A 57671-nucleotide genomic window follows, 5' to 3' on the forward strand; every position below is an offset into this window, starting at 1 on the left:
AGTTCCACCGGCACCAAACTCGCGACAGCCACCTTCACCAACACCACGGCAAGCGGCTGGCAGACGGTCAACTTTACAACACCCGTCACCATCACCGCCAATACCACCTATGTCGCCTCCTATCACACAACAGGCGCTTACGTCGCGACCAACAATTTCTACACAACGGCCGTCACCAGCGGCCCGCTGACGGCGACAGCCAGCGGCAATGGCGTCTACCGCTATGGCGGATCGGCCACGACAGGTATTTTCCCGAACGCCACCTACAGTGCCGCCAATTACTATGCCGATGTGGTCTTCCGCCCCTCGACCGCGAACAACACGACGCCAACGGCGGTTGCCGATGCTGGCGACGCGACCGAGAAGGGTGGGGTTGCCAATGGTTCGGGCGGTGTGGTTGCGAGCGGCAACGTGCTGACCAACGACACCGATCCGGATGCCGGCGACACCAAGACGGTCACGGCCGTGGTCTTCGGTTCGACATCGGGCACGCTCGGCACGGCGCTGAACGGCACCTATGGCAGCCTCGTGCTCAATGCATCGGGTGCCTACAGCTACGCCGTCAACGAGACCAATGCCGCCGTTCAGGGGCTGCGCCAGTCGACCAATACGCTGAGCGATGTCTTCAGCTACACGATGCGYGACACGGCCGGGGCCACCGCCACGGCCAGCCTGACCATCACCATCCATGGCGCCAATGACGCACCGGTGCTCGCCGTTCAGACGGCGACCCAGAACGCCACCGTCGGCTCTGCCTTCTCCTTCGCGGTGCCGACCACGACCTTCACCGATGTCGACAGCGGCGAGACGCTGACTTACTCGGCAACGGCTGCTGATGGCACGGCGCTTCCCGCCTGGCTGAGCTTCAATGCCACGACCCGGACGTTCAGTGGTAATCCGACGACATCGGGCACCTATGGTGTCAAGGTAACGGCGACTGATCTCGGCGGTCTTTCGGCCAACGAGACCTTCAGTGTCGCAGTGTCGGCAGCACCAACGACCTACAGCCTGTTCTCCGCCTCCAGCACGCCGACCCAGACGAACCTCAACGATGGCCAGCAGCTTGAGTTGGGCGTCAAGTTCCAGTCGAATGTTGGCGGCGACATTACCGGCATCAAGTTCTATCGCAGCGCCAACGACAACGGACAGAACGTCGTCGACCTGTGGAGTTCCACCGGCACCAAACTCGCGACAGCCACCTTCACCAACACCACGGCAAGCGGCTGGCAGACGGTCAACTTTACAACACCCGTCACCATCACCGCCAATACCACCTATGTCGCCTCCTATCACACAACAGGCGCTTACGTCGCGACTTCCCGAGCAATACCTATGATTCAGCCAATTACTACGCCGATGTGATCTTCCGCCCGCAGCTTGCCGCATGACCTATCACAAGGAGATTACGAAGGATTCGAATGAGGCTTATACGACGCAAACGCCAATCGCTCCGGGCGGCCATATCCAGGGCATGACGATGAACGGGATCGAGCGGCTGCCGGTGACCGTGCTTGCTGGCTTTCTGGGTGCTGGCAAGACGACACTTCTCAGTCACGTCCTGAACAACCGGGAGGGTTTGCGGGTTGCCGTCATCGTCAACGACATGAGTGAAGTGAACATAGACGCAAGCCTCATTCGAGACGGCGGCTGCAACCTTTCGCATACGACGGAGGCATTGGTCGAGCTCAGTAACGGCTGCATATGCTGCACCCTGCGCAACGACCTGCTGACGGAAGTGCGGCGACTGGCCGAAGCGGGGCGGTACGATTATCTGTTGATCGAGGGTACCGGCATCGCCGAGCCACGCCCAATTGCAGCAACATTTTCCTTCCGCGATGAAAACGGTGTTTCGCTTTCCGATTTTGCGAGGCTCGACACGATGGTCACTGTGGTCGACGCCGCGAACCTGTTAGTCGACTACGGTACTGCCGATCTGCTTGCCGACCGCGGCTTGCAACGCGACGGCGAGGACCGCCGCACCCTCATCGATCTGCTGGTCGACCAGATCGAGTTTGCCGATATCGTGGTGATCAACAAGATCTCGGACGCGACTGAAGAGGCCCGCGCGGAGGTCCGCAAGATCGTTGCGTCCCTCAACCCCGATGCACGCCAGGTGGAGACTGATCTCGGCAAGGTCTCCCTGGCAACAGTTCTCAATACCGGCCTCTTCGACGAAGAAAAAGCTGCTGCGCATCCCTTGTGGCACAAGGAATTGTACAGCCCGGGCGAACATGTTCCCGAGACGGAGGAATACGGGGTATCGAGCTTTGTCTACCGCACGAGGCGTCCCTTCGACCCCAAGCGGTTTCGCGCATTTCTGGACGAGCCCTGGCCGGGAGTGCTGCGCGCCAAGGGCCATTTCTGGCTTGCCACACGTCCGCGCCACGTAGGCCTGATGTCGGCCGCCGGGGTTCAGCGGCGCTGCGAACCCATGGGTCTCTGGTGGGCGGCCGTTCCGCGACAGGATTGGCCGAACCATCAACAGTTTCAACAACACCTGCAGAGCCGATGGGACAGCGCCTGGGGCGACCGCCGGCAGGAGCTGGTATTCATCGGCGTTGGCATGGACGAGACAGGCGTGCGGACCGCACTGGACGATTGCCTCGCGAGCGCCGACCCGCGCGACTGGGCGGCCCTCGAAGATCCGTTCCCGGCCTGGTAGGCGAAGCTCTCAGTTGTCGAGATAGCGTTCGGTCAAGCGCGCCCACATCGCGGCGCCCGCCGTCAGGGATTTGTCGGCAAAGTCGTATTTGGCGCTATGCAGGATCGCGGATTCCACACCATTGCCGAGCCGCAGGAAGCTGCCGGGTTTGTGCTCGAGGAAATGCGAGAAGTCCTCACTGCCGGGGATGAGGTTGCAGAGGGCTACCTTGTCGGCACCGACCAGCTCTTCTGCAACCTTACGGGCGAATTCGGTTTCCGTCTCCGAATTGACGACCACGGGGTGTCCGCGCGTGTATTCGATTTCCGCGGTTGCGCCGTAACCGTCTGCAATCGTCTCAGTGAGCCTGCGGATCCTGGCCTCCAAGGTGTCGCGCACCTTCGGATCGAAGGAGCGGATGCTGAGCAGCAGTTTTGCACTTTCTGGGATGACGTTTGCGGCTTCGCCGGCGTGGATTGCACCGACCGTGACGACGGCGGTCTGTGTCGGATCGATGCTCCGGGAGACGACCGATTGCAGGCTGACGACGAGGTTGCAGGCAACGACCACCGGATCGACGGTCAGATGCGGCCGCGAGGCGTGGCCGCCCTTGCCCCTGATGACGATCTCGGCGCTGTCGGCAGCGGCCATCAGCGGGCCCGATCGCATCAGCCAGGTGCCCTCGGGTGCGCCCGGATGATTGTGCAGACCGAAAATGACGTCGAAGGGGAAGCGTTCGAACAGCCCGTCGGCGATCATGGCGGGTGCGCCACTCAATGCGCCTGCCTCTTCAGCGGGCTGGAAAATCAGATTGACGGTGCCGTTGAAGCGGCGCGTGCGCGCCAGATATTCGGCTGCACCGAGAAGGATCGTCGTGTGGCCGTCATGCCCACAGGCATGCATCTTGCCGGCAACCGTGCTGGCATAGGGGCGACCGGTCTCCTCTGTGATCGGCAGGGCGTCCATGTCGGCGCGGATGGCGATGCTCTTCTTTCCGGCTCCGACCGTCATGCGCGCAACCACGCCATGGCCCCCGACATTGCGGGTCACTTCATAGCCCCAGGATTCGAGCTTTTCAGCAACGAAACGGGCTGTTTCGGTTTCCTCGAAGGAGAGCTCGGGGTGGGCGTGGAGATGCCGGCGGATGGCCGTCAGCTCCGCTTCCATAGGTTCGAAATCGGAGAGGCGGGCAAAATCATTGTCGAGGGACATGGCAATTCCAGTTTGATGGGCGCGGTATCGCCGGCCGGCTCACGCTAAAGCCAGCCCGCAGGGCAAGAGCATGGGAGCCGCCGCGCTAGATGAAGCGCGACAGGAAGCTTCTGGTACGGGGGTGCTGCGGGTTGCCGATCACGTCTTCCGGCTTGCCCTGTTCCACGACCTTGCCGCCATCCATGAAGACGACGCGGTCGGCCGCTTCCCGCGCAAAACCGATCTCATGGGTGACGACGATCATCGTCAGACCCTGATTTGCCAGATCCCGCATGGTAGCGAGAACCTCGCCGACCAGCTCGGGGTCAAGTGCCGAGGTCGGCTCGTCGAAGAGCATCAGCTTCGGCTTGATGGCCAGCGCTCGGGCAATCGCCACGCGCTGCTGCTGGCCGCCGGAAAGCTGACGCGGATAGCTGTCGGCCTTGGCCGAAAGCCCGACCCGTTCGAGCAGTCTGAGGGCATTTTCGGTTGCGACCTTTCGGCTTTCGCCATGTATGCCGACCGGTGCCTCGATGATGTTCTGCAGCGCCGTCATATGCGGGTAGAGATTGAACTGCTGGAACACCATGCCGATCTTGCGCCGCTGCAGAGCGATCGCATGGTTCGACAGCTGCAGCAGCCGGTCCTTATGCAGGCGGTAGCCGATCTGCTCGCCGTCCACCTCGATCGAACCCTGATTGATGGATTCGAGGTGGTTGATACAGCGCAGGAACGTCGACTTGCCGGAGCCGGAGGGTCCAAGGACGACGACGACCTCGCCGGGCGCAACGTCGAGATCGATGCCCTTCAGCACTTCCAGATCTGCGAAGGACTTGTGGACATTGCGTGCCTTGACGAGAGGCTCGATCGTGGAGATCTCGTTCATGCGCCTGCCTCCGTTGCCTGTGCCATGATGGCAGATTCCTTTACAGGCTTGGCAGCACCCGTGCGGCGATCGCCGCGGCTGTAATAGCGCTCGATATAGGCCTGACCGACATTGAGGACCGACGTGATGAGCAGGTACCAGAGGACGGCGACCAGCAGCATCGGCACGATCTCGAAGGTGCGGTTGTAGATCGACTGCACCGAATAGAGGAGATCGGCCATGGCGATGACGCTGACGAGGGAGGTGGCCTTGATCATGCTGATCAGCTGGTTGCCGGTCGGCGGAACGATCGAGCGCATGGCTTGTGGGATGATGATGCGGCGAAGCGCGCGGATGCGCGTCATGCCGAAGGCTTCCGCCGTCTCGAACTGACCCTTGTCCACCGAAAGCAGGCCACCGCGGATGATTTCCGCCATATAAGCGGACTCGTTAAGGGCGAGTCCCGCGATCGCGGCCGTCATCGGGCTGATCACCGAATTCGTATCCCAGCTCATGAAAGTCGGGCCGAAGGGGATGCCGATCGACAGCGTCGGAAAGAGCGTCGAAAGATTGTACCAGAAGATCAGCTGCACCAGGAGCGGTGTTCCGCGAAAGAACCAGATGAACAGAGAGGCGAGGGTGCTTGCGAGGTGATCCCTGGACATTCTCGCGACGGCCAGCACGAGGCCGAGAGCGATGCCGATGATCATCGCAACAACCGTCAGGCCAAGGGAGACGTAAAGGCCGCTGATGACGGTCGGGTCGAAGAAATAGTGTGCGACGACCGGCCAGCCGAAATTCTCGTTGTGCGCGACCGACCAGGCGCAGTAGGCGGCGATCGCAAGCGTGATGGCCCAGGCCGCAACGCGGCCTTTGGGGAAAGGCTTGTGGGCATGGGCCACGTCCCGGCTTCTCGCATCGCCAGGGGGCGATGCGAGTGTTTGCGTTTGTGTGCTCATTTCGGAAGCGTCCCACCGAGGTTGATGCCGGGCTCCTTGATCATGTTGTTCTCAAGGCCCCACTTCTTCATGATCGCGGCATAGGTGCCGTTGTCCATCAGCACCTTGACGGCATCGCGCAGGACCGGGCCGAGGGGCGAGCCCTTCGCGACAACCGCGCCCTGGTAGAGGTTCTCGAAGCCGTTCTTCTGTCCGACACCTGTCAGTTCCAGCTGGCCGTTGGCCTGGGACACGAAATAGGTGAGCGGTGCCTGAGAGGAGAAGAAGGCATCCGACCGCTTGGAGCGGACGGCCAGGATCGAGCTCGGCTGGTCGGTGAAGGACTGCACTTCAATCGCGCCCTTGCCATCGGTCTTGCACTTTTCAGCCTGCACCTGGATGACCTTTTCGGCCGAGCCGCCGGCCATGACGGCAATGCGGTTGCCGCAGGCGGTATCGAGGGAGCTGATACCCTTCGGATTGCCCTTCTGCACCGAGAAGACCACGAATTCCTGCACCCAGTCGACGAAGTCGTTAGACTCTTCGCGGCTCTTGAAGTCGCCGACGGGACCGAAGGCAAACTGGTAACGGCCAGAATTCACACCGGCGAGCAGCGCCGGCAGGCCGCCGACGGTCTCATGCTCGATCTTGACCCCGAGAACCTGGCCGAGCGCATCGGTGAGATCGGCGCTTGCGCCGGTCATCTCGGTGCCCGTGACGATTTCATAGGGAGGAAACGAGCCATTGTTGACGGAGATCATCTTGCCGGACGTGCGGATCGCTTCGGGCAACTGCGCATGGAGCGCATCGTTAACCGAAAGCTTGGGCGGGGCCGCGTCTTCAGCGAAGGCCGTTCCCGAGATCATCACCGCGCTCGTCAGAGCAAGGCATGCAATTTTCTTGATCGACATTGTTCATTCCCCTGTTTGGTTCGAATTATGCGTTTCGTCTTGCGTTCAACCGATGCGGCTACCGTCCACATCGAAGGAGAAGAGATCCTCCGGCGTCATCAGCTGCGGCAGGATGCCCTGGACGTGAAGCTCGTTGGCGAAATCGGCGATCATCTTGCGGTTGACCGCAAAGCCGCTGGCTTCCCAGCCGGCCGGAAGCTCGGCCGCAGACTTCAAAAGCTCGTCCATCATGAAGGGCGAGGTGTCTGCGTATTTGCGGCGTTTGCTCAGCCACATCCGCTGCGATTCATCGATCAGCTTGCTGAGTTCTTCGATCACCCACGGGTTCTGCGCGACGATGCCCGCTTTGATGCCGATCAGATGCATGCCTGGAACATAGCCCACATCAGCGAAATATCGACGTTCGGCACTTCTGAAATCGGAAACGACTTGCCGGAACGGCGATCCGCCGCCGAAGTAGCCGTCAGGCATGAAAGGCGTGAAGATCGCGTCAAGGAAGCCTTCCTCGAGCAGGTCGACCATGGGACGCTCACCGGGAGCCGCTTCGATGCGGCCGGGCCGGCCGAACCCGTCGAGGCGATCGACCACCGGATGCGCTTGCGTCAGGCGGCCCGCATACCACATGGCATCATCGACGCCGACACCCTCGCGGCGCAGCGCCGCCCTGGTCCATGTGTTTCCGGAGTCGCGCCATCCGGTGACGCCGATGCGCTTTCCGGCCAGTTCACCAAGTTCGGTGACGGGGCCGTCCTTGCGGGTGATGATGCAGCGGTGACGGAAGCCGCGCATGATGAAGTTCGGAATGCCGACGACGCTCCCGTCGCCATCGATGCGCAGCTGCGTATAGCGGCTGAAGGACATCTCCGCGACATCGTAGTCGTCGCTCTTGCCGAGATGCGAGAGCAATGTGCCGACGCGTTCGACCTTGATATCAAGCTTGGGAGAGGAGACATCGCCGAGAACCAGGGGCGTCATGTAGTCCCAGTCACGCAGGGCAAGTCGCAGGCTAAGAGGCATTGGCATTCACTCGCAAAGACCTTGTTTTCGAGATAATTAAATGTTCAAATTTGTCTGATCAAATGTTATTACGTTATTGAACATTAAAAGTGGTGATTAAATGAGCGATGTTGTCGATGCGGCGTGGTTTGCCCAAAAATTGACCGATCGGACAATTCGAGGAATTGCGATTGAAACCAGTGCCTTGATCCGGGCCGGGGCGCTTCCCGTCGGGACGAAGCTGCCGCCGATCCGCGATCTCGCCTTTGCGCTCGGAATCAGTCCGGCAACGATCTCAGAGGCCTGGAGCGAGCTGAGACGTCAGAAAATCATTAGCGGCAGGGGACGGAACGGCACCTGGGTGAGCGGCGACCGTTTCGTGGCAAAGCCAGAACGGCTCGGCAGTTCCGGCCGTTATGGAGCCGACGTGCTCGACCTGACATCGGCGGTACCGGATGTCCGGCTTTTGCCGCAGCTTACGCAAGCCATGGCCTACGGAGCGTCGGCGGAAAATCTCAACAGCTATGAGCGGAGCCGTATCCTTCCGGAACTCGAAGAGATTGTGCGAAAGACCTGGCCATACGAACCGGAGGCATTTCTGGCGACGAACGGGGGCTATAACGCAGTGTACACGCTCATCCAGGCGCTCGTCATGCCCGGTGCTTCCGTTGCGATCGAAGATCCGACCGCCATGCGGCTTCTTGATATTCTGGAGGATCGGGGCGTGCGGATCCTTCCGGTCCAGTGCGATAGGGAGGGGCCGCAGCCTGCATCTCTCGAAGCCGCGATGAAGCTGCGGCCCGTCGCCTTCATCTTTCAGCCGCGGCTTCACTCAGTGACCGGTCAGAACGTTAGCAGCGAGCGATTGCAAAGGCTTGGAGACATTCTCGACGGCACCGACACGTTGATCGTCGAGGATGACGGTGTCGCCGACATTTCCACGGCTCCGCGTCATTCACTCGGCGGCCGGTTTGCCGACCGGACAATTCATATTCTCTCTTATTCAAAGACGCATGGTCCGGATCTGAGGCTTGCCGTGCTCTCAAGCTCGCGGGCGATCGTCGAACAGATACAGTCCTACCGCAGCTTCAGCGCTGGCTGGACAAGCCGTATTCTTCAGGCGGCCACGGCTTGGCTTCTGAGGGATCCTCTGACGGAAGCCTCGTTGCAGCGCTCTCGTGACATTTATTTCCGGCGTCGGGCCGATCTGGTCGATGCCCTGGGCGAGCGTGGGATCGAGGCGCAGCATGGCAGCGGATTATGCGCCTGGGTGCCAGTCTCATCTGAACCCTTCGCGATGGTCACGCTGGCGGCGCGGGGTATCGCGGTTCATCCCGGTGCGAAATTCTCCATCCTTCCAAGCGCACATCTTCGCGTGGCAACGGCCATCCTATCGGATCGGGTAGATGCCGTGGCCGACTCGATCGCCCTCGCCGCCAGTCCGGCCTAGTCTTCGGCGTCCTGTGGCTTTCCTACAGTCACTGGCGCATCAGCGGCAGGGCCAATCAGTGCAGCTCGATATTCATGTCCGAAAGCAGAGGCTCCAGACCGGGAAGATCCGCATCGGTTGCCCTGCGCAGCTCGCGCGTGACCGCCGTCAATGCCGCGTCGAGAGATTGAGCGCTCGGTTCGATCTTCAAATCTTCAGCGACCGCTTTTGCATAGGTGATCATCCGAGCCAAAGCCATCAGCTCGTCAAGATTATCCATGGCTGCCGCCGATTCGTACAGGCGCTTTCCCGACCCTATGACCGACATATCGATTCTCCAGATTGCACAGACGACAATAAGGACAGTTCGGTACTAAAGTGTGTGAAAAACGCGTGAAACACTTTATAGGTGTAATGGCGCTCGAGCCTTTAAGCGGGTCAGTTGTTCTGACCAAAGCGTGGTTCTTCTGAATTCCCAGTCGCGATTTGTCGACACGCGCTGATCATCCCGGTCGCGAACAGCTTCGAGAAGAGCGAGGGCGTCGATCCGTTTCTGGTCGATCGCGTGCATCCTCAGCATGTCGAGCCAATACTGTTTTCGCGATGCCGGTATTGCCGCACATGCGCGAACGATGAGAGCCCAGGTTCTCTTTTTGAAGAAGAGGTTTAGAGCTGCCTGTTCGAGAGCCAGGCGAAAGGCCTTATCGAAGAGCCGCAGCCTTTCCATCTCGTCCAAAGTGCTTCTCACATTGACCATCGGCACGGTCAGCGCTCTGCTGCCCAATTCTATCGGCTCGCGTAGAAGCGCGACATCGGCATCATCGACGACGGCTCCGCTGACATAGTCGTTGTAAATCCGGCCAATGCCGATCATTCCAAACGCCCGGCATTCGGCTGCGCGCAGCGCCCCCATGCTGGCGGCGCCGAGGACCGTGACATTAAGGGAAAGGGCGAAGAGAATTTCCTTATGCCAAACCGGGGCGGTATTCTCAAAGCCGCCGTCTACCAAGCCAATGATGTTGGCGCCATCTTCCACCGCCCTTAGCACATCTCCCTGCACAGCCGGCGGGCGGAGAGCGATATCCGTGGCGGCGTGCTTGGCCGCGTCAGGCAGGCTCGGGCCAATGAAGACGACTTTCACGCGCGCATAGCCCTTGCAAGGGCCCGCTGGCCGAAACGATGAAGCCTGTCGCCTGCCGGGTTTTCAAGATCGGGTATGAATATCTTCACCACCGAAAATGGAAGGTTTGCTGGCGTCAGGGGGAGTGCGATTACCGAGCCGATCCCGCCGGCGCGAAGTCTCTCCAGCAATTCCTGCAACAGATCCGATATGGTCCCGGCTGGTCTTGCGATGGCGGCCGCGGAGACCGAGGCGGGGACGGCAAGAAAGGCACTGCGGGTCCGTATCGGAAGCGGTGTCGTGAACAGTTCGGGCCAGACATCGTCGCGGGCGCCGCTGATATAGGTCAGTCTCGACTGAAGGGCTTCCGTTACAGCGCGGATTGCCGCTCGCACGCCCCAGGGATGAGCGCCGCTTCCGCCTGTAACCTCGACGAACCGAAGCGGTATTTTGCCGTTGATTGTTGATGGAGCGACGAGCGCGGTAAAGCAGGGGATACCAATATCGCTCGTGATATCGAAGAGTTTCAAGATGAGCCCCGCGGCCTCGATCCTGTCGATCAGGTCTGAGAGCGCGGCATCGGCAAAACTTCTCGGATCGACGCAGGATGCGTCGCGCTGGTGATCGCTGACGATCTGCCACAGGACGTGGGCATCGCGCTCGATGCGCTCCAGGATGCCGTGAAACATTGCCTCTTCAAGTGTATTGCCCGAGGCAAGCCCGTCCGACGACATCCAGAAACGGTTCGGTCGCGTCCGATCGAGGAGGGCGGCATCCTGTGGAACATGGATCGGTCGATCGTGAAGCAATTCGGTTGCCAGGCTCCAGGTCAGCACCTCGTCTTCGCCCACGGTCTGCTCTCCGCTTGCGATCAGGCAATCGAGCGGTTCGGCGCAATCGCCTCGGCGTCGCAGGTCACGCGCCGATGAAACCGTAGTGGTGGTGATTGGCTCACCTGCCACAGCGCGCTCCAAGGCTTCCATCGCCGCCGAGACCTTGGCGTCGATATCCTCAAGTCCTTTGCCTTGAGCGATGACAATGGAGCGGGAGTTTGGCGTATAGGCGCACCAGACCGGAAGACCGACACAATCAAGATCGGTCTGTCGTGACAGGCGCGTGATGCCCATCGCCTCCAAATAGGGCGCGACGCGGGACAACGTGTCCCGCGGCGCAATCGTTCGATCGGAATAAAGGTCGGATTGACCGGTCAGCGTCGCGCGCCTTAGCCGTCCACGTGGCCGGAGAAGACCGTATCAGCCGAGGAGACGGCAATTGCGAAATCGACATTCTTGATGAATACGCCGCCGGCATCGCGCTGCTTGACGGCTGCCGCCAGATCACCGCTGGCAGGCACCTGCACCGGTGTTACGGTGCCCGCGGCGATATCCACGAGCCAGAGTCCCTTTTCGCCTGTTACGCCCAATACAACAACTTTTGCCATAGTATTTCTCCCTTAGGTTTTTGAAAATCCGGCCTTGAAAAGACCGTCCCGGTAAAGCTCTTTTTGCCACCGCTCCTTGAAAGGCACCAAGGCGAGCCATTTCTCGACCTCGAAAGCGGGATTGAGGAGCTCGGCGCGTTGCCGATAAAACTGCGCCCGTTTTCGATCGCCGATCATCGCGCAGCTGGCCGCCGCAATGCGATAGGCTGGTGCCTTGTCCTTCATCCGATCGACAAAGCCGAGCGCGTCTTCGTAGCGTTCAAGGAAGTAGCTCGCCCCGGCCGCGCACCAGAGGTAGGCGTCGGGTGCGATCGGATTGAGCGAGATGGCTTTCTTGATTTTCTCCAGCGCATCTTGCGGCCGCGATGCATGGACCAACGTGTCCGCATGGCTATAGATCACATCGGCATAATGCGGGCTGAGGCTTTCGGCGAGGTCAAGTGCTGCAACGCTGTCATCGACCGCTCCCCGGTAGAGCTTCGCAACACCCAGTTCCCGATGCCCGGCTGCCGATTCCAGATCCCTCTCTATCGCACGAAGCGCCTGATCTTCCGCAAGCTGCAGCAGGGCGGGATCGCCTTGCGCAGTCACCAGCCACTCGCTGGTGAATGTCCGCGCCAGGCCTGTGAAAGCAGGGGCATAGTCTGGCGAAAAATGCAGTGCGCGCTTGAAGGATTTCCGGGCACGGCGGATGTCCGGCAGGCTGAGCTTGGTGAGCAGGCCTGCGCCAACGAGATAGGAATGATAGGCCTGCGGATCAGCCTCATTACGAAGGCGAATGCTTTCATTTCGTTTCAATTGTCCGGAGACGGCGTCGGCAAGTCTCTGGGCAATCGAGCGCCTCTGCGCCGGCAGCGTTTCTACCGCCATGTCAAATCGTGCCGCCCACAAAATCTCGTCGGTTGGAAAATAGATAAGTTGCGCATACAGGCCCTCTCCGGAAAGCCGCGTATCCAGGAGGTAGGAAATCGAGTGCCGCTGAACGATCGTGGCCTTGTCGGAGTCGCGACGAATCTGCTCGGCCGTATGGGGTGCGACGACGGATATGTTGCGCAGGGCGCAGAGCTCGATCGTGACATCCTCGATGAGGGCGTCAGCAATTGACGCCTCCCGCGACAGCGCCGTTGCACCCGGAGGCAGCAGCACAAGCCGCGGTGTTGATGCTGCGGTTATGATTTGCGGAATTCCGGCGTCTTGTTGCTCGGCGATGCGGCTGCTTGCCATTGCCACGGCGCGCGCCGCCTGTGGCCGGTATTGCGAATGATCGTCCGCCGTACCGCGAAGGACCGAGCGGATCTGCTCGTCACCGGGAAAGGCTTCAAGAAGCTGAAGTCCCGAGCGGCGCAGAAGGCGACGTTCCTCGTCATCGCGGATATGATCCGCGGCCTTGACGAAGATATCCCGCAGGGTGAGCAGATGGAGCTGCCGTTCGCGCTCGATCCACCCATCGATTGCTCTGGTTGACGCGTTCAGACCGGGAATGAAGCCACGTTGCACGAGATCGCTGACGGCCGCCAATTGCGCAACCGGCTGTTCTTCCTGGCGCAATATGTCGAGATCAACCGATAGGACATTCTTGTTCAGGGTGACGAAAGGCGGCCCGAAATTCAGGATCTGTTCGTCGGATGTCGTCGTATCGCGAATGCGCGATATCAGCTTCCGCAAATTGAGATCTGCAAGATGATCTCCCGTCTCGTTCCACAAGAACCGCGCAAGCTCTTGTCGGCTGCGCTGCTGGTCCGGTGAGCAATGCAGATAGGCAAGCATCACCAGGGCTTTGACCGGATAGCGGATCGGCGCGCCCAAGCTGTCCGTCAGTCGCAACTCGCCAAAGGTCTGGAGGTGAACCACAAGAGCCCTCAGGCGCCGGTTTCGGGATGGATGATGTCGTCACTGTCAGGCTGTGTGCTCCTGGCCAGGCTCTTGGCAAGGGCAACGAGCTTCTGCCGGATAGCCGGGCTCTCTATCGCCATGAAGGCTCGGTTGAGGGCTTGGGCATCCTTCGACGTCAAGAACGCATTCAGATCATCCTTGCCGTTGCTGACAAGGTTATAGGTGGTCGGCTCGGTGTCATTTTCGAAGAAGAATTGAACGGGTACGCCCAATGTCTCGGCGATCGTTTGCAATCGGCTCGCGCCAATGCGGTTTATGCCTTTTTCGTATTTCTGGATCTGCTGGAAGGTAACGCCGATTCGCTCCGCAAGCCCGACCTGCGACAGCCTGAGCAACTTGCGGCGTGCCCGCACCCTGCTGCCGACATAGGTATCGATCGATGTGGGCGACTTGGCCTTCATGGCTGGAACCTCCGGTCAATGGCGATCATTGCGAGGTTTGCGCCAAAATGCAACCGAAAGTAATATAATAATTTCTGTGATCGAGGCTGCAGCACCAGTAACGTTTTGTTGAAAATAGCCTTTTTTGTCGGAATCATTCGGTTGAACAATGTCTGACCTGAGCCAGGACAGTAAAAATAGTGGCTGCGAACTGTAAATCCGGGAAAAGCTTCCCTTGTCCGCTTTCGCGTGAAATAGGGCAGGGTGCTTTCCTCGCAGGATAAGGCGTGGAAAAAAGATTCCTGAAGTTCGTTTGCGAGAAGGGTTGCACGAGCAGCTCCGACGATCGGTCCAAGGTCGTGCAGCCGAACCGACTGGATGAAGTCGGGCATAACAAGGATTGCTCAATGCGCGCCGCGATGGCGCCATTTCGCCAGTATAAAGGCCTGATGTGTCGCCATCCACAAGAGCGTGGACCTCCTTCTTCGTGATCGTCAATTTTGGCTGAGGCAGATTGATCAGAGTCCTTGCCGGATCTGGGTGGGGCACTGTAGGGAAGGTCCTCCACGGAGAACGTTATGGGCAGGACCATCAAACGAGACGCAGATCTACTCATCACCGACGAGAAAGAGCCGGTGAAACACAGGCTGYGCGAGCGAGGTGCTGCCGAACGGCCGGTGGAGCTCGAGAATTTCCTGAACCTGCTGGCCCGCGCGATGCTGCATCCTTCGGCCTCGACGATGGCGAGTTTTGTCGCGGGAAAAGTCTTTCAAAAGCTGGAACGCACGGGAACGCTACGCGACAAGCGGCCCCCCGATACGGGAATCCCTTCAGGCCTCGAGGCGGCTCTTCAAAATGCAATCGCTGCTCGAGACATCTACGCCGAAGTGGCGCAAAGTGTTTGGCGTCTTGCGGAATCGCTCGTTTGGATCAGAGGCAGAAGCGGACCATTTGCCAGCCTGAATTTTGAAAGAGCCCATGCGCATAGCGTGATTGTTGGCCCGGGAGGCCTGGAAGACCGGGCGGATATCCGGGTCGGCCTGACCTACATGGAACCCTATAGCCGTTTTCCGGATCACGTGCAGCGGTTTTCAAGGGCCTTCCTGCCGCTTTCTCCCTGCGAGCTTTCGATCGCCGGGGAGAGCTGGTTTTCGACCGGAATAGGCGGCGTCTTTGCCGCTGAAGCGGGCCAGGCATTTGCCATGCGCTGCACCACCACCCCGCTTCTGGCGGTCTGGTGTCACGTTGAAGAGATCGGAAGGTGAATGGCAAATTTGCCGAGCTGGTCGTGAGGGGTGTTTCTCTGTTGCTGCAGCGCTCCAGATATTAGAAAGGCGCAAACACGTTGTTGATGCCGGAAAGCCGCTAATTGAGGGAGACGTTCCATGACTGCACCGCATCCTCCAAGAACCCATATCGGCAATCATCCTCTGCATCCGGAAACCCAGATGCTCAACTATGGCTATGATCCGGAACTCTCCGAAGGTGCGGTCAAGCCGCCCGTCTTCCTGACGTCCACCTTCGTTTTCAACTCCGCCGAAGACGGTCGCGATTTCTTCGACTATGTCTCCGGCCGGAAAGAGCCGCCGGAAGGCAAGGGTGCAGGTCTCGTCTATTCGCGCTTCAATCATCCCAACAGCGAGATCGTGGAAGATCGTCTGGCGGTCTACGAGCGAGCCGAGAGCGGCGCGGTGTTTTCATCGGGAATGTCGGCCATCGCGACGGTACTGCTCGCCTTCGTTCGTCCGGGAGATGCGATCCTCCACTCGCAACCGCTTTATGGCGGGACGGAAACATTGCTTGCGAAGACCTTCCTCAATCTTGGCGTTGCCGCCGTCGGCTTTGCAGATGGCGTCAGCGAGGCCTCGGTAAAGGCTGCGGCCGAGCAGGCAATGGCCAAGGGCCGTGTTTCGATTATCCTCATCGAGACGCCGGCAAACCCGACCAATAGTCTTGTCGACGTCGCGATGATCCGACGGGTTGCAGATGTGATTGGTCAGAAGCAGGGCCATATACCTATCGTCGCCTGCGATAACACGCTGCTCGGCCCGGTCTTCCAGCGCCCGATAGAGCATGGCGCAGACATTTCCCTCTATTCCCTGACCAAATATGTCGGCGGCCATTCGGACCTGATCGCCGGAGCAGCACTTGGCAGCCGGGCGTTGATCAAGCAAGTGAAGGCGCTTCGCGGTGCCATCGGCACGCAGCTCGATCCGCATTCATGCTGGATGCTCGGACGCTCGCTCGAAACGCTGCAGATCCGCATGGAGCGGGCCGACAGCAATGCGAAGGCAGTGGCGGATTTCCTGAGGCAGCACCCCAAGGTCGAGACGATCCATTACTTGCCTTACAGCGATCCCGGCTCTGCTGTCGGCAGGACATTCGCTGCCCAGTGCAGCGGCGCCGGTTCGACATTCTCATTCGATATCCAGGGCGGCCAGCCGGCCTCGTTCCGGTTTCTCAACGCGTTGAAGATCTTCAAGCTTGCCGTCAGCCTCGGCGGAACGGAATCCCTGGCCTCGCATCCGGCAACCATGACCCATTCTGGCGTACCGGCCGAGGTACGCCAGCGCATTGGTGTTCTCGATGCAACGATCAGACTGTCGATCGGCATCGAACATCCGGATGATCTTATCGCCGATCTCACCCTGGCACTCGACGCAACGTAGGTCGCAACCTTCAGCGTCGCTGCCAACAGCGCACCGGATGACGCTGGGAAATGCGCGCGTAGCCATTGCCGTTGGAGCGCGGCGCGCCATCTGATTGCTCCTGGCAACAGCTTGACGGGAGGGTCAGATGGCATCGAATGAGGATCGTATCAGACAGCGCGCCTACGAAATCTGGGAACGGGAAGGTCGGCCACACGGCGAAGATCTGAAGCATTGGCTCCGGGCGTTTCAGGAAATCGCGGCGAGCGGCGAGTCTAACCGTCAGCCCGCCAAGAAGTCTCGCCCAAAAAAGGCCACCACTGCTGGCACTCCTGCGAAGCCGAAAAGCACAGCGAAGGCTAAAAGCGTTGGGAAGACCAAGAGCGATGCCCAGAGTGTTTCTACGACACCTCCGCCGGCGAAGCCCGCCAGAGCTTCCGGGGGCGTCACCAAGCACTGAGGCAATCTGGCCGATATCGCGCGCCGACCTTTAGCTCGTGTCCTGTGCTGTCTTCTTGTGTCCGATAGGTCGTGCCTGTCGGATACGACGAACCCAGGTCTCGAAATGCGGCTGCGCGGCCAGAAACGTCGGCGAGTTCTCGACAACTGTACCCATCCTTCGAGCCCCGGCTGGATGATATCCGTCACCGATCTCGGTCGGCCAAGCGACAGCCTTTGGACGGGACTGTAAGGGCGGCACATGGCGGCCACGGCGAGAAAGCAGAATTCGCCTTGGGCAGGAGTTCCCATCTTGCAACATTGACATAGTACCTACTAGAAGGTAGGCGTTGATGTGGTTCTGAATGCATCATCTTAACGCTGGAGACTCATATTTGAAACTACCGACTAGTAGGTATTTAGTGTCGGTATCACACGGCTTCCAACTGACCCAAACAACCGAGATCGATTATGACGACAAGTTCTCTCACGGGCCTCGGCACTTCCATGCCGGGCAACACGACCACCGCGCAGCAGAAGGCGATGGTGAATTATGACGACTTCCTGCAGCTCCTCATCGCGCAGTTGAAGAACCAAGATCCGACCGACCCCGTGGATGCCAGTGAACAACTGGCCCAGCTCGCCAGCTTCTCGCAGGTCGAACAGACGATCCAGACGAATCAGAAGCTGGATGCCCTGCTGGCAGGTTCCAGCCTCGCTCAGGCCGAAGGCTATATCGGCAAATATATCGAGAGCGCGGATGGCACGGTCAAAGGTACGATTGCTTCCGTCAAGATCTATAGCGACGGAATCATAGCCACAACGACGGAGGGCGGGAAGATTCTTATCCAGCCTGGCGTCAGCCTCTCGCAACCGGACGGTGGCAACGCAGCGAACGAAGGACCCTGACCTTCACCGAGGCACTTTTGCGCCGCGGAAAGATCTTTCGGGCAAAGATCTTCGGCGAGTGCGACACATCTGCGAAACCAATCGTTGATCGGCTGTCTCCGTCAAAGACCCGCAGTGCCCTTCCCATCTGACGCGCTCCAGCGCAGCCAGGGTTACGGGAGTTCACCGGGTCAGCCGCGCTTGCTTCCATGATCGATGTGGCCACAGCAGGCATCCTGCCGCCGGGAAGAAAATATGACCATTGAGATTCTTTTACCGCTGTTTCTATTCGTTTTTGCGGCGACCATCACACCCGGCCCCAACAACATTATGGTCATGACATCAGGGGCAAATTTTGGACTTAAACGCTCGCTGCCGCATCTCCTCGGAATTTCGGGAGGAGTTTCGGGAATAGTCCTCGTGATGGGCCTGGGTCTTATAACGCTTCTGGACGCCGCTCCGTTTCTGGTTGGATTATTTGAAATCGCGTCAGTCCTCTATCTTCTGTGGCTTGCATACAGGATCGCAACTGCGCAGGCGGCGAGAAACAGCGCCGCGGGGGCAAGGCCCCTATCGTTTGTCGGTGCCGCGGCCTTTCAGGTGATCAATCCCAAGGTCTGGGCAACCGGGGTGTCGGCGATAACCCTGTTTGATCCGGATCGTTCGATCGGTGCGGCAATGATAATTGCTGCTGCCTACGGAGTCATCGGTCTCCTATCCAACGTGATCTGGGCCTGGACCGGCACAGTTCTCAGGGGATGGTTGTCGATCGGGCGCAGGTTGAGGTTCTTCAACGTTACGGCTTCTGGCCTGCTCGTTGCGTCCCTCTACCCCGCCGTTCATCATGTTCGGGATATTTTCCAAAATTAAAAGAGGAAGCGGGGTTGATTATCTACCTACTAGAAGGTAGAAATTATCTATGAGCAATCTTTCGACTACCTATGACGAAATCCTGGACAGTGCAGAAAAGCTGATCGTATCGGGCGGCTATAACGGGTTCAGTTATGCCGACATCGCTGCCGTTGTCGGAATCCGCAAAGCCAGCATCCATCATCATTTTCCAAGCAAGGTCGATCTGGTGCGCACGCTTGTCGCCCGCTATCGCGCAAGGGGCGAGACTGGTTTGGCCGAGGTTGAACGCAGGTTCAGCGATCCGCTCGAGTTGCTGAAGACCTATGCCGGTTTTTGGGCGCAATGTATCGAGGATGCGAGCCGTCCATTTTGTGTCTGCGCGCTTCTTGCAAGCGAGCTGCCCGCCCTTCCTTTGGAGGTGGCGATCGAAGTGCGGGCCTATTTTCAGCATCTCTCCGGATGGCTGACATCGGTCATCGAGCGCGGTGACCAGCAAGGATCCCTGGTAATCTCGTGCCCGGCCCGCATAGAGGCGGAGGCTTTCATGGCCACTGTCCATGGCGCAATGCTATCGGCACGAGCCTATGGGACGCCCGCTGTCTTTGAACTCATTCTCGAGCCTAGTCTTCAACGGCTGCGGCCGCGATGATCTCATTCCTGTCGGCGGGGCGGTGCGTCGACGGAAATATCTGGCAAAATAGCGCCGTCGAAACTACCAACTAGTAGGTAAGGAACCTCACATGTTGCGCAGACTTCTTCCAGTCATCATGGTCGCCGGCTTGGCCGGCATTCCGGCAACCCTTGTTTCGCCAGCCTCTGTCCAAGCCGAAGAGAAAAAGGCCGAACTCCACATCCGAGGCAGTGTCGTCGACTTCGCAGGTTCTAACTTGAAAGTGAAGACGCGCGAGGGAGAAACCGTCGATGTCGCTCTCGCGGACGGCTGGCAGGTTGCCAGCGTCGCCAACGCAAAGGTCAGCGACATCCAGCCCGGAGACTACGTAGGCATCGCCTCCCTGCCGAAGGATCAGGGTGGAGATGGCGCTCTCGAAGTTCTGATCTTTCCGCCCGCGCTCAAGGGAGCCGGCGAAGGAAGCTTTGGCTGGGATCTCAAACCCAACAGCAGCATGACCAATGCCACGGTCGCCGATGCGGTCAAGGATGTCGACGGACGGACCGTTACCGTGTCCTACCACGGCAAGGAAAAGAAGATTTCCATTCCGGACGGCACTCCGGTGGTGACGATCGCCCCTGCAACCAAGGACGACCTGGTTGCAGGGGCGGTGGTCTTCATATCGGCCGAGAAGGCTTCGAGCGGCACAGTCGCGCATCGCGTTATCGTCGGCAAGAATGGCGTGGTGCCTCCCATGTGAGCCACGTCGCCGCCGGTCGGCTTCCGCCCCCATTGGCCGACCGGCGGCATCCAGCATTGCAATACACCCAACAAATCAACCCGACCGGAAGGCCGCATCCGTGAGCGACAGTCCCGACAACGACAATATGCGATATCCCCGGATCCTGATGATCCATCGTCATTCCCTGGTCACGCGGCTGACGCATTGGCTGAACGTCATCTGCCTGAGTGTCCTGCTCTTAAGCGGATTGCAGATTTTCAACGCTCATCCCGAACTTTACTGGGGGCACTATGGGGCAGACGGGGATCCAGCTGTCCTGACGATCGGCTCGAGCGGACAGGGCGACGATATCAGTGGTTTCGTCCGGATCGCCGGCGTCGAGGTGCCGACATCAGGTGTTCTGGGCGTCTCGACCTTCGAGGGGAAACCGACGCCGCGGGCATTTCCGACCTGGGCAACGATCCCGTCCTTTCAGGATCTCGCAACCGGCCGCCGCTGGCACTTCTTCTTCGCCTGGGTGTTTCTCGCCAACGGCATTTGCTACGTTGGCTTCGGCATCCTGAGCGGCCATTTTCGGCGTGACCTCGCACCGRCGCGCAGGGATCTTTCCCCGCGTCATCTGTGGCGCGAAATCCTCGACCACGCACGTCTGCGCTTCCCGCGAGGGGAAGAAGCGAAGCGCTACAATGCGCTCCAAAAGCTCACTTACCTTGCGGTGATCGTCATTCTGCTGCCGACGATGTTGCTGACCGGCCTGACAATGTCTCCCGGCTTTGATGCGATCGTGCCTGCCCTGGTGGATATTTTCGGCGGGCGCCAGTCGGCGCGCACAATCCACTTCGTGACCGCAACGCTTCTCGTCCTCTTCGTGCTCGTCCATGTGACGATGGTCGTGCTGTCGGGAACCTGGAACAACATGCGCTCGATGATCACGGGTCGCTATGCCATCAGAGAAAAAGGTCCACATTCATGACGCGTCCCTTCCTGACCCGCAGGCGCTTTCTCATCGGCAGCACGCTCGGCGCCTCTGCACTCACGCTCTCAGGCTGCGACATACTGGAACAGAACGCGGGTGTGGCCAGCGTTATCCGCTCGGCCGAAAATCTGACGATGAAGGCGCAAAGGCTGCTGCAGGGACGCGATGCTCTCGCCCGCGAATTTGCCGAGACGGATATTTCTCCCTCTTTCCGCGTGAACGGCACGAGCGCGCCTGACAGCGAGGACTATGCCGAACTCGTCGAAGGCAAATTCGCAAACTGGCGATTGAAGATCGACGGTCTCGTCGATCGGCCCCAGGAACTCTCCCTCATTGACCTCAAGAGGCTTCCGGCTCGCACCCAGATCACCCGCCATGACTGCGTCGAGGGGTGGAGCGCAATCGGGAAATGGACGGGAGTTCCGCTTGGGGCCGTCCTGAGCTCGGCAGGACTGAAGCCGAACGCTCGATTTGCGGTCTTTCACTGTGCCGACGAGCTGGAGAAGACACTTGATGGAAGTGGCCGCTACTATGAGAGCATTGACCTCATCGACGCGTTCCATCCGCAGACCATCCTAGCCTATCAGATGAACGGGAAGGATCTGTCTGTCGGTCATGGCGCGCCGCTCCGGCTGCGGGTCGAACGGCAACTCGGCTACAAACAGGCCAAATACATCATGCGCATCGAGATCGTCGACAGCTTTGCCGGCCTGTGGGGCGGCAATGGCGGCTTCTGGGAAGACCGAGGCTACGCGTGGTACGCAGGGATCTGAGCGATCCCGTGCCCTCTTGCGATAATCGTCTTGTATTGAAGTCATCAGGAAAGGCAGTTCGGGATCTCTGCCCTTGGCTGCTCAAAGCCAGTTGATCCGTTTTAGGACCATCAGCGTTGCAACGGACGTGACCGCAACAAAGCCAACGATGATGATGAAGGCCCAGGTATCGTTGACGCCAGGGATACCGCCAACATTCATGCCGAAAAGACCGGCGACCACGCTCGGCGGTAGCAGCAGGGCGGCGAGCGCGGCGAGGCGATTGGAATTGCGGGCAATCCTTTCGCTGATGACCGTGGACAGGTCGTCATGAAGAATGCCGGTACGGTCACGGATGGCGTCGAGATATTCGATGAAGCGCATCAGCTTGTCGATGACCTCGCGGAAACGCAACTTGTCGCGCTCCTTCAGCCACGGTGCGTCGTCATGCTCGATGCGGTTCAGGGCGTCGCGCTGAGGGGCGAGATAGCGCCGAAGCTGCACGGACCGGCGGCGAAGCTGCTTCAGCCGCTCGCGGACTTCGCTGGCTTCGCCGTGAAAGATCAATTCATCCAGCTCGTCGACCTCTTCGTCCATCGTGTCGAGCACCGGTTCGAGGTCGCGAACCAGCTTTTCGCTGACAAGAGCGAGCAGTTCCCCCGTCTGTTTCGGGCCCTTGCCCTTGTCGAGCGCAAGGCGGATATCGCGCAAGGCGGTGATATAGTGGCCGCTGTCGCGCAGGGTCACCAGCCGGCGCTGATCGGCCCATACGTGAAGGGGAACGAGATCGATTTCCGCCGACCTGACCTCCGCCTCTTCCGGCGGAGCGGCACAGACGCCGCGAAGAATGATCAGCAGCCCGTCATCGATGGCTTCGACGCGCGGCCGCGTTTCCTCTTCCAGCAAGGCGTCGGCGACGAGCGGGTCGAAACCGCCTCTGCTCGTCACCCATTCGGCAGCGGCTGGATGATCGCGTTCGAAATGCAGCCAGATGACGCCGTCATCCGGCGTCCATCGGCGCACTGCTTCCATGTCGAGGGTGCGACAGCCGCCATTGCCGTCAAGAAGCACGGCGAAACGCAAACCCGGCTCGACGCCGTAACTTGCGATGCTCACCACCTGCTCGCCCATGAATAACCTCCAGCAGCCAAAGCCCACCTCCCGTAAGCACAGATCAACAGCTTAGCGAGTCGCTGTCAGGCGGCAAGATGGTCTGTGCCCGGAGAACAAGGCTGCAGGCATTCGTCTGAACTTGAGGTGCTAGATCGAATTCCATAAATCCTGGTCGCGCCGGCGATTTTGTCGCGGGATACATTCTGTCTTCAATTGATCGCCTACCGGCCGCGGCCGATGCTCGCATACATGCCGGTCGTGCGAAACTCCGTCGGCGTGATGCCGTAAACGCGCCGGAAGACCTTGGCGAAGTAATTGGCGTCTTCGAAGCCGCACATGATCGAGACTTCCTTGACCGGCAGGAAATCCGCCTTGGTCAACAATTTTGCGGCGCGTTGCAGGCGCTGCTGCAGGACATATTCGGCGGGCGGCACGCCTTCGCTTTCGGCGAAGCTGCGAGAAAAGTGGGCGCGGCTCAAGCCGACGATCGCCGCAAGCTCGCTGACCGGAAGCGGTTTTTCCAGATTGGCGTTGATATGGTCGGTCACCGCCTGCATGGCGCGTTGTTCGGCCATCGAGGCGGAGGCGCCGAAGATGTCATCATAGAGCGCCATGGCGGCTTCATAGGCGACCGCCGAGGCCGAGCCCGGTGTGTTTGCGCCTTTGACGAGCCGCAGGCTGCAGTCCGCCAGATGATCGATGGTCGATTGCTGCAGCTTGAAGACCGGCCCGGCGAGTGCCAGCACCATCTTGTGGATGCGCAGCGTTTCTTCACCGTTCATCGAGATCCAGAAATATTCCCAGCGGTCGCCCTTTTCCAGCCAGTAGCGGTGATTGTGCGGCACGAGCACCATCATCGTGTCGCCGCTCTGGAGCTTGTAATTGCGATTCTGGTAGCGCAGGCGGCCGGTGCCGCTGATCGTATGCTGCAGCACCGTGAAGGGTGTCAGGCCGCGCTTCCTGCCGTCCCAATCATAGGTCTCGTTTTCACGCACCTCGTAACCGGCGCTTGTGGGCATGGCATGCAAACGCTGGCGTCCGCGCGGCAGCGAAACGGTTCTCATCGACTGGCCGTTGGCGATCAAATCATGCAGCACAAAATTACCCTCGAAAGCATAATCCTTCTCTGGCCGCTCCTGCGAATATGCGCATAATCCCCTCTCACAAGAGGAAGAGATCGCGGTCGAAAGAACGGCCGGGAGGAATACAGGCGCTATTTACCGGTATTTTCAGACGATGTGCGAAAGCATGCCGCCTGATCCTCCTTTGCCGTCTTTTTACCTAGCATTTGATCGGATCGAGGTGAAGGATATGAGTTTCAAAATCGCTATTATCGGGGCAGGCAGTGTCGGTTTCACCAAGAAGCTGTTCACGGACATTCTCTGCGTGCCGGAATTCAAGGACATCGAATTCGCGCTGACCGACCTCAGCGAGCATAACCTCCAGATGATCAAGGCGATCCTCGACAAGATCGTCGAGTCGAACAAGCTGCCGACGAAGGTGACGGCCACGACAGATCGCCGCAAGGCGTTGGAAGGCGCGCGTTATGTCATCAGCTGCGTGCGCGTCGGCGGGCTGGAAGCCTATGCCGACGACATCAGAATTCCGCTGAAATACGGTATCGACCAGTGTGTTGGCGATACGATCTGCGCCGGCGGCATTCTCTATGGCCAGCGCAATATTCCCGTCATCCTCGATTTCTGCAAGGATATCCGCGAGGTCGCAGCACCGGGCGCGAAGTTCCTGAACTATGCCAATCCGATGGCGATGAACACCTGGGCGGCCATTGAATATGGCAAGGTCGATACGGTCGGCCTCTGCCACGGTGTCCAACATGGCGCCGAACAGATTGCCGAAGTGCTGGGCGCCAAGTCGCAGAGCGAGCTTGACTACATCTGCTCCGGCATCAATCACCAGACCTGGTTCGTCGATCTGCGTCTCAACGGCCGCAAGATCGGCAAGGATGAGCTGGTCGCCGCTTTCGAGGCGCACCCTGTCTATTCGCAGCAGGAGAAGCTGCGTATCGACGTCTTGAAGCGCTTCGGCGTCTATTCGACGGAAAGCAACGGTCATCTCTCCGAATACCTGCCCTGGTATCGCAAGCGGCCGGACGAAATCACCCGCTGGATCGATATGTCGGACTGGATCCATGGCGAGACCGGCGGCTATCTGCGTCACTCGACCGAGACCCGCAACTGGTTCGAGACGGAATTCCCGCAATTCCTCGCTTCGGCCGAAAAGCCGATCGATCCGGCCAAGCGCTCCAACGAACATGCAAGCCATATTCTCGAAGCGCTGGAAACCGGTCGTGTCTATCGCGGTCACTTCAACGTCAAGAACACCGGTGTCATCACCAACCTGCCATCCGACGCGATCATCGAGTCGCCCGGCTTCGTCGATCGCTTCGGCATCAACATGGTCTCCGGTATCACCATTCCAGAAGCCTGCGCGGCGACCTGCATCTCGTCGATCAATGTCCAGCGCATGTCGGTGCATGCGGCGGTTACAGGCGATATCGATCTCCTAAAGCTCGCCGTACTGCACGATCCGCTGGTTGGCGCCGTCTCCACCCCGGAAGAGGTCTGGCAGATGGTCGATGAAATGGTGGTCGCCCAGGCGCGCTGGCTGCCGCAATATGCTGATGCCGTTCCGGCTGCCAAGGAGCGGCTGGCAAATTCCAAGGTGAAGACGAGGGAGTGGGAAGGCGCTGCGCGCCGCCATGTCCGCTCCATCGAGGAACTTCGCGTTGAAAAGGCCGCGCTGAAGCAAGCCGTTTAAGTCAGGTGAGGGAGGCTGCGGCGGTTCTTCGGGAGGAAGGCCGTCGCGCTGGAGCTTCCTTCATTACCGTTTGAGGAGAAGCGGAGACGCGTACAAGCGCTCCGGAACAAGAGGGAGAGACGATGACGAATTTCCGTAAGATCGGCATCCTGGCAGGACTGGCGCTCAGCGTTTCAGTCGCGGCCCTGAATGCCTATGCGTCCGAGCCTACAGTGCCGCCAGCCCCGCCGGCTTTCCCGGCGGAAGGCAAGATCAAATATGTGTCCCGCGACTCCATCCTGGAGTTCAAGGCGCTGCCCGAATATCATGAGCCGGACTGGGTAACGAAGAATTTCGTCGACACCGGCAAGCTGCCGGCGGTCAAGGATCGCCTGCCCAAGGAACCGATGGTCTTCAAGACCGAGAACATGCCTGACGGTCCCGGCGTCTATGGCGACGTGATGCGCCATGTCATCGGCGGCCGGCCGGAAGGCTGGAACTACGGTGCCGGTCAAACGCAGGGCTGGGGTGGCATCGATATCGGCCTCTCCGAATGCCTGACACGCACAGCACCGCTCTTCCAGGTGGAAGCCAAGGATACCGAGCCGTTGCCGAACCTCGCCAAGGGCTGGGAGTGGTCGCAGGATGGTCACAAGCTGACCATGCACCTGATCGAAGGCGCCAAGTGGTCCGACGGCGCGCCCTTCAACGCCGATGACCTCATGTTCTATTGGGAAGACGAAGTCATCGACCCGAACGTTTCGCCGCTCGGCGGCGGTGCATCGCCGGAGGCCTTCGGTGAGGGAACGACGCTCACGAAGATCGACGACTACACAGTCGAATGGACCTTCAAGGAAGCCTTCCCGAAGCAGTACCTCTATACGATGGCCTACCCCAACTTCTGCCCGGGTCCGTCGCATATTCTCAAACTCCAGCACCCGAAATATTCGAAGAACACTTACGACCAGTTCAAGAACGCCTTCCCGCCGGAATTCATGAACATGCCGGTCATGGGCGCCTGGGTGCCGGTCGAGTATCGGCCTGACGATATCATCGTCATGCGCCGCAATCCCTATTACTGGAAGGTCGACGAGAAGGGCAATCAGCTGCCCTATCTCAACGAGCTGCACTACAAGCTCTCGACCTGGGCCGACCGTGACGTGCAGGCTGTAGCCGGTTCTGCCGACTTCTCGAACCTCGAGCAGCCGGAAAACTTCGTTGCCTCGCTGAAGCGTGCCGCCGAAAAGACCGCTCCGGCGCGTCTCGCCTTTGGTCCGCGCCTCATCGGCTATAACCTGCGGATGAACCTGTCGGGCAATGGCTGGGGTGATCCCGACGCCCGCAGTCAGGCGATCCGCGAACTCGACCGCAACGAGGACTTCCGCAAGGCTATAACCATGGCGGTCGACCGCAAGGCAATCGGCGACTCCCTCGTCAAGGGACCGTTCACGGCGATTTATGCAGGGGGCCTTTCCTCCGGCACGAGCTTCTATGATCGCAACTCGACCGTCTACTATCCCTTCGATCTGAAGGGTGCGAAGGCACTGCTCGCCAAGGTCGGCCTGAAGGATACCGACGGCGATGGCTTCGTGAACTTCCCGGCCGGAACAGCTGACGGCAAGAACGTCGAGATCGTGCTTCTCGTCAACAACGACTACACCACCGACAAGAGCCTTGCCGAAGGTGTCGTCGGCCAGATGGAAAAGCTCGGCATCAAGATCATCATCAATGCTCTTGATGGCCCCAAGCGGGACAATGCGCACTATGCCGGCCAGTTCGACTGGCTGATCCAGCGCAACACAACCGAGCTCGCCTCCGTGGTGCAGAACACCGAACAGCTTGCCGCTGTCGGCCCACGTACCAGCTGGCATCACCGCGCCGGCAAGGATAATCAGCTCGACCTCCTGCCTTACGAAAAGGAGCTTGCAGACATCGTCAACAAGTTCCGCACGAGCCAGGACAATGACGAGCGCGTGGCCCTCATGAAGCAGTACCAGAAGACGGCAACCGAACACGTCGATACCGTCGGCCTGACCGAATATCCGGGCGCGCTGATCATCAACAAGCGTTTCTCGAATATTCCCGAGGGCACGCCGATCATGATGTTCAACTGGGCCGAGGACTCCGTCATCCGCGAGCGTGTGTGGGTGGCCGCCGACAAGCAGGGCAAGTACGAACTCTTCCCTCAACAGCTTCCCGGTAAGCCCGGGGACAAGGGTCCGATAAACTAAGAGCTCCCTCCCGAATGACAAGAGCTTCCGGTCGCGAGTGCTGCGCGCGGCCGGTCAGAATCAACAAGCCGGCCGCGCTGAGACGAGCGACTGGCGGCAAGGAGAAGCGAACCGTCCGATGTTACGATTCCTGCTCATGCGCATCGCCTCGGCGATCCCCGTCCTCTTCATCCTGAGCGTGGTGACCTTCGCGATTATCCAGGCGCCCCCCGGAGATTATGCCGATTACATCCGTTCGCAGTTGATCAATCAGGGCGGCGCTTCCTTCGCGCAAGCCGATGCCCAGGCTCAGGCCTATCGTGTCGAACATGGCCTCGATCAGCCGCTGGTCGTCCAGTACGTCAACTGGATCACGGGAATCGTGACCAGAGGCGATTTCGGCTACAGCATGTTCTACAACAAGCCGGTTGCCGACGTTGTCGGCGAGCGCCTGCCGCGCACGCTGGCCCTGGCGCTGGTCTGCCACATTTTCGCGTCGATCCTCGGCATCACTTTCGGCATCTGGGCGGCGACCCGCCAATATAGCTGGATCGACAGCCTGCTCTCCGGCATCTCTTTCCTCGGCATGACGGTGCCGCGCTTTCTGATGGCGCTGATCATCGTCTACCTGCTCGTCTTCCAGTTCAATGTGACGGAAATCGGCAGCTTCTTCTCACCGCAATATGGAGGAGCGCCGTGGTCCTGGGCGAAATTCATGGATCTCGTAAGCCACGTCTGGCCGGTCGTCGCGATCGCCACCTTCGGCGGGCTCGCCTACAACATGCGCGTCATGCGCGGCAATCTGCTCGATACGCTGAACGCCCAATATGTCGAGACCGCGCGTGCCAAGGGGCTTTCGGGCGGCGCGGTCGTCATGCGCCACGCCGTTCCAAACGCGCTCCATCCGCTCGTCATGTATCAGGGTGTCGTGCTTCCCTACATGCTGACCGGCGAGATCGAGACCGCGATCATCTTCGCTCTGCCAACCGTCGGTCCGGCAATCGTCGGCTCCATGGCGATCGGTGACGTCTATGTCACCGCGACTTTCATGCTGGTGCTGTCGGCGACGCTGATCGTCGGCAACATCATCGCCGACATGCTGCTTGCCATGCTCGATCCGCGGGTCCGTCAATATGGAGGAGCCTGATATGTTTGCCTTCGACTCTTCCACACCGCCGCCGCCACACGAGGAAACGGTCAAGAATACCAGCCATGGCAATGAGAGCTACATGGCTCTGGTCTGGCGCCGGCTGCGGCGCTCCTGGACCGGCATGATCGGCCTCATCCTCGTCGGGCTCCTGATCATCATGGCGATCTTTGCCGATTTCTTCGCGCCGATGGATCCGAAGGCGACCGATGTCGGCTTTGCGCCGCCGCAACTCATCAGCATCCACGACAAGGAGGGCAGTCTCGTCTGGCCGCGCGTCTATGCGCTTGCGGATTCCGAAGAGCTCGATCCGGTCACTTTCCAGCCGGTCGTCGGCCTGGATTATGACAATCCGCGTCTGCTCGGCTTCTTCGTGAAGGGTGCTGACTATAATCTACTCGGTCTCATCCCGGCCAATCGCCATTTCTTTGGCACGGTCGATGGCGAGCCCGTGCATTTCCTCGGTACCGACAAGTTCGGCCGAGACGTGCTGTCGCGCGCCATTATCGGCTCACGCATCTCGCTGATGATCGCGCTGACGGTGGTCTTCATCGTGACGGTCGTCGGCACCACTGTCGGGATGGTGTCAGGCTACTATGGCGGTGCCTTCGATGTCTGGGTGCAGCGCTTCGTCGAGCTGGTGCTCGCCTTCCCGCAGCTGCCGCTTTATCTGGCGCTGACATCGCTGATCCCGATCACAGCGCCGACCAACATCTTCCTCGCCTTCGTGATCTTCGTCATGTCGGCGCTTGGCTGGGCGCAGATGTCGCGCGAGGTGCGCGGCAAGACTCTGGCCCTGGCGCGTATCGAATATGTGCGGGCAGCAATGGCCGTTGGTGCCACCGACCGGCGCATCATCTTCCAGCATATCTTCCCGAATGTGATGAGCCACGTGATCGTCGCCGTCACCATCCACATTCCGAGCGTCGTGCTGCTCGAATCCTTCCTCGGCTTCCTCGGCTTTGCCGTGAAGCCGCCGCTGATCTCCTGGGGGCTAATGCTGCAGGATACCGCGAATTATTCCGTCATCGGAACCTATCCCTGGATTCTCTCGCCCGTCGCCTTCGTGCTGGTCACCGTCTTCGCCTTCAATGCTTTGGGCGACGGTCTGCGCGATGCGGTCGATCCCTATTGAGGTGATGAAGATGGCTCTTGCTCTTGTCAGTTCCTTTGCCCCGCCCGTCCGTCACGATCACGACGGCCGCAAGGAAAGCCCTATTATCGATGCGCGCAATATCGGCGTGAATTTCAAGGTCGAGCATGGCACCGTCGAAGCCGTGAAGGATATTTCCTTCCAGCTCTATCGCGGCGAAACGATCGCCATCGTCGGTGAATCCGGCTCCGGCAAATCGGTAACGGCACGCACCGTCATGGGGCTTCTTTCCAAGCGCGCGGTGATCTCGCCGCGATCGAGCGTCGAATATGACGGCAACAATATCCTGAAATTCTCCGAGAAGGCCCGCCGCAGGCTGCGCGGCGACCGCATCTCGATGATCTTCCAGGAGCCGATGAGTTCCCTGAATCCGATCTACACGATCGGTAGCCAGATAGTCGAAGCGATCCGCGTTCACCGCAAGATGAGCCGCAAGCAGGCCAATGCCAAAGCGCTTGAGCTTTTGAAGCAGGTACAGATCCCCGATCCAGAGGCGCGCCTGCTGCAATATCCGCACCAGCTTTCGGGCGGCCAGCGCCAGCGCGTGATGATTGCGATGGCGCTTGCCAATGATCCCGATGTCCTGATTGCCGACGAGCCGACGACGGCACTCGACGTGACCGTCCAGGCGCAGATCCTGAACCTCATTCGTAACCTGCAGACGGAGTTGCGGATGGCGGTGATCCTGATCACCCATGACCTGACCGTCGTGCGCAAGTTCTCCGACTATGTCTATGTGATGCAGCATGGCGAAATGCGTGAGCACAATGTCACCGAGCAGCTCTTCGCCAATCCGCAGCATCCTTATACCAAGCATCTTCTGGGATCCGAGCCGCGCGGGCAGGCCAACCCGTTGCCGGAGGGATCGGACATCATTCTCGACGCCCGTGGCGTGCGCGTCTCCTTCATGCTGCGCCATGGCGGCTTCTTCAGGCCGGAACTGCGCGAACTGGTCGCCGTCGACAGTCTCGATCTGACGCTGCGGCGTCACGAGACGCTGGGCCTTGTCGGTGAATCCGGCTCGGGCAAAACCACCTTCGGCCAGGCTATTCTCAGGCTCAACGACACCGATAATGGCGAGATCTATTTCGACCGGCAGCCGATCCACGGCAAGTCACGGGCGGAAATGCGCCCCTTGCGTTCACGCATGCAGATCGTCTTCCAGGATCCGTTCTCCTCGCTCAATCCGCGCATGACGATCGGCCAGATCATCGAGGAAGGGCTTGTCGTCAACAAGCTTGGTGCCACCAAGAGTGAGCGGCTGGATCGCGTACGCGAAGCGCTGACTGCCGCCGGCATGCCGGGCAATATCCTGTCGCGCTTCCCGCATGAATTTTCAGGTGGCCAGCGCCAGCGCATCGCCATTGCGCGGGCGATCGCACTGGAGCCGGAATTCATCCTGCTCGACGAGCCGACCTCGGCGCTCGATCTGTCCGTCCAGGCGCAGATCATCGAACTCCTGCGCAAGCTGCAGGATGAGCGAGGCCTGAGCTACCTGTTCATTTCGCATGACCTGAAGGTCGTGCGCGCCCTCTGCCACCGTGTCATCGTCATGCAGCACGGCAAGATCATGGAAGAGGGACCCGTCAACGAAGTCCTTTCCAATCCCAAGACACCCTACACCGAACGGCTCGTCAAAGCCGCTTTCGAGGTAGCGTAATTTCAGAATGCCGGAGGTTTATATGGCAAATCCCAGAATAACGTTCATCGGAGCTGGCTCCACCGTTTTCATGAAGAATATCGTCGGCGATATCCTGCAGCGTCCGGCGCTGTCAGGCGCCACGATCGCACTCATGGATATCAATCCGCAGCGACTGGAAGAAAGCGCCATCGTCGTCAACAAGCTGATTTCGACGCTTGGCGTGAAGGCAAAGGCGGAAACCTATTCCGATCAGCGCAAGGCGCTCTCGGGCGCCGATTTCGTCGTCGTCGCCTTCCAGATCGGCGGCTACGAACCCTGTACGGTGACTGACTTCGAAGTGCCGAAGAAATACGGCCTGCGTCAGACGATTGCCGATACGCTCGGCGTCGGCGGCATCATGCGCGGTCTTCGAACCGTGCCGCATCTCTGGAAGATCTGCGAGGACATCCGCGCTGTCTGCCCCAACGCCATCATGCTGCAATATGTAAACCCGATGGCGATCAACACCTGGGCGATTTCCGAAAAATATCCCGATATCAAGCAGGTCGGCCTCTGCCATTCCGTGCAGGGCACGGCGATGGAGCTCGCCCATGACCTCGACATTCCCTATGACGAGATCCGCTACCGCTCGGCCGGCATCAACCACATGGCCTTCTACCTGAAGTTCGAGCATCGCCAGCCTGATGGTTCCTACAGGAACCTCTATCCGGATCTGGTTCGCGCCTATCGCGAAGGCCGCGCGCCGAAGCCCGGCTGGAACCCGCGCTGCCCCAACAAGGTGCGCTACGAGATGCTGACGCGGCTCGGCTATTTCGTCACCGAAAGCTCGGAGCATTTTGCCGAATACACGCCTTACTTCATCAAGGAAGGCCGTGAGGATCTGATCGAGAAATTCGGCATTCCGCTCGACGAATATCCGAAGCGCTGCATCGAGCAGATCGCCCGCTGGAAGGGGCAGGCGGAAGCCTATCGTTCGGCCGACAAGATCGAGGTAAAGGAATCGAAGGAATATGCTTCCTCGATCATCAATTCGGTCTGGACGGGTGAGCCCTCTGTTATCTACGGCAATGTGCGCAACAATGGCTGCATCACGTCGCTGCCGTCCAATTGCGCGGCCGAAGTGCCCTGCCTGGTCGATGCCTCCGGGATCCAGCCGACCTTTATCGGCGACCTGCCGCCGCAGCTGACGGCGCTGATCCGCACCAATATCAATGTCCAGGAACTGACGGTCCAGGCGCTGATGACGGAAAATCCGGAGCATATCTATCATGCCGCGATGATGGACCCGCATACGGCCGCCGAACTTGATCTCGACCAGATCTGGTCGCTGGTGGACGAGCTGCTTGCCGCTCATGGCGACTGGCTGCCCGAATGGGCGCGACCGAACAAGGTCCGCGCGGCCTGAGAGGCCGTAAGGCAATCGGCGCCGGTTTAAAGTCGGCGCCGATCACACCAATCGGTTAGGACAGCCTGCCTTCGTCGTCGATCAAGGTCAGGCGGCAAGGAGCTTTATCGCTCCATTGCCACAGCACGAGATTGAGGTCGTCTGCTCTCGCCGCCGGCGCAAAGCTTCTGACCAGAAGCCCATGATAGCCGTTGGACAGGAGTTCGCGCGCAAGCATTTGCGTCCTTGCTTCGCCCTTGGCCTTCATCTCGTCGCGCCAGCTTGCTGTGGCGAGCGCTGCAGCATCGATACCGAGCTCTTGAAGGGCGGTCGCGTCCCTCGTGTCGAAGATCCGTTCGATATCGGCCTCGTAGGAGACGAGTGTCGTCGGCTGCAGGCTGCCGACCTGATTGGCCTCACGCAGTGCCGTCAGCACAGAGAGCGAGGTATAAATCGCTGGCGTTCCCTTGGGGTTGAAGCGGCCGCCATAAAGTTCTGCGCCCCGGCCGGAGAGCGGCTGGCGTGCATAGATCGGGTTCAGTGCGCGATATAGCTTTCCTTCGTAGCGCATCGGCCGGGATCAGGCGTGGATACCGGCATCAATCGCATCGATATAGTCGAGGACTTCCTCCGCCCGCCCGTCGCGAACGAGCTGCATAGCCGTCTGGCCGGAAAAGCCTGACAGGGGCTCGGAACGATACCAGGCATAGGCCATCAGCGCCGAGCCGAAGCGGGGCTCGACCTTGTTGACGACCTCGATCATCTCGCGCAGGCGTCGTTGCGTCTTGTCAGAGCGCAGGCGGTCCTTGCGCTGGATCGCATCCTTGCCGAGACCTGCCGTGCGGGCAATTTCCTCGCTCGTCGTGCGAAAGGCATCGGCGATCTTGCGCGGGGCAAACAGCCCGTCATCTGCATATTGTGCCAAGCCCATGATCCATCTCCATGCCAGTATTACTGACACTATATAGCGTCAAAATGAGCGGCATTCAATAATCGCGGCGTTTTATCGATGTCGCCGGCCGATCATGTCGGCCGCCTTGGAGCCGATCGCCATGGCTGGCGCGTTCGTGTTGCCCGAGGGAATGAAGGGAATGATCGAACAATCGATCACCCGCAGGCCATCGACCCCCCGAACCTTGAGCGTGCCATCGACCACTGCCATCGGATCGTTATCCGGTCCCATGCGCAGGCTGCCGGAGGGATGATAGTTGGTCTTGACCGTCTGGCCGGCGAATTTCGTGAGTGCCTCCTCATCCTGCAGCGCCTTGCCGGGCAGGATTTCCATGGCGATCTTCGAACGGAAAGGCTCGGTTTCCAGAAGCCGTCGCGCCGTTTTCAGAGACGCCAGGGTGAGGCGCAGGTCATCGGGGTCGCCGAAGAAATTGCAGTCGACGAGCGGCTGCTCGGCCGGGTTTGCGGAGCGCAGCTTTACGCTGCCGCGCGCCTTCGGGCGAAGCAGGCAGGAGGTGAAGGTCACGCCCCAGGTCGGCTTGGCGGAGGAGACATCACGGTCGAGGTAGACGATCGGCGCGCAATAGAGCTGGATCGTCGGCCGCTCACCGCCATCGGGATCGTAGAAGAGGCAGGACTCGATGCCTGTCGTCGTCACCGGCCCGGAATCGAAGAGCAGATACTGAAGCCCGTTGCGGATCATCGGCCAGCCCTTGTCCTCGCCGAAATAGCCTGATTTGTCTTTCGTGGTGGCGATGACGGGAACCTCATGATGATCCTGCAGATTGGCACCGACACCTGGAAGGTCCGCTACCACCTCGATGCCGTGTTCGCGCAGGTGGTCGGCAGGCCCGATGCCCGAGAGCATCAGCAGCTTGGCGCTGTTATAGGTTCCCGACGCGACGAGCACTTCGCGTTCGGCCGTGGTCTCATGCGTCTGGCCAGCCCGCGTATAGGAGACGCCGACGGCGCGACCGTTCCTGATGATCAGGCGATCGACGCGGGCTTCGGTGATGATCTCCAGCCTGCTGTCGCCCGAGAGCGGATCGAGGAAGGCTTTCTTCGCATCCGAGCGTTCCGTGCGCCGGCCCCATTTGGCGAAGGTATGTTGCATGATACCGACGCCATTCTGCCTGACGCCGTTGAAATCGGGATTGTAGGGATGGCCGAGCCCCTGGGCCGCAAGGATGAAATCCTCGGTCGTATCCGAGATATGGCGCGGCTCGGAGACGCGCAGATTGCCGGAAATGCCGTGGAATTCGTTATTGAAACGGCTGTTTGCTTCGATGCCTTTAAAATGCGGCAGCATATCCGTATAGGACCACTCTGCCCCGTTGCCGAGATAGGCGGCCCAACTGTCATAGTCCTCCTTCTGGCCGCGCATATACACCATGGCATTGACCGCGCTGCCGCCACCAAGCGCTTTTGCGACCGGCACGATCGGGCCACGGCCGCCGAGTTGCGGCTGCGCCACCGTGTGGTGCATCTCGAGGAAATCGTCGCGGGCAAGGTATTTCATGTAACCGGCAGGAAAGGACATAAGCCTCGCCGTATCGCGGGGCCCGCGTTCGATGATGAGCACCGAAAATCCAAAATCCCGCACCAGCCGCATAGCTGCAACCGAGGCCGCGGATCCGCCACCAGCAATGATGAAGTCATAGCTCTTGCTCACATTTCCTCCGAACCGGGATGATGGTATCCGCCGACTCGCAATTGACTGACAAAGCGAGTGACAACAATGACATAGATGCCACTGGCGATCGTCAAGGCGCTTTGCGCTCAGCGCTCAAAGAATAGCGCTTCGGCATTCTCGATGAAGATTTTACGGGCAAGCGCGGGGTCGCCGATTGCATCCTGCATTCCATCGATCAGGTCGGCATCATCTGGCATATCGCTCCAGAGTTCGGTGTGCGGCCAATCGCTGCCCCAGAGCAGTTTTTCCGGATGGCTGGCCGCAAGCGCGCGGACCACTTCGGCAAAGCCGGGATAGCCGCGGTCACGCGTCAGCCGATAGGGCGCCGTGAGCTTGATATATCCGCCGACATGATCGGCTAGCCGCTGCAGCGCCGGAAGATGCTGGCGCCATGCGCTGACGGTGAGCGGTATGAAGCCCAGATGATCGATGACGAAGCGGACACCGAGAGGCGGCAACCGCCCGGCGAGATCATCGATCTGGTCCGGATTGATCTGAAACTGCAGCGACCAGCCGAACTCACGGACGGCCGCAGCAAGCTTTTCGGCGGCTGCCAGCGGCAGGCCGCCCTTGTTGCGGGTGTTGATGCGCACACCGCGGACGCCAAGCCCGTCGAGGCGGGCGATCTCTTCGGCACTCGTCTCGGGATCGATGACGACAATGCCACGAAGGCGTTTTGGAAAGGCAGTCAGCGCCTCGGCAAGCACCCGGTTGTCGAGGCCGTAGACGCTCGGCTGCACGAGAATGCCCCTGCCGATACCGAGCCGGTCGGCAAAGGCGATCCAGTCGGCCGTCGTCGCGATCTCTGGCGTATAGCTGCGCGGCGTGTTGAGGGGTGCGTCCGACCGGAAGACATGGAAATGCGTGTCGATCGTGCCCTGAGGCAGTGGCTTGTTCGGAAGACGGGTCAATGGCAGACGTGGCAGGCAGAATGGCGCTTCACTGTCCGGCTGGCTCATTTCCGATCCAGTTCCTCATGCTGGAGGAAGTCGAAATCGACGCCTTCATCGGCCTGCAACACGCGCGTATGGTAGAGTTTCGCATAACCGCGCACGGGCTCAGCAGCCGATATCTCTCCGAGTTCCGCCATCCGCCGGTCGAATTCGGCCTGGTCGATGGAAAGGTCAATGCGTCTCTCCTTGACGTCGAGCCGGATGCGGTCACCCGTTTTGACGATCGCCAAGGGTCCGCCGGCGGCAGCCTCGGGGGCGATGTGGAGTACGATGGTCCCGAAGGCGGTACCGCTCATGCGGGCATCGGAGATCCGCACCATGTCCTTGACGCCTTGCCGGGCGAGCTTGCGCGGGATCGGCAGGTATCCGGCTTCGGGCATGCCGGGCGCGCCCTTCGGACCGGCATTGCGCAGAACAAGAATATCGTCGGCACTGACGTCAAGGTCGTCGCTGTCGATCCGCAGGGTCATGTCCTCGACGGAATCGAACAAGACCGCTCGCCCCTCGTGTTGCAGCAGATCCTTCGATGCGGCAGATTGTTTGATGACTGCGCCGCGAGGCGCGAGATTGCCATGGAGTACGGCAATGGTGCCGATCGGCTTCAGCGGCTTTTCGACGGTACGAATGATTGTCTGCCCAGGCTCGTCGGGGGCGGCGTCGATCACCTCGCCAATGGTCTTTCCGTAGACCGTCTGCTGGCTGCCGTCGATCTCGTGACGAACGGCTTTCAGCAGCGTCTGCACACCGCCGGCCTCGTGGAACTGTTCCATATAGTGCTGGCCGGAAGGCTGCAGATCGACGAGAAGTGGTATGACCTTGCCCAGCCTGTCGAGCTCGGCCATGTCGAGGCGAATGCCCAGCCGCCCGGTAATGGCGGCAAGGTGGACGACGGCATTGGTCGAGCCGCCCATCGCCTGCAGGGCGACAAGACCGTTGCGGATGGCCGCTGGGGTCAGGATATCGCGGACAGTCGGCGCGTCCGGGTTGGCTGCAAGCGCGGCGGCGACGCGGCCCGTCTCTTCGGCAAGCCGTACCCGCTCGGATTCGGCCGCGGGTGCCGACCCCGCCCGCGGCAGGCAGAGACCCATCACCTCGGTCAGGTTGGCCATGGTGCTCGCCGTTCCCATGACCGTGCAGGTGCCGATCGAGCTTGCGAGCTTGTTATTGACATCGGTAATCTCCGCCTCGTCGATTTCGCCTGCGCGGAAGCGGCCCCAGAAACGGCGGCAATCGGTGCAGGCGCCGAGCCTTTCGCCCTTGTGATGGCCGACGGCCATCGGCCCTGTCGGCAGGAAGATTGCCGGGATCTCGCTGCTGGCGGCGGCCATGATCTGCGCCGGCAGGGTCTTGTCGCAGCCGCCGATCAGGATCACTGCATCCATCGGCTGAGCGCGGATCATCTCCTCGGTTTCCATCGCCATCAGATTGCGCAAATACATCGAGGTCGGCGAGGCAAAGCTCTCGTGGATGGAAATTGTCGGGAAGACCATCGGCATGGCGCCGGCCAGCATGACGCCGCGCTTGGCCGCTTCGATCAGCTGCGGGACATTGCCGTGGCAGGGGTTGAAATCGCTGTAGGTATTGGCAATCCCCACGATCGGGCGATCGAGGGCATCGTCCGAATAGCCCATCGCCTTGATAAAGGCCTTTCGGAGGAAAAGGGAAAAACCCTGATCGCCGTAACTCGTCAGCTTGCGACGAAGACCGCTCGACATTGTTCCTCCCTCGTCCCTTAAATTGATCTCAAGCCTAGTGGGATATGCAGGATTGTCAATAAATAAGATATGGCGACACGCATGCGAATTGGCTTGGTCGGCGATTTTTATAAAGAAAACTCAATATAATTCACGATATTTTCCGTTTTTTATCTGCATTACGCATTGGCTTTCCGGCCGGCGGCGCTTAGATTATCGATAAAATAGGGTGCGGTGATTTATGGAAGAGATCAGGCGAAGGCGTGTAGGGATTATTGGCGCCGGCTGGGTGAGTGAATATCATCTGCCGGCATGGGCAAAACAGTCGGCGCGCGCCGAGATCGTCGCGATCGCCGATCCCTCCACCGAGGCGCGCGAGGCCAAAAGCCAGCACTTTGGCATTCCACGCGCTTACGCGACTGCCGAGGCGATGCTGGCGAATGAAGCGCTCGATGCGGTCGATATCTGCGCGCCGCGCGAGGCCCATGTTGCGCTTGTGCGGCTTGCCGCGGCAAGGGGCCTCGATATCATCTGCCAGAAGCCGCTCGCGCCCAACTACGATCAGGCCGCTGCTCTCGTCGCCGGTTTGCCGCCGTCGATCCGGTTGATGGTGCATGAAAACTGGCGGTTTCGCGCTTACTATCGCCGGCTGAAGGCATGGCTGGAGGAGGGCATCGCGGGCGCCGTCAGGCAGGTCCAATTCGAATTCCTGTCGAGTGGGATGATTGCAGACGGTGAGGGCAGAAGGCCGGCGCTCGTCCGCCAGCCGTTTTTCCGCACACAGGAACGCCTTCTTGTCATGGAGGTGATGATCCATCACCTGGATACGCTGCGCTACCTGTTCGGCGAGATGGAGGTTGTTGCCGCACATCTCGAGCGCAGCAATGACGACATTGTCGCCGAAGATGTTGCGTCCGTCGTCCTGCGCCGTCTGGACGACGGGGTGATGGTCACTGTAAACGCCAATCTCGCGGTGTATGGCGCTCCGCCGGCGCCGCGTGACCATCTGCGGGTTTTTGGTACACAGGCGACGCTGGAACTGGACGGCATCAGTCTTTCGGCGAAGGGGCAAATCCAGCGCCTGGAGGAATTTGATGCGGATGCGGTCTATCAGGGCGCCTATGATGCAACGATCGCGCATTTCCTCGACGGGCTGGAGGGGCGTGCGGCGATGGAGACTGTTCCCGACGATAACATGAAGACGCTGGCGCTGGTTGAAGATATCTATCGGCTGAGCCGGTTCGACGCTCGAGGCAAACCGCGATAAGATGGCCAGCCGCCGGAGGATTATGGATGCAGATGCTTGACGATATCAGTGAAGGCGAGATCGAACACGACGACCTGAGCATCGCGCGCGCCCTTGAGGAAGACATCATCTTCGGACGGCTGGCGCCAGGCACGCGGCTGACCGAAGACACGCTGCTGGCGCGCTTCCATGTCACCCGCCATTTCGCCCGCCAGGCGATTGTCCAATTGGAGGCGATGGGCATTGTCGTGCGCGAGCGCAATAAGGGTGCCACTGTCCGTTCGCTGACCCCTCGACAGGTGCAGGAGATCTATGACGTGCGCGAGCTGCTGCAGCGGCAGGCCGCGCTCTGGATTCCATTGCCGGCACCCGACGAGCTGATCGCTGAACTGACGGTCCTGCATGAAGAGCACGGCCGGCATGTGGAATCCGGCTATCTGCGCGGCGTGCACGAGACGAACGACCGGTTCCACCTGACGCTCTTCGGGGCCTGTGGCAATTCCCATCTCGTCCAGTCGATCGAACTCTATATGCGCCTCAGCCTGCCGGTGCGCGCCAATTCCATGTCCAGCAAGGAATCGCTGCAGATCTCACACGAACATCATCGGCTGATGATCGAGATGCTGAAAGGCAGGGACAACTGGGTCCTGGCGCAGCTCTGTGTCGATCACCTGCAGCCGAGCAAGAAGCGCTACCTGGCCTATGTAAGCGAAAACTGAGGTCCTAGATGGATTGGCCGGCAATCATATCGGCTGCCGCCGTTGGCGTGCGATCGCCTTCCCCCAGCAAAGCCGAAACCTCGGCACGCTGCGGTGCGCCGAGCCGCCCGCCAAAGGTGCTGCATTTCAACGCTGCGGCGGCAGAGGCCATCCGGATGGCCGCATTTGTCGTCAATCCCTCCGTGACCGCCAACGCATAGGCGCCATGGAAAATATCCCCGGCCGCCAGTGTGTCGACCGTCTTGACCCGAAATGCAGGCACATGTGCGACGTCAGCTGTTTCTTCGTTCCACCAATAGCTGCCGCGCTCCCCGGCGGTGACCACGATCAAGGCCTGCGGATATTGCGTCTTGAGATGCGGTACCATGCCGGCCGGATCGTCGATCTGCGAAAGGCTACCGGCTGCCGGCTCTGAAAAGATGATGTGGTCGGCATGTTTCGCCAGCATGTCGATGATGCGAGGCGCAGCGACATCGCCATCCAGGATTGCGGGCTTTCCGGCTGCCCTTGCTGCTTGCAGGACCTTCAGGGCAAGAGCGGGCCAGCGCACATCCACCATGACGGCATTGAACGCCGCGAGATCGTCGGCCGTGACCTCCCTAACGTGTTCGTGCAGTCGCGGATCGTAGAAGGGAACGATCAGCCTTTCGCCATCGTCGTCGATGAGGATCGTCGAAACGGCCGAACGGGCGCCGGCAACCCGGGCGCTGCCGCCGACATCAATTCCCGCTTGTTCGAGCTCTGACAGGATCTGCTGGCCGGCCGGATCGTCGCCGACGGCGCCCCACAGGCTTGCAAGACCACCGAGGCGCACGATCGCATAGGCCGCACTGGAAGCCATGCCCTCGGCCACTTGCAGCATTTCATAGGGCAGAACCTTACCCGGCGTCTGCGGGATCGTGCGGACACGAAACAGTGTATCGAGCACGGCAGCACCGACGCAGAGCACGTGGCGCGGCTTGCTGCCCGCATCGGAGAAGGTCGGGGTCAAATGCGTCGGCCAGTTGACTTGTCGAAGAGATGGACACTTGCCGGATCGATCGCGATCGAAACTGTGTCGCCGTACGCGATTGCCAGCCGTTCACGGAAGAGGCAGGAAATCTGTTCGCCATTGCAATCCAGCTTGGCGAAGATTTCCGATCCCGTTCCCTCGACGATTTCGGCACGGCCGCCAATGCCGCCTTGGCTGGCGCGAATATGTTCGGGACGGATACCGTAGACGAGCTGACCAGCGGGTGGTGCGCTCTTGATGTTTTCCGGCAGTGGCAAGATGAGGCCCATTTCGGTGCGGAAGACACCTTCTTCAATCCTGCCGTCGATGAAATTCATCGAGGGCGAGCCGATAAAGCCGGCGACGAAAAGATTGGCGGGGCGGTCATAGAGTTCCAGGGGAGCGCCGACCTGCTCGATGACGCCATCATGCAGAACAACGATCTTGTCAGCCATCGTCATCGCCTCGATCTGGTCGTGGGTGACATAGATCGTCGTCGTCTTGATACGCTGATGCAGCGATTTGATTTCGGCGCGCATCTGCACGCGCAACTTCGCATCGAGATTGGAAAGCGGCTCGTCGAACAAGAAGACTTGCGGATCGCGCACCAATGCGCGGCCCATGGCGACACGCTGACGCTGGCCCCCTGAGAGCTGTTTGGGATAACGGTCGAGCAGCTTTTCAAGGCCAAGGATGTTAGCCGCCTTAGTGACCCGTTCGGAAATCTCCGACGTATCAGCCTTTTTCAGCTTCAGAGCAAAGCCCATATTGTCGGCGACGCTCATATGCGGATAGAGCGCATAGTTCTGGAAGACCATTGCGATATCGCGGTCGCGGGCCCTCAGGTTGCTGACGTCACGAGCACCGATCCGGATTTCGCCGTCGCTCATTTCCTCCAGGCCGGCAATCATGCGCAGCAGGGTGGATTTGCCGCAGCCGGACGGACCGACGAGCACAACGAATTCTCCGTCGGCGATATCAACGCTGATGTCCCTGATGACATTGACGGCACCAAAGCGTTTCTGGACGTTTCGAATATTCACATTTGCCATGTTGATGGTCCTATGAATGCCTGGGTCAGCCGCCCTTGACGGCACCAGCCGTCAGGCCCGCAACGATCTGCTTTTGCGCAAACATGGTGAGTACCAGCACGGGCAGGGTTACGATGAGTGCGGCTGCAGCAAGCGGCCCCCAACTGACCTGCTCGAACGAGAGCATGTTATAGACGGCCACAGGCAGGGTTCTGGTCTCGCGGCTGGCAAGCACGATGCCGAAGACGAAGTTGTTCCAGGAGAAGATGACCGAGAGGATGAAAGCCACGACGATGCCGGGCTTGGCGATCGGCAGCGCCACCAGACGGAAGACCTGCCAGGAGGTCGCACCGTCGATGCTGGCCGCCTCTTCAAGCTCCATCGGCGTCGTTTCGAAATAGCCGATCATGATCCAGACGACGATCGGCACCGTTACCACCAGATGGATGATGATCTGCGGCCAGAGCGTGCCGAGAAGGTTCAGCCACTGGAACAGCAGGAACAGCGGAATGAGGAAGGACAGGCCTGGCGTCATGCGGGCGATCATGATGACCATGGCGGAACGCTCCGCCTTGAGCCGCGCGATGCCGTAGCCGGCGGGTACGCCGATCAGCAGCGCGAGCAAGGTTGCGCCGCCGGTTACGAGGATCGAATTCCAGAAATAGAGGAAGAAATTATTCTCCTCGAAGACCTTCATGTAATTCGACCAGGCGAAACGCTCGGGAATGAAGATCGGCGGATAGGCGCCGTTGTCGATTTCATATTTCAGCGACAGCGAAATCATCCAGAGGAAGAAGAGGATGACCGGGGAGACCATGACGAGGGCGACAAACAGCAGCCCGATACGATCGATCGTCTTGCGTTTCATCAGCGTGTCTCCGTGTCGGACCAGTTGGCGCGCTGCCGGATCATCATCAGGACGAAGGAAAGCGCGACAATCATGATGAAGAAGACGACCGCCATCGCCGACCCGTAGCCGATGTCATAGTAGGAGAAGGCCGTATTATAGAGATAGATGTTGATCGTCTCCGATGCGGTGCCTGGCCCGCCCTGTGTCATCGCATAGATGATATCGAAGCTCTTGACAGCATCGATGCTTCTGATCATCACGCCGATCATCAGGAAGGGTGCGATCATCGGCAGGGTCAGGTAGCGGAACTTCTGCCAGGCGTTGGCGCCGTCGATTTCGGCACTCTCATAGGGTTCGCGCGGAACGGCCGCCAGGCCCCCGAGAACGATCAGCATGATCAGCGGTGTCCATTGCCAGGTCTCGACCAGCACGAGCGAGGGAATGACGCTGTTCTGGTTGTAGATCCATTCCTGCGGCCCGATGCCCACGAGCGACAGCAGGTAATTGAGCACGCCGAGCTGCGGATGGAACATCATCGTCCAGACGAGCGCTATGGCGACCGGTGTCGCCATCATCGGCATGACGAAAACGCCCCGCAGCAATCCGCGGAACGGAAACTGTGCGTCGAAAATCAGGGCGGCGAGCGTGCCCAGGATGAGAGGGGCGACGACGGCAAGCAGCGTGTAGAGCGCCGTGTGCCAAAGCGATTCCCAGAAGCGCATGTCCACCAGCAGCCGGGTGTAATTGTCCAGACCGGCAAAAACCACCGGCTGGCCCAAGGTCCAGCTGTTCACGCTCATCCAGAGCGTAAACACCCAAGGAAACACGATGACCGCGGCGATGACGAGCAGCGCCGGGACAACGAAGGGCCAGTAGTTCGGAGCAAGCCGACCTGGCTTGCTCCTCCCGTTTGCGACGCTATTCGATCGCGTGGTGTCCATGCTCACGGATGCCATTATCCCTCGCTTCGGGCCAGTACCGGTTCGAACTGCGCCGTGGCGCTCTTCAGTTCCGCTGCCGGATCGGCGCCGCCGATCATGTTGGTCAAGCCGACGCCATAGATGTCGCGGAACTCGGTGACCGGAATGATGACCGGCAGCGCGAGCTGCGAGACCTTTGCCGAGCCCGCAACGGCATCGACCCAGGTGCTCGGCATGGTGACGCCCTCGCGAACCTTGGCGTCTTCGAGAATCGAATTGCGGAAGGGAACGCCGGCACCCGCCTGCAGAAGGCGCGCGCCCATGTCGTGGGAAATGACCCACTGGCAGAAGAGATAGGCCGCTTCCTTATTCTTGCTGGCGGCGGTGACGCCGATGCCGTCACCGGTCGTTGCGGCCGCCTGTGCCTTTGGTCCCTTCGGCATGATGCCGTAGCCGACCTTGCCGACGACGCGGGACTTTTCCGGATTCTCGATCGGCGGCGCGAAGCCGACGCCATCGAGCCACATGCCGACCTTGCCCTGCAGGAAGGCAGACTGTGCCTCCGCCCAGTTGAAGCCGGATACGCCAACAGGCGCAGACTTCGTCATCAGACGCTGATACATCTTGGCCGCCTCGACGGCTTCGTCAGAGGTGGTGCGCAGCTTTCCATCCGGGCCGAGCGGCGTCGAGCCATAGCCGAGCAGCAGGGTGGTCCAAACCGGAACGTTGGCATTCTTGAGGCCACGAGCCACGAAGCCGTAGGTATTGGAGGACTTATCGGTCAGGGCTTCAGCGGCACTAGCCATCTCATCGAATGTCGACGGATAGGACAGGCCCTTCTTCTCGAACAGTTCCTTGTTCCAGTAGACGATCCAGTAGTCCACCGAGAAGGGAAGCGAGCGCAGCACGCCTTGCGAGTCCTTGGCAAACTGCAGGCCGGCTTCTGCAAAGTCGCTTTCGACCAGAGATGGGTCGGTCAGCGACGGATCCTTGATGAAGCCGCTGATGTCGGCAAGCCAGCCGCCCTTTTCGAACTGGCGCTTCTGGACGTGATAGCTGAGGTGCACGACGTCGAAGCTGGGCTTGCCGGAGCTGAGTTCGATCGTCGTCTTCTGGCGCTGCTGCTGCTCCGGTGTTGCCTCGGCATTGACCTTGATGCCGGTCAGCGCTTCGAACTCGCTCAGATATTTGAGGATCGTCTCGCTACGCGGGCTCTTGACGAGATTGACCTCGAGCGTCGTTCCGGCAAAGCGCTTCCAGTCGACGGCCGCCGAAGCAGGCCTGATGCCGAGAAGCCCGGCAGCGCCGACGGCTGCTGAACCGGCCAGAAAGTTTCGGCGCGTCGGACGAATGAATGATGATGACATGCTGCTCTCCTCCTCTTGTGTGGCCTGCGATCTCCTCACCGCAGGCGTCAGTCTAAATTCTCAGCGCGCGACTTCGCGCGTGATTGATATGTGCGGCAAGCGCATCGATCGCCCCTTGCGCATTCCTTTGCTCAATGGCCTCCAGTACGCGAAGATGCTCACCCATGACGGGGCCGACGCGCCCGTCGATGCGGAAGCGTTCCTGGCTGATCAGGCGCATCTTGATGGAGTTGACGCGGTAGGCGTTGGAAATGATCGTGTTGCCTAGCGCATCGATGAAGGCGTCATGCATGCCCCAGTCGACAGCCTGGGCATGGATCTCCAGTTCATGGGAATGATTGCCGGCCTCGATTGCCGCGACGATCTCACGATGCTGATTCAGGAGTGCCGCGATCGCCGCGTCGCTTGCCGTCTCTGTGAAGATCCCGACGGCTTCCTTTTCGAGAAAAAGCCGGAGCTGGAAGGCTTCGCGAATGAGGTTCAGGTCGATATGGGCAATCTGAAGCCCGCGCTGCGGCACCGTCTTGATCAGGCCCTCGGCTTCTAGCCGCGGTATAAGTTCGCGAATAGCTCCGAGCGTCAGGCCGGTCAGTTCGACAAGCCTGCGCTGCGAGACGAATTGCCCGGGACGGACGTCACGCGCCAGCAGATGCCTGGTAAAGCTTTCATAAGCTTTCTCTCTCAGCGTCGGCTGCTCGTCCGCTCCATCCATCGGGCTCTCCTCGTACATGACCGCTATGCTGCCTTTGTGCGAAAAAGTCCGTCAAAGGCAAGGGCAAGCTCGCGTCTGCCATCGGCGGAGATTGACGTCAAAGGAGGGCGAACCGCAAGCCATCTATCGTCGCCAGTCATTTTTGCCACCATGACTTTCACAGCCGGCGTCACGGGATGCTTGAGAAGTTCGCCAACGAACTGTTCGACGCGCGGATCGTCATTGCCGTCGACGGCCATGGCGCGGACTTCGTGCGGCGCAAAATTGGCCATGCCCGAAATCGCCCCCTGACCTCCCATGCGCACACCCTTGGCGAGGTGCCGCTCGTCGCCGATCAGGATGATCAGGTCGCCATGCTGGCGCAGCAGGGTCTCGGTGTAGGGCCAGTCGCCGGAGGAGTCCTTGACGCCGGTGACGATGGAGGGGAAGGCCTTTCGCAACCGGCTGATCAGGTCGATGCTCAACGCGACCATCGTGACCGAGGGAATATTGTAGGCCAGTACATCACGCGCTGCGTCGCCGACACGCGCAAACACATCGGCAAACCAGGCAAAGATACCATCATCGCTGACGTTCTTGAAATAGGAGGGCGGGGCGAGAAGGATACTGCGCACGCCCTTCGACAGGGCCTGTGACATCTGCTGTGCCGCATCCTCCGCCGCATCGACGAGCACACCGACGACGATCTGCCCGGGCTGAACGCCGGCGGCAATAAATGCGTCGAGGATCCGTTCGCGTTCCTGGCTGCCGATCGATGCGCCTTCGCCTGTTGTTCCGAACAGAGTGACGCTGGCGCAGCCCGAATCAAGGCTTCGCTTTGCCTGGGCGAGCATGACCTCGGCGGCGATGGCGCCGCTGCGGTCAAAAGGCGTCGCCAATGCGACCGACAAACCAAACCCCGTCATCAATATGTCTCCTTCATGTCAGTACGGTATGACTAACATGTCAGTTATTGGCTGTAAACCTGTTTGTGGTGAATGAGTCTCTTGATGGCGAAGGGCTGTGGAATGTTGGAGCGTCGCGGTCTCGGGGACAGGCGGCTCGTCGTTGCCCGCGGTGCTGCGCGGGGTGGTCTCGACGGCGCCAATTGTGGCGCAGTGAAGCGACACGCGGTCAATGACGTGACGATGACCGCGCGCCGGATTGCTCTGAGGTGGTTACGGAGCGCAACTTGGAGGGTTGCGCTCCCACTTTTCCCGCCGTCTCACCAGTCCAGGCGCAGGAGAGAAACGCCCTGACGCGGCAGGGAGAAGGTGAGATTGATCTTGCCGTCGCGAACCGAAACAGACGCCTTGTCGTCGATCTCGGCGAGCTTTCCCGAGGCCTCGAGCCTGGCGTAATCGGCGCCCGCGATATCCTGCGGTTTGCCCATTTCCTTCCAGATGCGGAAGGAGTTGGAATGCTGCTCGTCCATGCGGAAATGCTTGAGCGCGGCCGGACGATTGCCCCAGCCGTCAATCGCCAGGCTGATATCGGCAGCGGGGCCCGCCTCGTCGTCATCATGATAGTGCCAGACGAGAACGGAGACGCCCTTGTCGTCGCGGGTCGCAACGACGTTGACGTCGGGCTTGTCGCGAACGCCGTGACTCATGATATCCTCGATATCGCGGCGATAATCGCTTTCGGATTCCAGCCACTCGCCGCCAAGCTTGCCGAGCATCCGGAAGCCGTTCAGCACCGCCTTGTCGACGCCGTTGGTGGCGAGATCCCGGAAGCCGTCGAAATAGGGCTGGTCGTCAAAAAGGAAGGCCCAGGTCACCGCACCTTCGATCTCGATATTTGCTCGGCGCGACAGCTCATAAGTGCGGATCATGCTCTCGACGACATAGACGCCGTAGAGCGGTCCGTTGCGGTAGCCGTTCTGCGGGTGGACGCGGGCCGAGCAGGCCGCACAGCCTTCCGGGTCGGATTCGCCGATGACGACGGGCAGATGCCGAAGCTCGGGGAATTCGTTGATAATGGCGAGATTAGTTTCGATGTCGCGCAGCTGCTTGTGCAGACCCATGCGCACATGGCCGTCGAAGATGACCGGGTTGCCCTTGGCGTGGAAGGCGATGAAATCGATCGGCGGCTTGTTCTCGACAACATGGCGCAAAAAGGCGCGCAGGAAAGTTTGCGCCTTCTCATTGGCGAAGCCGCCGCACGTGTGCGGGCCGCCGACGCGTGCTTTCGGCAGGGCGCGTTTTACGGCACGTGCGCTCGCATCATACATGGCGCAGAATTCCGGAATCGTACCCGTCCAGTAATGGCCGTCGGGTTCATTCCAGACTTCCCAGGGCCAGGAGGAGACGACATCTTCGCCGTAGCGATCGGCGAGATGCCGCGCCCAGGCCTCAATGAGGTCTCCCCATTTTTTCAGGTCCTTCGGCGGCGCGGTCCAGCCGGTGGTGATCGTTGCGTATTTATCCGCCGGCTCCCAATGATGCTTGTAGGGACCGTCGAAATCAGAAAGCGCCTCCGGCGTGAAGCCGATCTGGATCAGCGGAATGTTGCCGGCCTCGACATAGGCGTCGAAGATCTGGTCGATGATCGTCCAGTCATAGACGGGATTGCCGTTCGCATCCTCCGTATAGGCATTGGTCGAGCCCCATTTCAGGGCCGGCTTGCCGTCGCCGCTCGTCAACAGATTGTGGGTACGAATGCGCGGAGCGACGGGGCTGAGTTCTGTCAGCTCCTTGAGAAGCTTCTTGCCATGGGGGGAATAGGTGTAGTTCGGCTCGTCATAGCCGAACCAGTTCCACAGCGGTTTATAGGTCCCTGTCGGCCTGCCGGCGTGAACGTTGATGGTCACGTCATAGGAACTCGTCATCGTCTTTCCTCTTGAACGGCCAAGCCTCTGCCTCCTCCCGAAGGCTAACCGACCAATGTTGTGATGAGTTGCGGCTGTCTTGGGAGGGCGCCGCGCTCGCCGCAAAAGCTAAGCGAAATGACCATTTTGTCAATAATATAAAAAATGACGATTAAACGGACGATAAAAAATGCCGGTATTTACAAGAGTTTTTGGCATTTAAAAAATTACCTGTTGCTGTTCGGCTAAAAATTGTCGATAAATGTTGAGGCGAGGCTTGTCGTCTGGAGGAGCCATATGGACTATCAGGTCCCTATGAAGACGCTTTCGCCGGAACGCGATCGATAACGGATTATGGGAAGCGCCCGCCTCTGCGGGCCAAGGAGGAGGAGCGTCCGATGAAGTTCCCAAGATTTGCAGCCATTGCCTTATTGTCTCTAGCCACTCTGCCTGCTTATGCGCAGGATTTCATTGCCGGTATTCCGCGCAATGAAACTCTGATCATCCAGGGCACGCCGCAGCAGAATGCCGACTGGTTTAATGTCTGGGCGCCGGGCGGTGGCGGGTCTGCCAATGTCAACGGCCTGCAGCAGCTGACGACCGATACGTTCTGGTTCATCAATCCGGAGGGTGGTCCGGATGCCTGGCAGAACGCGCTCGCTACCGAGCCGCCGGCCTATAATGCCGATTTCACGCAAATGACCGTGAAGCTGCGCAAGGGCATCTATTGGAGCGACGGTGTCGAATTCACCAGCGACGACGTGGCCTATACGGTCAAGACTCAGATCGACCATCCCGGCATGTCCTGGAGCGCGCCTTTTTCCGTCAACGTTGCCAGCGTGGAAAACCCAGATCCGCAGACGGTGATCTTCCATCTCAAGAAGCCGAATTCGCGCTTCCACACGGTGTTTACCGTGCGCTGGAACGCTGCCTGGATCATGCCGAAACATGTCTTCGAAAAGGCCGGCGATCCCTTGGCATTCAAAAACAATCCGCCGGTCTCGCTCAGCGCCTATGTACTGCAGAGCTATGACAAGGCTGGCAACTGGACCATCTGGAAACTGCGCGACGACTGGCAGCGCACTTCGATCGGCATGGCTGCCAAGGAGCCGCCGCAGGTGAAGTATGTCGTCTATCGAGCCGCCGGCAACCCGGAAGCCCGCGTCATCGAGCAGCGCAACCATAATCTCGACGTGATCAACGACATGGCACCCGAGGGCATGTTTGCGATGATGCGCGACAGCAAGAGCGTCGCCTCCTGGCTGAAGGGCTTCCCCTTCGCCCATCCCGATCCGACCCTGCCTTCCGTGCTGCTCAACACCAAGAAGCCGCCCTTCGATAACAAGGATGTGCGCTGGGCGCTGGCATTGTTGATCGATATCCGCGCCGTGGCCCTCGGCTCCTATCGCGGCGCCGCCAATCTGGCTGCTCTCGCCACGCCGCCGACCGGCTCGGCTCCGGACGATTATTACGCACCGATGCAGGACTGGCTCACCAATTTCGAGCTCGATACCGGTAGCCGCAAGATCAAGCCCTATGATCCCAATATCTCCGCCCAGATCGCCACCATGGTGCGTGGTCAGTGGGGTGACCAGATCCCGACCGATCCGAAACAGCTGCAGCGTACCTTCGGCTTCGGCTGGTGGAAGCAGGATGTTCAAGCTGCGACCGAGCTCCTGCAGAAGGCCGGTTTCAAGAAGAGCGGCAATCAATGGATGAAGCCTGACGGCACGCCGTTCACGATCCGCCTGCAGGTCGAGGGCGAYGCCATTCCGACACTCGCGCGTGCCGGCACCGTTATCGCCCAGCAATGGAGCCAGAACGGCATCGCTACAAAGGTGGATGTTGCCGGTCCGACCAACGGTCAGCGCCTTAGTGCCGGCGATTACGAAGCCGCAATCTACTGGAGCATTGAGACCTGGGGCGGTCATCCGGATCTGTCCTTTTTCCTGGACAGCTACCATTCGGAATTCATCAAGCCGCTCGGCCAGATCCAGCCGCCGCGCAACCTGCAACGCTGGCAGGATCCGCGTCTCGATCAGATCATCGCGAAGAACCGGTCCATCGCCTTCGACTCGCCCGACGTCACCAAGGTCGGTCAGGATTTCCTGAAGCTCGCGGTCGAAGAGATGCCGATGATTCCGCTGATGGCCTACAACAAGTTCGCCCCGTTCGACACGACCTACTGGACGAACTATCCGAGCGCTGAAAACCCCTATTCCGCTTCGGGTCCGAACTGGTCGAACATTCGTTACATGGTGACCGGCCTGAAGGCCAATCCGGACGCTCCGAAGAACTGATCGCGTCGACACGGGAGTGGCCGATTGCCGGCCGCTCCCCTTCTGCTACTGGAGGATGGATGCCATGAATGGCTTTCTGATCTATGCGGGTAAACGTTTCCTGCAGTTCCTTTTCGTGGTCGTCACCGGCATCACGCTCGCATTCCTGATCGCGCATTTCTCGCCTGTTGATCCGGTGGAGCAGACCGTGTCGCTTTTGACAAGTTTCGGCTCGACCGATCCACAATCGGTTGAAATTCTGCGCGAATCGCTGCGGGAACTCTATGGAACCGGTGGCCCGCTTATCGATCAGTATTTCACTTTCTGGGGACGGGTGCTGACCGGTGATTTTGGTCCGTCGCTGTCGTCTTTCCCGACACCGGTCATGACCGTCATAGGGCGCGCCTTGCCCTGGACCGTAGGCCTTCTGACGCTTGCCACGATCATCGCATGGATCATCGGCAACCTGCTCGGCGCGCTTGCCGGCTATTTCCGCAACAGCCGTCTGCTCAAGCTTGCCGGTATCGTCATCATGGCACTGCAGCCGATCCCGACCTACATCATCGGCCTCAGCCTCGTTATTCTCTTTGGTTTCGTCTGGCCGATCCTGCCGATCAGTGGCGGCGCGCAGGTCAATCTCACGCCCGCTTTCAGCTGGGCCTTCATCAGTTCGGTTATCGAACACGGCATTCTGCCGGCGCTGACGCTCGTGCTCGTCGGCATCGGCGGCTGGTTCATCTCCATGCGTTCGCTCGTCTCCAACATCATCACTGACGATCATGTCGTCTATGCCGAGCTCGGTGGCGTGCGCTCAAGCAGTATCTTTTCGTATTATGTGGCCCGCAACGCCATGTTGCCGCAGGTTACGGGTCTCGCGCTCAGCCTCGGCAATGTCTTCGGCGGTGCCGTCATCGTCGAGTTCGTCTTCAACTATCCGGGCATCGGCAAGCTGTTGATCTCGGGCATCTATTCCGGCGATTACAGCCTGGTCCTGGGTGTCACGACCATCGCCATCATTGCCGTCGCTGCGGCCGTCTTCGTGATCGATATCATCTATCCGCTGATCGATCCGCGCGTGAAACTGGGATAATAGCGATGTTCAAGATCCTCAGAGACCTGCTTCGTTACAACCGCGAATTCCTGCTCGGGACGATCCTGATCCTGATCATTGTCGGGTTGATCGTCTCTTCCTTCTTCTCGCCTTATGACGAGAACGCCATCTATGTCGTGATCCCCGACATGCCGCCATCCGCCGAATTCTGGTTCGGCACGACCTCGCGCGGCCAGGATGTTTTCTGGCAGATCGGCGCGTCGCTGCGCAACACGCTGCTCTTCGGCATTATCGTCGCCGTTATCAGCCGCCTCATCGCGCTCGTCGTCGGCCTCGTTTCCGGTTACATCGGCGGCCGCACCGACCAGATCATCATGGGCATCAACGATACGCTGGGCGCATTGCCAAACATCCCGATCCTGCTTCTTCTGGTCTTTGTCCTGCGTGACCAGATGACATGGTCGATGCTGGCGGTCGTCGCAGCCCTGCTCGGCTGGACGCATGACAGCCGGCTCATCCGCTCCGTCGCGCTATCGCTACGGCAACGGGAATTTACCCGGCACGCCGTCTTTTCGGGCATGCGCACGTCGCAAATCCTCGTTCGCGAACATCTTCCCTATGTCATGCCGATCGTCTTCTTCACGACGATGAACAATCTGATCTGGGCGATCGGCCTAGAAGTGACGCTCTCCATTCTCGGTTTTTCCGACATCAACCGGCCGACGATCGGTGGCATGATCTACTGGGCCAATGCGCATTCGGCCATGGTTGCCGGCATCTGGTGGTGGGTGGCCTTCCCTATGCTATTCGTGGTCATCCTCTTCCTCGGCCTCTTCATGCTCGCCATGTCGGTCAATGAATATATCGATCCGCGCTCGCGCCTGGCCCGGATGGGAGCCTGAGACGATGCAGAATTCTTTGAGGAAAGCACCTTTGACCCTCGTGGAAAACTCCCGGGACGCGCTGACGATCGACGGGCTCAAATGCTACTACGTCAACGATTATTTCGGCGTCCGGCGCGAGATCAGGGCCGTCGACGATATCAGCCTGACTGTACGCAAGAACGAAATCTACGGCATTGCCGGAGAATCCTCGAGTGGCAAGACCTCACTCATCAAGACGCTTGCCGGCGCCATTCGCCCGCCGATGCGGGTCGTCGGCGGCACGGTCAATTTCAATTTCGATGGCAAGCCGATCGATGTCTATGGCGAACCGCAAAAGATGCGGGCTGCGCGCTGGCGACATCTTTCCTACATCATGCAGGGCTCCATGAATGTGCTGAACCCGGTCCGGCGGGTGAAGCATGCTTTCAACGATTTCGCCTCCCGCCATATGGGTCTGGATCAAGCAGCCTTCCGCCAGCGGGTCGAGGCGCATCTTGCCCGCCTGCATCTCGACCCGCACGTCCTTGAAGCCTTTCCGCACCAACTCTCCGGCGGCATGCGCCAGCGGCTGACCATTGCGCTTGCGACCGTCTGCGAACCGGAATTCATCATCGCCGACGAGCCGACGACGGCGCTCGACGTTTTGGTGCAGCAGGATGTTCTTGCGTTGATCAAGGAAGTGCAGACACGTATGCAAGCCTCGGTCATCTTCGTGACCCACGATATGTCCGTCCATGCTGCCATCACCGATCGCCTTGCGATCATGTATGCGGGGCGGCTCGCCGAAGAAGGGCCGACGCAGGCGATCTTCGACAATCCGCAACATCCCTATACGGCTCATCTGATCGGCAGCCTGCCACGCATCGGCGATACGAGGACGCGGAAGAGCCTGCAGGGCAAACCTCCGGCGCTCTCGAACCCGCCGTCGGGATGTCGCTTCCATCCACGGTGTCCGATTGCGATCGACAGGTGCTCGAAGGAGGTTCCTGTCATGCAGCCGAGCGCGACCGGCGGGCGCGTGGCCTGTTTCAGGGCAGGGGAGTACAAGATCCAATGAGTGGCGAACACCTTCTCCAGCTTGAAAATGTCAGCAAGTTCTTTCCTATCGGCGGTTTCTTTTCACGCGCCAGGATGACGGCAGTCGATGACGTGAGCTTTGCGCTTGCGGCTGACAGGCCAGAGATTTTCACGATCGTCGGCGAATCCGGCTCCGGCAAATCCACGCTCGCCAAGATGATCCTCGGCAGCGAGGCCGCAGATCGCGGCACTATCCGCTTCGACGGCGCCGACATTGGCGATATCAGCAGCCGTAGCGCCCGCGAAGCCTTCATGACCAGGGTTCAGCCGGTTTTCCAGAATCCCTTCGAAGCCTTCAATCCGCTGACGCGCATCGACAAGTATCTGTATGCCACGGCGCATCGCTTTAAGGGTGCGAAGAGCCGCGCCGAAAGGGAGGCCTTGGCAGATAGGGCGCTGCAGCGGGTTGGCCTCTCCATTGCGGAGGTTCGAGGACGTTATTCGCACGAATTATCCGGTGGCCAGCTCCAGCGCATCGCGGTGGCACGCGCGCTCATTCCCGAACCGAAGCTCATCGTCGCCGACGAGCCGGTTTCCATGGTGGATGCGTCGCTGCGCATGTCGATCGTCAATCTCTTTCGCGATTTGCGCGATACGTTGAAGGTATCGATCATCTACATCACTCATGATCTCGCGACCGCCTATTACATTGCCGACCGTGTCATCATCATGCGCAAGGGCGTGGTCGTCGAAAGCGGCGACGCGCGTACCGTGCTGGACAATCCGCAGCACGAATATTCATTCGCTTTGAAGAATGCCGTGCTGCCGCCCGATCCCCGTGAGGCGTCAACGATCATTCGCCAGCGCCGGCAGGATGTCGGTGCACCTGCGCCCCGTGAGATCGTCGGAGCCTGATAAAGTTCGCACCGTGATATCGGGCGCAGTGCTCCGTTTCAGGAGGTGCGGAAACGCAGGTTGCCGGCCGACAGCTCGCTGACGGAAGCGGCGCCCATCAGCTTCATGCCACGCTCGATTTCCGTCCGTATTTGCAGGAGCGCCCGCTCGACCCCGGCTTGGCCGGCGGCTGCAAGCGGGAAGAGATAATAACGCCCTACCCCGACCGCCTTGGCGCCGAGCGAGAGTGCCTTGAGCACATGCGTGCCGCGCTGGATGCCGCCGTCGACCATGACGTCGATCCTGTCGCCGACGGCATTGACGATTTCCGCCAGCTGGTCGAAGCCGCTGCGTGAACCGTCGAGCTGGCGGCCGCCGTGGTTGGAAAGCACGATGCCGGTGCAGCCGATATCGATAGCGCGCTTGGCATCCTCGACCGTCATGATGCCCTTCAGGCAGAATTGCCCGCCCCAGGTCTTCACCATGTCGGCGACATCGTCCCAGTTCATGGCGGGGTCGAGCATCTCGGTAAAGTAGCGGCTGATCGACATGGTGCCGCTGCCCATGTCCACATGGCTGTCGAGTTGCGGCAGGCGGAATTTCTCGTGTGTGAAGTAATTGATTGCCCAGGCCGGTTTGACGGCAAACTGCGCCATGCCCGACAGGTTGAGCTTGAACGGGATGGCAAATCCGGTGCGCTTGTCGCGCTCGCGATTGCCGCCGGTGATGCTATCGACGGTCAGCATCATCACCTGCACGCCCGCCTGCTTAGCCCGCGCCATCATTTCACGATTGAGGCCGCGATCCCGATGGAAGTAGAACTGATAGACCTGTGGCCCGCTGCTGATCTTGCGCGCCTCTTCCAGGCTGATCGTGCCGAGCGAGGAAACCCCGAACATCGTGCCAAACTTGCCGGCCGCATGGGCGACCGCACGCTCGCCCTCGTGATGGAAGAGCCGCTGCAACGCCGTCGGCGAGCAATAGACCGGCATGGCGAGCTTCTGGCCCATGACGGTGACCGACATATCGACATCGCTGACGCCCCGCAGCACGCTCGGCAGAAGATCGCAGGTTTCGAAAGATGAGGTATTGCGCCTGTAAGTCACCTCGTCATCCGCAGCGCCATCGATATAGTTGAAGATCGGACCCGGAAGGCGCTGCTTGGCGAGGCGGCGGAAATCGTGGAAGTTATGGCAGTCTGAAAGGCGCATACCCGTATCCAATCGAGGGCCGGCGCGTCATGCCTCCGCATGCGGCTCGGCCAATGAATGGCCGCGAGACCTCCTCGTCGTCGCGATCCGTGATCTATGGGATACGATTATTACCGCACCAATCTCAAGCTCTCTTGCGCACGCATCCGTCGCCTTTGCTGACAAAGATGCATTTTATTGCCGGGGTCGGTCAGCGACCGGGCTTGACTGCGAGCCAGATGACGTGGCGCGCGCCGCCGCGCTTGCCGTTGGCGCGCGTATTGACCGCATCGACGGCAAAGCCGCAATCCTTCAGCCGCCGTGTGAAGGACGCATCCGGCCCGGAGGACCAGACGGCCAGCACGCCGCCGGGACGCAGTGCCTCTCGGGCGGATTTAAGCCCGGCATAATCGTAGAGCCGGTCATTGGACTTGCGGGTCAGGCCATCGGGGCCATTGTCAACATCAAGAAGGATCGCGTCACAACCCGCCTTTTCAGCGCGGATCGCCTCGCCGACATCGCCCTGGTGGATCGAAACGCGCGGATCGTCGAGGCAGCCCTTGAAGACCTCCGCCATCGGACCGCGTGCCCAAGCAACGACTTCCGGGATCAGTTCGGCGACGACGACAGCGGCATCCGCGGGCACGACCGCAAGAGCGGCCCGCAGGGTAAAGCCCATGCCAAGCCCTCCGATCAGGATCTTTGGCTTAGGATGCGATTTGATCCGTTCAAAAGACAGAGTAGCGAGTGCTTCTTCCGAACCGCTGAGGCGGCTGTTCATCAGCTCGTTGGTGCCGAGCATGATGGAAAATTCGGTGCCGCGCTGCTTCAGCCGCAGCTCACCGCCTTCGCCGGGGATGGTCGCGGAATCGAGCTGGATCCAGGGAAGCATGGCGGTTTCGTCTCGCTGAAAGGGACCGTCCCCTAGCATAGGGCGACAGTCGAAGCCAGCAAGCCTTGCTCAGACCAAACGCACGAAATGATCCGGCTCATGCTGCACAACCTGTTCCTGCAGCGCGGCGGAACGGCGGCGGATATCGTCCACTTCTTGCGGCTGCAGGCGCGTGCGCGGATCGTCGAAGCGCACGTCCGGGTCCGGTACAGCCGAGAGCAGCAACCGGGTGTAGGGATGCAGCGGATTGTCGATCACCTTGGCCGTATTGCCCCATTCGACGATCTGGCCAGAATACATGACGGCGATATCTTCGGCCACATAGCGGGCGGTGGCGATATCGTGGGTAATGTAGAGCAGGCCGAGATTCATCTCCTTCTTCATCTCGTTCAGGAGATTGAGAACGCCGAGGCGCACCGAGACATCGAGCAT

54 protein-coding genes and 1 pseudogene (1 of these 55 running past the window's edge) are annotated in these 57671 nt (G+C 59.9%); 25 read left to right on the top strand and 30 right to left on the bottom strand.

Translation table 11 applies throughout. The annotated features are described in order from the left end of the window. Positions 1–1388 (top strand): annotated as a pseudogene (locus AC1DF8_RS09625) (DUF4082 domain-containing protein); the annotation flags it as partial. Positions 1389–1477: 89 nt separating this feature from the next. Further along, a complete protein-coding gene (locus AC1DF8_RS09630; RefSeq protein WP_478153700.1) occupies positions 1478–2662 on the top strand; it encodes a GTP-binding protein in 1185 nt (394 codons plus the stop codon). A gap of 9 nt (positions 2663–2671) precedes the next feature. On the opposite strand, the gene AC1DF8_RS09635 is transcribed toward AC1DF8_RS09630, so the two are convergent. From AC1DF8_RS09635 to AC1DF8_RS09655, 5 genes are all read right to left on the bottom strand, one after another. Next, on the bottom strand, positions 2672–3853 hold the full coding sequence (locus AC1DF8_RS09635) for a M20 aminoacylase family protein (RefSeq protein ID WP_478153172.1): 1182 nt from the start codon (positions 3851–3853) through the stop codon (positions 2672–2674). An 85-nt stretch (positions 3854–3938) separates the two neighbouring features. Then, positions 3939–4718 (bottom strand): amino acid ABC transporter ATP-binding protein, encoded by a 780-nt coding sequence (locus AC1DF8_RS09640; protein WP_018115311.1) that lies wholly within the window; start codon positions 4716–4718, stop codon positions 3939–3941. After that, a complete protein-coding gene (locus tag AC1DF8_RS09645; RefSeq protein WP_029616495.1) occupies positions 4715–5656 on the bottom strand; it encodes an amino acid ABC transporter permease in 942 nt (313 codons plus the stop codon). The genes AC1DF8_RS09640 and AC1DF8_RS09645 overlap by 4 nt, the downstream gene beginning before the upstream one ends. Further along, on the bottom strand, positions 5653–6546 hold the full coding sequence (locus tag AC1DF8_RS09650) for an ABC transporter substrate-binding protein (RefSeq protein ID WP_478153175.1): 894 nt from the start codon (positions 6544–6546) through the stop codon (positions 5653–5655). The genes AC1DF8_RS09645 and AC1DF8_RS09650 overlap by 4 nt, the downstream gene beginning before the upstream one ends. A gap of 45 nt (positions 6547–6591) precedes the next feature. Continuing rightward, positions 6592–7563 (bottom strand): substrate-binding domain-containing protein, encoded by a 972-nt coding sequence (locus tag AC1DF8_RS09655; protein ID WP_478153177.1) that lies wholly within the window; start codon positions 7561–7563, stop codon positions 6592–6594. Between the two features lie 100 nt (positions 7564–7663). On the opposite strand from AC1DF8_RS09655, the gene AC1DF8_RS09660 reads away from it, so the two are divergent. Next, positions 7664–8992 (top strand): aminotransferase-like domain-containing protein, encoded by a 1329-nt coding sequence (locus AC1DF8_RS09660; protein ID WP_112971792.1) that lies wholly within the window; start codon positions 7664–7666, stop codon positions 8990–8992. 55 nt (positions 8993–9047) lie between these two features. Here AC1DF8_RS09660 and AC1DF8_RS09665 read toward each other — a convergent pair whose 3' ends face one another. From AC1DF8_RS09665 to AC1DF8_RS09695, 7 genes are all read right to left on the bottom strand, one after another. Continuing rightward, positions 9048–9299: a hypothetical protein gene (locus AC1DF8_RS09665; RefSeq protein WP_112546366.1), complete on the bottom strand. Its 252-nt coding sequence runs from the start codon at positions 9297–9299 to the stop codon at positions 9048–9050. A gap of 75 nt (positions 9300–9374) precedes the next feature. After that, on the bottom strand, positions 9375–10112 hold the full coding sequence (locus AC1DF8_RS09670; protein WP_478153180.1) for a TfuA-like protein: 738 nt from the start codon (positions 10110–10112) through the stop codon (positions 9375–9377). After that, complete coding sequence (locus AC1DF8_RS09675; RefSeq protein ID WP_478153702.1) at positions 10109–11266, bottom strand: YcaO-like family protein; 1158 nt, start codon at positions 11264–11266, stop codon at positions 10109–10111. The genes AC1DF8_RS09670 and AC1DF8_RS09675 overlap by 4 nt, the downstream gene beginning before the upstream one ends. Positions 11267–11313: 47 nt before the next feature. Then, positions 11314–11532, bottom strand: a complete 219-nt coding sequence (locus tag AC1DF8_RS09680; RefSeq protein WP_007815536.1) for a hypothetical protein — start codon at positions 11530–11532, stop codon at positions 11314–11316. Between the two features lie 12 nt (positions 11533–11544). Further along, on the bottom strand, positions 11545–13383 hold the full coding sequence (locus AC1DF8_RS09685) for a peptide antibiotic resistance protein (RefSeq protein WP_113115709.1): 1839 nt from the start codon (positions 13381–13383) through the stop codon (positions 11545–11547). An 8-nt stretch (positions 13384–13391) separates the two neighbouring features. After that, entirely contained in the window at positions 13392–13826 is a 435-nt protein-coding gene (locus tag AC1DF8_RS09690; RefSeq protein WP_112546370.1) for a helix-turn-helix domain-containing protein, read from the bottom strand. Beyond that, on the bottom strand, positions 13823–14197 hold the full coding sequence (locus tag AC1DF8_RS09695; RefSeq protein ID WP_113213103.1) for a hypothetical protein: 375 nt from the start codon (positions 14195–14197) through the stop codon (positions 13823–13825). The genes AC1DF8_RS09690 and AC1DF8_RS09695 overlap by 4 nt, the downstream gene beginning before the upstream one ends. A gap of 186 nt (positions 14198–14383) precedes the next feature. On the opposite strand from AC1DF8_RS09695, the gene AC1DF8_RS09700 reads away from it, so the two are divergent. The 9 genes from AC1DF8_RS09700 to AC1DF8_RS09740 all read left to right on the top strand — a co-directional run bounded on the left by AC1DF8_RS09700 (position 14384) and on the right by AC1DF8_RS09740 (position 21732). Then, entirely contained in the window at positions 14384–15070 is a 687-nt protein-coding gene (locus AC1DF8_RS09700; RefSeq protein ID WP_478153183.1) for a dimethylsulfonioproprionate lyase family protein, read from the top strand. Positions 15071–15190: 120 nt separating this feature from the next. Beyond that, a complete protein-coding gene (locus tag AC1DF8_RS09705; RefSeq protein ID WP_478153185.1) occupies positions 15191–16474 on the top strand; it encodes a cystathionine gamma-synthase family protein in 1284 nt (427 codons plus the stop codon). Between the two features lie 127 nt (positions 16475–16601). Continuing rightward, a complete protein-coding gene (locus AC1DF8_RS09710; protein WP_478153187.1) occupies positions 16602–16913 on the top strand; it encodes a DUF2934 domain-containing protein in 312 nt (103 codons plus the stop codon). 449 nt (positions 16914–17362) lie between these two features. After that, positions 17363–17800 carry a flagellar hook assembly protein FlgD gene (flgD, locus tag AC1DF8_RS09715; RefSeq protein ID WP_478153189.1) on the top strand — a complete coding sequence of 146 codons (438 nt, stop codon included), beginning with the start codon at positions 17363–17365 and terminating at the stop codon, positions 17798–17800. A 234-nt stretch (positions 17801–18034) separates the two neighbouring features. Beyond that, complete coding sequence (locus tag AC1DF8_RS09720; protein WP_478153191.1) at positions 18035–18649, top strand: LysE family translocator; 615 nt, start codon at positions 18035–18037, stop codon at positions 18647–18649. 49 nt (positions 18650–18698) lie between these two features. After that, positions 18699–19280 (top strand): TetR/AcrR family transcriptional regulator, encoded by a 582-nt coding sequence (locus AC1DF8_RS09725; RefSeq protein ID WP_478153193.1) that lies wholly within the window; start codon positions 18699–18701, stop codon positions 19278–19280. Between the two features lie 118 nt (positions 19281–19398). Continuing rightward, positions 19399–20001 (top strand): hypothetical protein, encoded by a 603-nt coding sequence (locus tag AC1DF8_RS09730; RefSeq protein ID WP_478153704.1) that lies wholly within the window; start codon positions 19399–19401, stop codon positions 19999–20001. Positions 20002–20128: 127 nt separating this feature from the next. Continuing rightward, complete coding sequence (locus AC1DF8_RS09735) at positions 20129–20956, top strand: cytochrome b/b6 domain-containing protein (RefSeq protein WP_478153706.1); 828 nt, start codon at positions 20129–20131, stop codon at positions 20954–20956. After that, positions 20953–21732, top strand: a complete 780-nt coding sequence (locus AC1DF8_RS09740; protein WP_478153195.1) for a molybdopterin-binding protein — start codon at positions 20953–20955, stop codon at positions 21730–21732. Before AC1DF8_RS09735 ends, AC1DF8_RS09740 begins: the two co-directional genes overlap by 4 nt. Positions 21733–21813: 81 nt before the next feature. Here AC1DF8_RS09740 and AC1DF8_RS09745 read toward each other — a convergent pair whose 3' ends face one another. Continuing rightward, positions 21814–22842 (bottom strand): zinc transporter ZntB, encoded by a 1029-nt coding sequence (locus AC1DF8_RS09745; RefSeq protein WP_112546380.1) that lies wholly within the window; start codon positions 22840–22842, stop codon positions 21814–21816. 203 nt (positions 22843–23045) lie between these two features. Continuing rightward, the gene (locus tag AC1DF8_RS09750; protein WP_112546381.1) at positions 23046–23921 is read right to left on the bottom strand and encodes an AraC family transcriptional regulator; all 876 of its coding nucleotides are present in this window, start codon (positions 23919–23921) and stop codon (positions 23046–23048) included. 214 nt (positions 23922–24135) lie between these two features. On the opposite strand from AC1DF8_RS09750, the gene melA (AC1DF8_RS09755) reads away from it, so the two are divergent. From melA (AC1DF8_RS09755) to melA (AC1DF8_RS09780), 6 genes are all read left to right on the top strand, one after another. After that, the gene (gene melA, locus AC1DF8_RS09755; RefSeq protein ID WP_113014680.1) at positions 24136–25602 is read left to right on the top strand and encodes an alpha-glucosidase/alpha-galactosidase; all 1467 of its coding nucleotides are present in this window, start codon (positions 24136–24138) and stop codon (positions 25600–25602) included. A gap of 122 nt (positions 25603–25724) precedes the next feature. Further along, positions 25725–27812 carry an ABC transporter substrate-binding protein gene (locus tag AC1DF8_RS09760; RefSeq protein WP_112546382.1) on the top strand — a complete coding sequence of 696 codons (2088 nt, stop codon included), beginning with the start codon at positions 25725–25727 and terminating at the stop codon, positions 27810–27812. Positions 27813–27930: 118 nt separating this feature from the next. Continuing rightward, positions 27931–28938, top strand: coding sequence for an ABC transporter permease (locus AC1DF8_RS09765; RefSeq protein ID WP_112546383.1), 1008 nt, complete (start codon positions 27931–27933; stop codon positions 28936–28938). Between the two features lies 1 nt (position 28939). Then, positions 28940–30073 (top strand): ABC transporter permease, encoded by a 1134-nt coding sequence (locus AC1DF8_RS09770; RefSeq protein WP_112546384.1) that lies wholly within the window; start codon positions 28940–28942, stop codon positions 30071–30073. Between the two features lie 10 nt (positions 30074–30083). Continuing rightward, positions 30084–31751 (top strand): ABC transporter ATP-binding protein, encoded by a 1668-nt coding sequence (locus AC1DF8_RS09775; RefSeq protein ID WP_478153199.1) that lies wholly within the window; start codon positions 30084–30086, stop codon positions 31749–31751. Positions 31752–31773: 22 nt separating this feature from the next. Further along, positions 31774–33138 carry an alpha-glucosidase/alpha-galactosidase gene (gene melA, locus AC1DF8_RS09780; RefSeq protein WP_113213097.1) on the top strand — a complete coding sequence of 455 codons (1365 nt, stop codon included), beginning with the start codon at positions 31774–31776 and terminating at the stop codon, positions 33136–33138. A gap of 55 nt (positions 33139–33193) precedes the next feature. On the opposite strand, the gene AC1DF8_RS09785 is transcribed toward melA (AC1DF8_RS09780), so the two are convergent. From AC1DF8_RS09785 to AC1DF8_RS09805, 5 genes are all read right to left on the bottom strand, one after another. Beyond that, complete coding sequence (locus AC1DF8_RS09785; protein WP_478153202.1) at positions 33194–33688, bottom strand: RES family NAD+ phosphorylase; 495 nt, start codon at positions 33686–33688, stop codon at positions 33194–33196. Positions 33689–33697: 9 nt separating this feature from the next. Beyond that, complete coding sequence (locus AC1DF8_RS09790) at positions 33698–34048, bottom strand: MbcA/ParS/Xre antitoxin family protein (protein ID WP_112546387.1); 351 nt, start codon at positions 34046–34048, stop codon at positions 33698–33700. Between the two features lie 72 nt (positions 34049–34120). Continuing rightward, a complete protein-coding gene (locus AC1DF8_RS09795) occupies positions 34121–35740 on the bottom strand; it encodes a GMC family oxidoreductase (RefSeq protein WP_478153204.1) in 1620 nt (539 codons plus the stop codon). A gap of 107 nt (positions 35741–35847) precedes the next feature. After that, entirely contained in the window at positions 35848–36720 is an 873-nt protein-coding gene (locus AC1DF8_RS09800) for an amidohydrolase family protein (protein WP_478153206.1), read from the bottom strand. Continuing rightward, positions 36717–38429 (bottom strand): IlvD/Edd family dehydratase, encoded by a 1713-nt coding sequence (locus AC1DF8_RS09805; RefSeq protein ID WP_478153208.1) that lies wholly within the window; start codon positions 38427–38429, stop codon positions 36717–36719. The genes AC1DF8_RS09800 and AC1DF8_RS09805 overlap by 4 nt, the downstream gene beginning before the upstream one ends. A 220-nt stretch (positions 38430–38649) precedes the next feature. On the opposite strand from AC1DF8_RS09805, the gene AC1DF8_RS09810 reads away from it, so the two are divergent. Both AC1DF8_RS09810 and AC1DF8_RS09815 read left to right on the top strand, forming a co-directional pair. Next, the gene (locus AC1DF8_RS09810) at positions 38650–39675 is read left to right on the top strand and encodes a Gfo/Idh/MocA family protein (protein ID WP_478153210.1); all 1026 of its coding nucleotides are present in this window, start codon (positions 38650–38652) and stop codon (positions 39673–39675) included. 32 nt (positions 39676–39707) lie between these two features. Next, entirely contained in the window at positions 39708–40373 is a 666-nt protein-coding gene (locus AC1DF8_RS09815) for a GntR family transcriptional regulator (RefSeq protein ID WP_478153708.1), read from the top strand. A 4-nt stretch (positions 40374–40377) separates the two neighbouring features. Here the strand turns inward: AC1DF8_RS09815 and AC1DF8_RS09820 are convergent, their stop codons facing one another. The 8 genes from AC1DF8_RS09820 to AC1DF8_RS09855 form a co-directional block, all read right to left on the bottom strand. Beyond that, complete coding sequence (locus AC1DF8_RS09820) at positions 40378–41364, bottom strand: PfkB family carbohydrate kinase (protein ID WP_478153212.1); 987 nt, start codon at positions 41362–41364, stop codon at positions 40378–40380. Continuing rightward, positions 41361–42416: an ABC transporter ATP-binding protein gene (locus AC1DF8_RS09825; protein ID WP_112971770.1), complete on the bottom strand. Its 1056-nt coding sequence runs from the start codon at positions 42414–42416 to the stop codon at positions 41361–41363. The genes AC1DF8_RS09820 and AC1DF8_RS09825 overlap by 4 nt, the downstream gene beginning before the upstream one ends. A gap of 25 nt (positions 42417–42441) precedes the next feature. Further along, entirely contained in the window at positions 42442–43263 is an 822-nt protein-coding gene (locus AC1DF8_RS09830) for a carbohydrate ABC transporter permease (RefSeq protein ID WP_007816916.1), read from the bottom strand. After that, positions 43263–44201, bottom strand: a complete 939-nt coding sequence (locus tag AC1DF8_RS09835) for a carbohydrate ABC transporter permease (RefSeq protein WP_478153215.1) — start codon at positions 44199–44201, stop codon at positions 43263–43265. Before AC1DF8_RS09835 ends, AC1DF8_RS09830 begins: the two co-directional genes overlap by 1 nt. After that, positions 44201–45532, bottom strand: coding sequence for an ABC transporter substrate-binding protein (locus tag AC1DF8_RS09840; RefSeq protein ID WP_112546397.1), 1332 nt, complete (start codon positions 45530–45532; stop codon positions 44201–44203). Before AC1DF8_RS09840 ends, AC1DF8_RS09835 begins: the two co-directional genes overlap by 1 nt. Before the next feature lie 52 nt (positions 45533–45584). Then, positions 45585–46244, bottom strand: a complete 660-nt coding sequence (locus tag AC1DF8_RS09845; protein WP_112546398.1) for a GntR family transcriptional regulator — start codon at positions 46242–46244, stop codon at positions 45585–45587. Positions 46245–46267: 23 nt separating this feature from the next. Continuing rightward, positions 46268–47152, bottom strand: coding sequence for a dihydrodipicolinate synthase family protein (locus AC1DF8_RS09850; protein WP_112546399.1), 885 nt, complete (start codon positions 47150–47152; stop codon positions 46268–46270). A 296-nt stretch (positions 47153–47448) separates the two neighbouring features. Further along, positions 47449–49053: a GH39 family glycosyl hydrolase gene (locus AC1DF8_RS09855; RefSeq protein WP_478153218.1), complete on the bottom strand. Its 1605-nt coding sequence runs from the start codon at positions 49051–49053 to the stop codon at positions 47449–47451. A 377-nt stretch (positions 49054–49430) separates the two neighbouring features. Here AC1DF8_RS09855 and AC1DF8_RS09860 point away from each other — a divergent pair, with 377 nt between their 5' ends. The 5 genes from AC1DF8_RS09860 (at position 49431) to AC1DF8_RS09880 (ending at position 55178) form a co-directional block, all read left to right on the top strand. Continuing rightward, complete coding sequence (locus AC1DF8_RS09860) at positions 49431–51332, top strand: ABC transporter substrate-binding protein (RefSeq protein ID WP_478153220.1); 1902 nt, start codon at positions 49431–49433, stop codon at positions 51330–51332. A 64-nt stretch (positions 51333–51396) separates the two neighbouring features. Continuing rightward, positions 51397–52401 carry an ABC transporter permease gene (locus tag AC1DF8_RS09865; protein WP_112971763.1) on the top strand — a complete coding sequence of 335 codons (1005 nt, stop codon included), beginning with the start codon at positions 51397–51399 and terminating at the stop codon, positions 52399–52401. A gap of 5 nt (positions 52402–52406) precedes the next feature. Further along, positions 52407–53264, top strand: a complete 858-nt coding sequence (locus tag AC1DF8_RS09870; protein WP_113014606.1) for an ABC transporter permease — start codon at positions 52407–52409, stop codon at positions 53262–53264. 4 nt (positions 53265–53268) lie between these two features. Beyond that, entirely contained in the window at positions 53269–54303 is a 1035-nt protein-coding gene (locus AC1DF8_RS09875; RefSeq protein WP_112546404.1) for an ABC transporter ATP-binding protein, read from the top strand. Next, positions 54300–55178 carry an ABC transporter ATP-binding protein gene (locus AC1DF8_RS09880; protein WP_478153223.1) on the top strand — a complete coding sequence of 293 codons (879 nt, stop codon included), beginning with the start codon at positions 54300–54302 and terminating at the stop codon, positions 55176–55178. Before AC1DF8_RS09875 ends, AC1DF8_RS09880 begins: the two co-directional genes overlap by 4 nt. A 38-nt stretch (positions 55179–55216) precedes the next feature. Here the strand turns inward: AC1DF8_RS09880 and AC1DF8_RS09885 are convergent, their stop codons facing one another. The 3 genes from AC1DF8_RS09885 to AC1DF8_RS09895 all read right to left on the bottom strand — a co-directional run. Next, the gene (locus tag AC1DF8_RS09885) at positions 55217–56368 is read right to left on the bottom strand and encodes an alpha-hydroxy acid oxidase (protein WP_183849891.1); all 1152 of its coding nucleotides are present in this window, start codon (positions 56366–56368) and stop codon (positions 55217–55219) included. Positions 56369–56558: 190 nt separating this feature from the next. Continuing rightward, positions 56559–57239 carry a class I SAM-dependent methyltransferase gene (locus tag AC1DF8_RS09890; protein WP_113202732.1) on the bottom strand — a complete coding sequence of 227 codons (681 nt, stop codon included), beginning with the start codon at positions 57237–57239 and terminating at the stop codon, positions 56559–56561. Between the two features lie 69 nt (positions 57240–57308). Further along, positions 57309–57671: the 3' end of an ABC transporter ATP-binding protein gene (locus AC1DF8_RS09895; RefSeq protein ID WP_112971757.1), read on the bottom strand. The gene runs 537 nt beyond the window's last position; 363 of the gene's 900 nt are visible here — the last part of the coding sequence; its start codon lies off the right edge, out of view; its stop codon occupies positions 57309–57311.

The sequence above is a fragment of the Rhizobium sp. 05N49 genome (assembly GCF_056396805.1).

Coding starts and splice junctions, on each gene's coding strand:
- AC1DF8_RS09630 (WP_478153700.1), top strand. CDS start 1,478: ATGAACGGGATCGAGCGGCTGCCGGTGACCGTGCTTGCTGGCTTTCTG.
- AC1DF8_RS09635 (WP_478153172.1), bottom strand. CDS start 3,853: ATGTCCCTCGACAATGATTTTGCCCGCCTCTCCGATTTCGAACCTATG.
- AC1DF8_RS09640 (WP_018115311.1), bottom strand. CDS start 4,718: ATGAACGAGATCTCCACGATCGAGCCTCTCGTCAAGGCACGCAATGTC.
- AC1DF8_RS09645 (WP_029616495.1), bottom strand. CDS start 5,656: ATGAGCACACAAACGCAAACACTCGCATCGCCCCCTGGCGATGCGAGA.
- AC1DF8_RS09650 (WP_478153175.1), bottom strand. CDS start 6,546: ATGTCGATCAAGAAAATTGCATGCCTTGCTCTGACGAGCGCGGTGATG.
- AC1DF8_RS09655 (WP_478153177.1), bottom strand. CDS start 7,563: ATGCCTCTTAGCCTGCGACTTGCCCTGCGTGACTGGGACTACATGACG.
- AC1DF8_RS09660 (WP_112971792.1), top strand. CDS start 7,664: ATGAGCGATGTTGTCGATGCGGCGTGGTTTGCCCAAAAATTGACCGAT.
- AC1DF8_RS09665 (WP_112546366.1), bottom strand. CDS start 9,299: ATGTCGGTCATAGGGTCGGGAAAGCGCCTGTACGAATCGGCGGCAGCC.
- AC1DF8_RS09680 (WP_007815536.1), bottom strand. CDS start 11,532: ATGGCAAAAGTTGTTGTATTGGGCGTAACAGGCGAAAAGGGACTCTGG.
- AC1DF8_RS09690 (WP_112546370.1), bottom strand. CDS start 13,826: ATGAAGGCCAAGTCGCCCACATCGATCGATACCTATGTCGGCAGCAGG.
- AC1DF8_RS09695 (WP_113213103.1), bottom strand. CDS start 14,197: ATGCCCGACTTCATCCAGTCGGTTCGGCTGCACGACCTTGGACCGATC.
- AC1DF8_RS09705 (WP_478153185.1), top strand. CDS start 15,191: ATGACTGCACCGCATCCTCCAAGAACCCATATCGGCAATCATCCTCTG.
- AC1DF8_RS09710 (WP_478153187.1), top strand. CDS start 16,602: ATGGCATCGAATGAGGATCGTATCAGACAGCGCGCCTACGAAATCTGG.
- flgD (WP_478153189.1), top strand. CDS start 17,363: ATGACGACAAGTTCTCTCACGGGCCTCGGCACTTCCATGCCGGGCAAC.
- AC1DF8_RS09720 (WP_478153191.1), top strand. CDS start 18,035: ATGACCATTGAGATTCTTTTACCGCTGTTTCTATTCGTTTTTGCGGCG.
- AC1DF8_RS09725 (WP_478153193.1), top strand. CDS start 18,699: ATGAGCAATCTTTCGACTACCTATGACGAAATCCTGGACAGTGCAGAA.
- AC1DF8_RS09730 (WP_478153704.1), top strand. CDS start 19,399: ATGGTCGCCGGCTTGGCCGGCATTCCGGCAACCCTTGTTTCGCCAGCC.
- AC1DF8_RS09740 (WP_478153195.1), top strand. CDS start 20,953: ATGACGCGTCCCTTCCTGACCCGCAGGCGCTTTCTCATCGGCAGCACG.
- AC1DF8_RS09745 (WP_112546380.1), bottom strand. CDS start 22,842: ATGGGCGAGCAGGTGGTGAGCATCGCAAGTTACGGCGTCGAGCCGGGT.
- melA (WP_113014680.1), top strand. CDS start 24,136: ATGAGTTTCAAAATCGCTATTATCGGGGCAGGCAGTGTCGGTTTCACC.
- AC1DF8_RS09760 (WP_112546382.1), top strand. CDS start 25,725: ATGACGAATTTCCGTAAGATCGGCATCCTGGCAGGACTGGCGCTCAGC.
- AC1DF8_RS09765 (WP_112546383.1), top strand. CDS start 27,931: ATGTTACGATTCCTGCTCATGCGCATCGCCTCGGCGATCCCCGTCCTC.
- AC1DF8_RS09770 (WP_112546384.1), top strand. CDS start 28,940: ATGTTTGCCTTCGACTCTTCCACACCGCCGCCGCCACACGAGGAAACG.
- AC1DF8_RS09775 (WP_478153199.1), top strand. CDS start 30,084: ATGGCTCTTGCTCTTGTCAGTTCCTTTGCCCCGCCCGTCCGTCACGAT.
- melA (WP_113213097.1), top strand. CDS start 31,774: ATGGCAAATCCCAGAATAACGTTCATCGGAGCTGGCTCCACCGTTTTC.
- AC1DF8_RS09785 (WP_478153202.1), bottom strand. CDS start 33,688: ATGCGCTACGAAGGAAAGCTATATCGCGCACTGAACCCGATCTATGCA.
- AC1DF8_RS09790 (WP_112546387.1), bottom strand. CDS start 34,048: ATGGGCTTGGCACAATATGCAGATGACGGGCTGTTTGCCCCGCGCAAG.
- AC1DF8_RS09800 (WP_478153206.1), bottom strand. CDS start 36,720: ATGAGCCAGCCGGACAGTGAAGCGCCATTCTGCCTGCCACGTCTGCCA.
- AC1DF8_RS09805 (WP_478153208.1), bottom strand. CDS start 38,429: ATGTCGAGCGGTCTTCGTCGCAAGCTGACGAGTTACGGCGATCAGGGT.
- AC1DF8_RS09810 (WP_478153210.1), top strand. CDS start 38,650: ATGGAAGAGATCAGGCGAAGGCGTGTAGGGATTATTGGCGCCGGCTGG.
- AC1DF8_RS09815 (WP_478153708.1), top strand. CDS start 39,708: ATGCTTGACGATATCAGTGAAGGCGAGATCGAACACGACGACCTGAGC.
- AC1DF8_RS09825 (WP_112971770.1), bottom strand. CDS start 42,416: ATGGCAAATGTGAATATTCGAAACGTCCAGAAACGCTTTGGTGCCGTC.
- AC1DF8_RS09830 (WP_007816916.1), bottom strand. CDS start 43,263: ATGAAACGCAAGACGATCGATCGTATCGGGCTGCTGTTTGTCGCCCTC.
- AC1DF8_RS09835 (WP_478153215.1), bottom strand. CDS start 44,201: ATGGCATCCGTGAGCATGGACACCACGCGATCGAATAGCGTCGCAAAC.
- AC1DF8_RS09840 (WP_112546397.1), bottom strand. CDS start 45,532: ATGTCATCATCATTCATTCGTCCGACGCGCCGAAACTTTCTGGCCGGT.
- AC1DF8_RS09845 (WP_112546398.1), bottom strand. CDS start 46,244: ATGGATGGAGCGGACGAGCAGCCGACGCTGAGAGAGAAAGCTTATGAA.
- AC1DF8_RS09855 (WP_478153218.1), bottom strand. CDS start 49,053: ATGACGAGTTCCTATGACGTGACCATCAACGTTCACGCCGGCAGGCCG.
- AC1DF8_RS09865 (WP_112971763.1), top strand. CDS start 51,397: ATGAATGGCTTTCTGATCTATGCGGGTAAACGTTTCCTGCAGTTCCTT.
- AC1DF8_RS09870 (WP_113014606.1), top strand. CDS start 52,407: ATGTTCAAGATCCTCAGAGACCTGCTTCGTTACAACCGCGAATTCCTG.
- AC1DF8_RS09875 (WP_112546404.1), top strand. CDS start 53,269: ATGCAGAATTCTTTGAGGAAAGCACCTTTGACCCTCGTGGAAAACTCC.
- AC1DF8_RS09880 (WP_478153223.1), top strand. CDS start 54,300: ATGAGTGGCGAACACCTTCTCCAGCTTGAAAATGTCAGCAAGTTCTTT.
- AC1DF8_RS09885 (WP_183849891.1), bottom strand. CDS start 56,368: ATGCGCCTTTCAGACTGCCATAACTTCCACGATTTCCGCCGCCTCGCC.
- AC1DF8_RS09890 (WP_113202732.1), bottom strand. CDS start 57,239: ATGCTTCCCTGGATCCAGCTCGATTCCGCGACCATCCCCGGCGAAGGC.